The sequence below is a fragment of the Thalassomonas sp. RHCl1 genome, from assembly GCF_947387555.1.
Classification (GTDB): domain Bacteria; phylum Pseudomonadota; class Gammaproteobacteria; order Enterobacterales; family Alteromonadaceae; genus Thalassomonas.
On sequence record NZ_CANDNZ010000009.1, the window covers coordinates 228,432 to 275,501 of the forward strand.

At 46.6% G+C, this 47,070-nt stretch carries 34 protein-coding genes and 1 tRNA gene (1 of these 35 cut by a window edge); 6 read left to right on the plus strand and 29 right to left on the minus strand.

Annotation, left to right across the window (positions count from 1 at the left end; translation table 11 throughout):
- A protein-coding gene (locus QL234_RS22970) for a DUF924 family protein (RefSeq protein WP_281560100.1) crosses the window boundary here: on the plus strand, positions 1-457 show its 3' portion. The gene continues 158 nt to the left of window position 1, outside the view; 457 of the gene's 615 nt are visible here — the last part of the coding sequence; the start codon falls outside the window, past its left edge; its stop codon occupies positions 455-457.
- An 83-nt stretch (positions 458-540) separates the two neighbouring features.
- Here the strand turns inward: QL234_RS22970 and tpx are convergent, their stop codons facing one another.
- Complete coding sequence (gene tpx, locus QL234_RS22975; RefSeq protein WP_281560101.1) at positions 541-1,239, minus strand: thiol peroxidase; 699 nt, start codon at positions 1,237-1,239, stop codon at positions 541-543.
- A 175-nt stretch (positions 1,240-1,414) separates the two neighbouring features.
- Here tpx and QL234_RS22980 point away from each other — a divergent pair, with 175 nt between their 5' ends.
- The gene (locus QL234_RS22980) at positions 1,415-2,575 is read left to right on the plus strand and encodes a response regulator (RefSeq protein ID WP_281560102.1); all 1,161 of its coding nucleotides are present in this window, start codon (positions 1,415-1,417) and stop codon (positions 2,573-2,575) included.
- Between the two features lie 2 nt (positions 2,576-2,577).
- Entirely contained in the window at positions 2,578-3,528 is a 951-nt protein-coding gene (locus QL234_RS22985; RefSeq protein ID WP_281560103.1) for a diguanylate cyclase, read from the plus strand.
- A 79-nt stretch (positions 3,529-3,607) separates the two neighbouring features.
- Here the strand turns inward: QL234_RS22985 and QL234_RS22990 are convergent, their stop codons facing one another.
- The 15 genes from QL234_RS22990 to QL234_RS23060 form a co-directional block, all read right to left on the minus strand.
- Complete coding sequence (locus QL234_RS22990) at positions 3,608-5,260, minus strand: amidohydrolase (protein ID WP_281560104.1); 1,653 nt, start codon at positions 5,258-5,260, stop codon at positions 3,608-3,610.
- A gap of 197 nt (positions 5,261-5,457) precedes the next feature.
- The gene (locus QL234_RS22995) at positions 5,458-6,672 is read right to left on the minus strand and encodes an FtsX-like permease family protein (protein ID WP_281560105.1); all 1,215 of its coding nucleotides are present in this window, start codon (positions 6,670-6,672) and stop codon (positions 5,458-5,460) included.
- A gap of 70 nt (positions 6,673-6,742) precedes the next feature.
- The gene (locus QL234_RS23000) at positions 6,743-8,056 is read right to left on the minus strand and encodes an ABC transporter permease (RefSeq protein ID WP_281560106.1); all 1,314 of its coding nucleotides are present in this window, start codon (positions 8,054-8,056) and stop codon (positions 6,743-6,745) included.
- A gap of 52 nt (positions 8,057-8,108) precedes the next feature.
- Positions 8,109-8,801 (minus strand): ABC transporter ATP-binding protein, encoded by a 693-nt coding sequence (locus QL234_RS23005; protein WP_281560107.1) that lies wholly within the window; start codon positions 8,799-8,801, stop codon positions 8,109-8,111.
- A gap of 134 nt (positions 8,802-8,935) precedes the next feature.
- Positions 8,936-10,213, minus strand: coding sequence for an efflux RND transporter periplasmic adaptor subunit (locus tag QL234_RS23010; RefSeq protein ID WP_281560108.1), 1,278 nt, complete (start codon positions 10,211-10,213; stop codon positions 8,936-8,938).
- 256 nt (positions 10,214-10,469) lie between these two features.
- Positions 10,470-11,684 (minus strand): FtsX-like permease family protein, encoded by a 1,215-nt coding sequence (locus QL234_RS23015; RefSeq protein WP_281560109.1) that lies wholly within the window; start codon positions 11,682-11,684, stop codon positions 10,470-10,472.
- A 14-nt stretch (positions 11,685-11,698) separates the two neighbouring features.
- Positions 11,699-13,009, minus strand: coding sequence for an ABC transporter permease (locus tag QL234_RS23020; protein ID WP_281560110.1), 1,311 nt, complete (start codon positions 13,007-13,009; stop codon positions 11,699-11,701).
- 14 nt (positions 13,010-13,023) lie between these two features.
- Complete coding sequence (locus QL234_RS23025; protein ID WP_281560111.1) at positions 13,024-13,716, minus strand: ABC transporter ATP-binding protein; 693 nt, start codon at positions 13,714-13,716, stop codon at positions 13,024-13,026.
- A 98-nt stretch (positions 13,717-13,814) separates the two neighbouring features.
- Positions 13,815-15,092 carry an efflux RND transporter periplasmic adaptor subunit gene (locus QL234_RS23030; RefSeq protein ID WP_281560112.1) on the minus strand — a complete coding sequence of 426 codons (1,278 nt, stop codon included), beginning with the start codon at positions 15,090-15,092 and terminating at the stop codon, positions 13,815-13,817.
- 111 nt (positions 15,093-15,203) lie between these two features.
- Positions 15,204-16,781, minus strand: a complete 1,578-nt coding sequence (gene lnt / locus QL234_RS23035) for an apolipoprotein N-acyltransferase (RefSeq protein ID WP_281560113.1) — start codon at positions 16,779-16,781, stop codon at positions 15,204-15,206.
- A gap of 6 nt (positions 16,782-16,787) precedes the next feature.
- Entirely contained in the window at positions 16,788-17,666 is an 879-nt protein-coding gene (locus tag QL234_RS23040; RefSeq protein WP_281560114.1) for a CBS domain-containing protein, read from the minus strand.
- A gap of 25 nt (positions 17,667-17,691) precedes the next feature.
- Positions 17,692-18,147 (minus strand): rRNA maturation RNase YbeY, encoded by a 456-nt coding sequence (ybeY, locus tag QL234_RS23045; protein ID WP_281560115.1) that lies wholly within the window; start codon positions 18,145-18,147, stop codon positions 17,692-17,694.
- Entirely contained in the window at positions 18,137-19,264 is a 1,128-nt protein-coding gene (locus QL234_RS23050) for a PhoH family protein (protein WP_281560116.1), read from the minus strand. Before QL234_RS23050 ends, ybeY begins: the two co-directional genes overlap by 11 nt.
- Before the next feature lie 54 nt (positions 19,265-19,318).
- Entirely contained in the window at positions 19,319-20,779 is a 1,461-nt protein-coding gene (gene miaB / locus QL234_RS23055) for a tRNA (N6-isopentenyl adenosine(37)-C2)-methylthiotransferase MiaB (protein ID WP_281560117.1), read from the minus strand.
- A 354-nt stretch (positions 20,780-21,133) separates the two neighbouring features.
- Complete coding sequence (locus tag QL234_RS23060; RefSeq protein WP_281560118.1) at positions 21,134-21,775, minus strand: Crp/Fnr family transcriptional regulator; 642 nt, start codon at positions 21,773-21,775, stop codon at positions 21,134-21,136.
- A 71-nt stretch (positions 21,776-21,846) separates the two neighbouring features.
- Between QL234_RS23060 and QL234_RS23065 the strand changes: the two genes are divergently transcribed.
- A complete protein-coding gene (locus QL234_RS23065; RefSeq protein ID WP_281560119.1) occupies positions 21,847-22,332 on the plus strand; it encodes a heme-binding protein in 486 nt (161 codons plus the stop codon).
- Between the two features lie 59 nt (positions 22,333-22,391).
- Here the strand turns inward: QL234_RS23065 and QL234_RS23070 are convergent, their stop codons facing one another.
- The 12 genes from QL234_RS23070 to QL234_RS23125 form a co-directional block, all read right to left on the minus strand.
- Complete coding sequence (locus QL234_RS23070; protein WP_281560120.1) at positions 22,392-25,316, minus strand: hypothetical protein; 2,925 nt, start codon at positions 25,314-25,316, stop codon at positions 22,392-22,394.
- A gap of 224 nt (positions 25,317-25,540) precedes the next feature.
- Positions 25,541-26,029 (minus strand): hypothetical protein, encoded by a 489-nt coding sequence (locus QL234_RS23075; RefSeq protein ID WP_281560121.1) that lies wholly within the window; start codon positions 26,027-26,029, stop codon positions 25,541-25,543.
- Positions 26,030-26,224: 195 nt separating this feature from the next.
- Positions 26,225-28,549 (minus strand): winged helix-turn-helix domain-containing protein, encoded by a 2,325-nt coding sequence (locus QL234_RS23080; protein WP_281560122.1) that lies wholly within the window; start codon positions 28,547-28,549, stop codon positions 26,225-26,227.
- Positions 28,550-28,755: 206 nt separating this feature from the next.
- Positions 28,756-31,101 carry a winged helix-turn-helix domain-containing protein gene (locus QL234_RS23085; RefSeq protein ID WP_281560123.1) on the minus strand — a complete coding sequence of 782 codons (2,346 nt, stop codon included), beginning with the start codon at positions 31,099-31,101 and terminating at the stop codon, positions 28,756-28,758.
- A 626-nt stretch (positions 31,102-31,727) separates the two neighbouring features.
- On the minus strand, positions 31,728-32,720 hold the full coding sequence (locus QL234_RS23090) for a transposase (RefSeq protein ID WP_281560124.1): 993 nt from the start codon (positions 32,718-32,720) through the stop codon (positions 31,728-31,730).
- 451 nt (positions 32,721-33,171) lie between these two features.
- Positions 33,172-33,411 (minus strand): hypothetical protein, encoded by a 240-nt coding sequence (locus QL234_RS23095; RefSeq protein WP_281560125.1) that lies wholly within the window; start codon positions 33,409-33,411, stop codon positions 33,172-33,174.
- Positions 33,412-33,552: 141 nt separating this feature from the next.
- Positions 33,553-34,059 (minus strand): hypothetical protein, encoded by a 507-nt coding sequence (locus tag QL234_RS23100; RefSeq protein ID WP_281560126.1) that lies wholly within the window; start codon positions 34,057-34,059, stop codon positions 33,553-33,555.
- A 138-nt stretch (positions 34,060-34,197) separates the two neighbouring features.
- On the minus strand, positions 34,198-34,725 hold the full coding sequence (locus tag QL234_RS23105; RefSeq protein WP_281560127.1) for a hypothetical protein: 528 nt from the start codon (positions 34,723-34,725) through the stop codon (positions 34,198-34,200).
- 254 nt (positions 34,726-34,979) lie between these two features.
- A complete protein-coding gene (locus QL234_RS23110; protein ID WP_281560128.1) occupies positions 34,980-35,162 on the minus strand; it encodes a hypothetical protein in 183 nt (60 codons plus the stop codon).
- 357 nt (positions 35,163-35,519) lie between these two features.
- On the minus strand, positions 35,520-36,014 hold the full coding sequence (locus tag QL234_RS23115) for a hypothetical protein (protein ID WP_281560129.1): 495 nt from the start codon (positions 36,012-36,014) through the stop codon (positions 35,520-35,522).
- The gene (locus QL234_RS23120) at positions 36,011-41,134 is read right to left on the minus strand and encodes an RHS repeat-associated core domain-containing protein (protein ID WP_281560140.1); all 5,124 of its coding nucleotides are present in this window, start codon (positions 41,132-41,134) and stop codon (positions 36,011-36,013) included. The genes QL234_RS23115 and QL234_RS23120 overlap by 4 nt, the downstream gene beginning before the upstream one ends.
- A complete protein-coding gene (locus QL234_RS23125) occupies positions 41,134-44,040 on the minus strand; it encodes an Ig-like domain-containing protein (RefSeq protein ID WP_281560130.1) in 2,907 nt (968 codons plus the stop codon). The genes QL234_RS23120 and QL234_RS23125 overlap by 1 nt, the downstream gene beginning before the upstream one ends.
- Before the next feature lie 533 nt (positions 44,041-44,573).
- Here QL234_RS23125 and QL234_RS23130 point away from each other — a divergent pair.
- Positions 44,574-45,302 carry a DNA/RNA non-specific endonuclease gene (locus QL234_RS23130; RefSeq protein ID WP_281560131.1) on the plus strand — a complete coding sequence of 243 codons (729 nt, stop codon included), beginning with the start codon at positions 44,574-44,576 and terminating at the stop codon, positions 45,300-45,302.
- Between the two features lie 225 nt (positions 45,303-45,527).
- Positions 45,528-46,694, plus strand: a complete 1,167-nt coding sequence (locus tag QL234_RS23135; protein WP_281560132.1) for an FAD-dependent oxidoreductase — start codon at positions 45,528-45,530, stop codon at positions 46,692-46,694.
- A 175-nt stretch (positions 46,695-46,869) separates the two neighbouring features.
- On the opposite strand, the gene QL234_RS23140 is transcribed toward QL234_RS23135, so the two are convergent.
- Positions 46,870-46,944 (minus strand) — tRNA-Gln (locus QL234_RS23140).
- Positions 46,945-47,070: the final 126 nt, after the last annotated feature.

Genomic DNA, 47,070 nt, shown 5'->3' on the forward strand with positions numbered 1-47,070 from the left:
CCTTGCCGGGCAATTGAGCCATTGGCAACAAGAAGCTAGGGGCAGTCTGGCGCTGGTGATCTTGTTGGATCAGCTACCGCGCAACATGTTTCGCGGCACCGCCCGGGCATTTGCCAGTGATGAGCTGGCTTTGCAAGTGTGTAAAGCGGGCATAAAATCGGGTTTAGATCGGCAATTATCCCTGAGCGAGCGGATTTTTTATTATCATCCGTATCAGCACAGTGAGTCGCTGACGGAGCAGCAAACCAGTGTTGAAATCTTTATCGCTATGTTGGAGCAATATCCGCAATTGGTTCATGTGAAGGTGATTGAAAACAGCATTCATTGGGCAAAAGAGCATCTGGCGATCATCAGGCAATTCGGGCGTTTCCCCCATAGAAATAAGGCATTGGTCAGAGAGTCGACGGCGCAGGAGCTGGAATACTTAGAGTCCGGGTTTAAATTCGGCCAGGGTTAGGGGTGAATAACGGTGAGCAGGATTTAGTGGGACAAAGCGGCAAAATCGGCACCTGCCGATTTTGCCTTATTTCACCTAAGTGATTATTGCTTTTTAATCTCGTTTTTACCTTTTGCTGCCTGCTCAGCGGCAGCTTCTTCGGGCAGGGCTTCGGTTGCCAATATCTCGGTTAATTCTCGCGGATGCAGGGCTTTTAAGGTGCTCAGCGCCGTCTCGTAATCCGGATGCTCGGAAATATTGGCCACCAGCTCTTTGTAGGCGATGATGCCTTGCTGGTCGATAATAAATATCGCCCGGGTCAACAAGCCCATGTCTTTGATTAATAAGCCGTACTTGCTGCCCAATTCGCGCCATACCGCATCAGATAAGACTTTCACTTTATCGATATTTTCGTTTTTGCAAAAGCGCTTCTGGGCAAAGGGTAAGTCGTTGCTGACGGTCAATATGGTGACATTTTCCGGCAGGTTGGCAACTTCTTCATTAAAGCGTTTGGTTTGCAGCGAACAGACGCCGGTGTCTAAGCTGGGCACTACAGAGATCAGCACGGTTTTGTTGACAAAATCGCTGAGTTTTACCGGGGCGAAATGCTCATTGACTACCTTAAAATCCGGGGCGGCTTCGCCAACGGCGACCTGGGTGCCGAGCAAAGTGACAAATTTATTACCGGCTTTGACTAAATTATTGCTTTGCGGCAGTTGATCCTGCTGTAAATTTTCGGCATTTGCCGTTAAGATGCAGGCACAGTTCAAGGTGACTAATGTTAATAAAGTCAGTAGTTTCATAAAAAATAAAGGCTGATTATTGATAGAAAGCCAATAGCTTAACGTTGCCGATGGCAAATAGCCATAAAATAGTGCAATCATTTGTAATTTTATCTATGTTTAGGTAGGAGTCTTTAAACAATAAAAATCAGCGTTTTTCGCTCGTTTCTTCGTTAAATTAGGAATCAATCTCGATATGTCAACGCCATTATTAATATGTGATGACTCAAATATGGCGCGCAAGCAAGTTGCGCGCTCACTGCCGGATGACTGGGATGTCGATATCAGCTTTGCAGTAAATGGGGCAGAAGGGATAGAAGCCATTAAAGCCGGTAAGGGAGACGTGCTGTTACTGGATTTGAATATGCCGGTAATGGATGGCTACCAGGTACTGGAAACCATCTTAAAGGAAGACTTACCGACCCTGGTGATTGTCATTTCCGGTGATATCCAGCCGGAAGCCCACCAGAGGGTCACCGGGTTAGGGGCGCTGGACTTTATTAAAAAACCCGTCAACAAAGAAAAGCTAACTGAAATATTAAGCGCTTACGGCATCTTTACCAAAGGAAAAGCCGACGCGGCAAGTCTCGACAAAGCCGTGAGCCCTGAAAAGGCCGCTAGCCCGGGCAAAGCTGCCAGCGTAGCTAAAGAACCCCGTAAAGTGACCCTGCCGCCGGTAATCGCCGAGCCGGCAAAAGCGGTAGAAAAGGCAAGCCCGCCTGTTGCCAAACCGCCAAGTGCCGCCCCTGAGCAGGAGCTCAGCCTAGATCCGGAATTACGTGACTGCTACCAGGAAATTGCCAATGTCGCCATGGGGCGGGCCGGTGATCTGCTGGCGCGTATTCTTGATGTTTTTGTGATGCTGCCGATCCCGAATGTCAATTTAATCGAGGTCAGTGAACTCAGCATGGCCTTGTCGGCGGTGGAAAGCCATGAAAGCACCTCAGGTATTTGTCAGGGGTTCATCGGCGCCGGTATTTCCGGGGAAGCCCTGCTGATTTTAAATGATTCCAGCTTCCAGGATGTGGCCTCGCTGATGAATTACCAGTGTACCCTGGATGAAAGCACTGAGCTGGAGCTGTTGATGGACATGGCCAATATCCTGATCGGTGCCTGTTTAAACGGCCTGTCGGAGCAGCTGGATATGCCGTTTAGCCAGGGGCACCCCGTGGTACTGGGGCAGCACAGGAAAATTTCTGAGCTGATTGCCACGAATGCGGCGAAGTGGAAAAGAACATTAGCAATAGAAATAAGTTATGGCATTGAAAACTATCCAATTAAATGCGATCTGTTATTACTCTTTACCGAAGAATCGCTGAAAACCCTCAACCATAAAATTTCTTATTTGTTGGAATAATTATGTCATTAGAAACATCTCAGTTAAATGAATTACACTGGCTGATGGAAATGCTGCACAACATAGATGTTGGCCTGGTGGTGCTCGATCGCGATTATCACATTCAGATCTGGAACGGTTTTATGGAAAACCACAGTGGCCTGCTGCCCAGGGAAGTGAAGGGCAAGTCGCTGTTTGAACTTTTTGATGAAATTCCCGAGGACTGGTTCAAACGTAAAGCCGAGTCGGTTTTTTTACTGAAAAATAAAGCGTTTACCATATGGGAACAAAGACCTTACCTGTTTAAATTTCTCAATTACCGGCCGATAACCGGCACCGCCGATTATATGTATCAAAACTCGACCTTTATTCCTTTGCTGTCGGCAACGGGAGAAGTCACCCACTTGTGCCTGATCATTTATGATGTCACCGATAATGCCGTCAGTAAAAAAGATCTTGAGCGGGTCAACGCCGAGCTGGCGGTACTGAGCCAAACCGATGCCTTAAGCTCCCTGGTGAACCGGGATCACTGGCAACATTGCCTGCAGGCCGAATATAAACGCTGGACCCGGAGCCAGAAGCCGAGCACGGTATTGATGTTATCTATTGATAATTTTAATAAAATCAATGATAACCATGGCTTTTCCGCCGGCGATGAGGTGATCCGTCATTTATCCGGTTTTATTCGCGAGTACAGTAAAGCAGGCGATATCTGCGCCCGTTATGGCGGTGATGATTTTGCCCTGCTGTTAACCGGCAGTGATGCCGCCCAGGCGAAGGTGTTGGCGGAGCAGTTACGTAAAGCGGTCAGCGGCGCTATTATCGGTTATAAAAATACCGATCTTGCTTATAGCATCAGTTTGGGGCTGGTGGAAGTCAACAAGGAAACCAAGAGTTCGCAAACCTGGGCAGAGCAGGCTATGGATGCGATGTTAATGGCGAAGAAGGCCGGTGGCAACCGGCTTGAAGGTTAAAAGACGGCTCTTTCATTTCGGGACAGTTTCATTTACTTATAGGGAAAATGAAACCGTCCCTGGCCTCCATTAGGCTTCTCTATTTTTGATAAACCTGTTTACCGTCAACCCAGGTACTGAGTACCTGGGTCTGCCAAATCTCTTCTGCCCTGACAGCAAAAATATCCCGATCAATTAAAATAAAGTCGGCTTTTTTCCCCGGTATCAGGCTGCCTAACAGCTGCTCCTGGTGTCCGGCATAGGCGGCGTCAACACTAAAGCTTTTAAAGGCCTGCAGCCGGGTCATTTTCTCATCGGCAAACCAGCCGCCCCGGGGCAGGTTGTGATGATCCTGGCGGGTAATTGAGGCATGCAAGCCATAAAAAGGGTTGGGGGACTCTATCGGAAAGTCTGAGCCTGCCGCCAGTGTCGCCCCTGTTTGCAGTAACTTCTGCCAGGCATAAGCCCCGGCTATCCTGTCCTCACCCAATCTGTCCTGGGCCATGTTTTTATCACTGGTGGCATGGGTAGCTTGCATTGAGGCGATAACACCCAGCTGCTTAAAACGGGGAATATCCGCCAGCCTTAATACCTGGGCATGTTCTACCCGGTGGCGCAGGGCACGTTTGTCGCTGGAATTGAGCAGTTGCTGATAATTATCCAAAACAAGTTTGTTGGCATTATCTCCTATGGCATGGGTATTGACCTGGAAGCCGGCATCCATGGCGGTTTTCATCACTTCAAGCAATTTTTTATCGCTAAATAACAATAGGCCTTTGTGACCGGCGTGGTCGGAATAATCTTCAATCAGGGCCGCACCGCGGCTACCCAGGGCGCCGTCGGCAACCACTTTTACGCTGTCCATTTTCAGAAAATCATCTTCACTGCGCAGCGGACCTTGCTTGAGCACATCCCGCCACTGTTTATCCGTGATATCTAACATGGCATTAACCCGGATCGGCATTTTTTGCTCCCGGCTTAATGCCTGGTAGGCCTTAAGGTTAGCCGCGCTGATGCCGGCATCATGGACACTGGTCAGGCCGACAGCGGCCAGGGCATTCATGCCTTTGACCAGGATGGCTTTTTGCTCTGCGATGGTCAGCGGCGGGATCTTGCTTTCAATCAGGGCCATGGCATTGTCGATAAAAATACCGCTGGCATTGCCCCGGCTGTCGCGGATAATTTCTCCCCCCTGGGGAGAAACCGTCTCTTGTGTGATGCCGGCAAGTTCCATGGCTTTACTGTTGGCCCAACCGGCGTGACCGTCTATACGGCGCAGCCATACGGGCTGATCGGGAAAATACTTGTCCAGGCTGGCGGCACCGGGAAAACTTTTGCCCGGCCACTGTACCTGGTTCCAGCCGCGCCCCTGAAGCCAGGTTAAATCCTTATTTTTTTGTGCGTAGTTAAACACCCGTTTGGCGGCTTCAAGCTCTGAGGCGCTGTTGGTTAAATCGGCCCGCAGCAGGCTTAAGCCGTAACCTAATACATGGCCGTGGGCATCAATAAGTCCCGGCAGCAGGGTTTTTCCTTCCCCGTCGATATGCTTGCTTTGCTTATGCTTGAGATCAGGGAGTTTGTCGCCGCTTTGGTATAAGCGGGTAATTTTATCGTCTTGAAATTCGATGGCAGCAAATTTCACTAGCCGGTTTTCTTTTAAGGTGTAGCCGTTAATATTGCTGATCACCGTGGATTGGGCACAGGCCAGGGCCGGGCTCAGTAGCAGGGCAAGGGAGAGCAGTTTTTTCTTCATTTTAATATCAATTTTCTTTTTATTTTTTAAGCAGGATAACATGATTTCTTTGACAAACCAGCGCAGGCGCCGATTGTTTTACGGATGAAAACGGATGAAAACGGATGAAAACGGATGAAAACGGATGAAAACGGATGAAAACGGATGGACAGCCTGATAACCGGGCTGTGCCGGTGACCAGGCTTGCAGGTCAAGCCTTATACCATACGGGTTGCCGTGGCCGGAGAAATCAGCGCGGCTTTTCGCGCCGGGTACAATACCGCAAGCTGACCGAGCACAAAGACAGCTATCGCGCCATAGACAATCAGATCCGGGGTAACGGGGGTCATGGCAAAGGTTTCCACCAGGTAAATATTAAGCGCCACAGCGCCGATAGCGCCTAAGGCGATGCCCGCCAGGGTGATCAGGGAATTTTCCACCATAAAGTAGCGCATGATTTGCCCTTTGGTGGCCCCCAGTGCCCGGCGGGTGCCGATTTGCCGGGTGCGGCGGTTGATACCAAAGGTCGCCAGGCCGACGATGCCAAAAGCGGTCACCAATACCAGGGTCACGACCACCAGCAGCAGGATTTTGTTGGTGGCGTTATGCTCGCGGTAACTTTCATCGCGGGTGTCCTGCAAGGTGGTGACCGAACGTATGATACGGTTTTTATTGCTATGGGCCAGTAAGGCTTCAACTTCGGGCATTAACTCATCCCGGCGGCCGGGCTCGGTGCGGATTAAATAGATGCCGGCATCCGTCAATGAAATCACCGGGGTGATGATAGTCGCTTCTACCTGATCCCAGAAATGCCAGGCTCCCTGTAAGGTTTTCACTATACCGGTAATTTTTAGCGGAACATTTTCATCGACATAAACCGTGCTGCCCAGTGCCCGTTGCCAGTTATCCGGGTAAAGCTGGGCTGCCATCGCCCGGCTGACAATGATTTTGGCAGGCAATTGTGCGCTGTTGCTGTCCTGGATAAGCACATCTTCCGGCTGAAAGTTTTCACCGGCAATCAATTCAAGTTCCAGGGTGTTTAACAGATGATCGTCACTTAAATAGTCGCCGGCAATAATGCTGCTCTGATCTTTACCCGGCTGTAATTGCAGCCGCTGGTAGCCGCCGTATCCAGATAGCGGCACCGAATTGATATAAACGGCATCGATAATACCCGGGGTATGGCGTAGCAGATCCAGATCTTTGGGGATTTCACTTTGATAATCATAACCGGGGGCAAATACCCGGCTGGTGAGATAGAAGGTATCGGTTTCGTTAACCCCGGTATCACGCGCCATGCTTGCCTGGCGGTCCTGGATCATAAAAACGGCGTTTACCAGTACCGTCAGCGTCAGGGCGATTTGCAGGGCAATGATCAAGGCGGCCATTTTATGGCGTAATAACGCCCTTACTATCAGTCCAAGCTCTAACATGGCAATCTCCTTATCTTTACGGACACATCCGGCTTTTTCCCGGGGTTGGCTAAGGTAGTATCGGACATGGCTATTGGCTCTTTAACTGATTGGCGGGGGCGACATTGCAGGCACGCCAGGTGGGATATAAACCGGCGATCACGGTGGCGGCAACAGATAACAAGATGGCGAAGATGACCAGCTGAGCATCCAGGGTGACCAGGGCTTTCATTTTTTCGCCGTAGAGCACTTCAATTCCCGCAAGCCCGAGGTAGGTGAAGAGCAGGCCAAGTAAGCCGCCCATTACCCCGATACAGGCAGACTCCACCATATATTGGTAAAACAGGGTGCTTTTACTGGCGCCAAGGGCCTGGCGCAGGCCGATTTCCGGGCTTTTGCCGAGGAACTTGGCCAGTAACAGTCCTACGGTATTGAGCAGGCAGACTCCCAAGAATAAAAATGCCATCGCCATCAGCATATTATTGTCTTTGTTGATCACTTCCCGTGCTTTAAACCACTGTTCCAGGGTATTGATCCTGTTGTCATTGGGGCGTTTAAAGCGGCCGTATAACCTTTGCTCTTCCACATAGCCGTTAAGAAAATCCCGGTATTGCTGTTTTTCTGCCGGGCTGTTGAACTCCACCCAAAAGTGTACCCAGGCACATTCAGAATTAAGGTAATCCTGCCAGTTGTCAGTTGTTGGGCCCCAGCAATAGCTGTTATCGTCAAAGTTGATTTTTTTCCGGGTGATGGCGGTAAAAGGCAGGAAAATATCTTCGCTGTCATCAAAGGCTTTGACTTTATCTACGTGGTAAAACCTGGGTTTAGGCTGCCAGTTGGCAAGCACGCCGACCACTTTATACAGATCGCCGTTAATTTTTATAGACTTGCCGACAGAGTTTTCGCCGGCAAAAAGGCGTTCATTGATTTTCTCGCTCAGCACCACCACCAGGTCATTATTATCATCGACTTCCTTTTGCCAGGGGCCGCCATATACAAAGGGGGTCTCGAACATGGTAAAGAAATCTGCGGTATTGGCCCTGACAGTGACATAAAGGGGCAAGTCTTCTTCCGCCAAAGGCTCTATTACTGCTTTGGCGGCGGTGTGCATGGTCTGGCGCTGGGCTTTTTTAGCCGAAAGCAGATTCTTTGCGTCCCGGTAGGTTAAAAACGGCGGCGGCTCCAGTCCTTCCTTAAAGGGGTTGCTTTCATCCCAGTTATCCAGCTGTATGGTATGCAGGGCGTGGCTTTTGCTCGGGATGGGGTCAGCAGACATCAGGTAATTCACGGTTACCGTGGTCATGGCCGCGCCTATGCCCAGGGCGATAGCGGTGACCATCAACAGGCTCAAGCCCCAATGGCGCAAGATACTGATCCTGGCCAGGCGCAAATAATAAAAAAACATAAAATTTCCTTGTACTCTATCCTTGTACGGTTCCCGGCTTTTTCAAGTGAGATCAGGCGATGACCCGTTTCATCAGGGGAGGGACTTCACTGACCCGGCCGTCTTTTATCTGTATTGACCGTGAGGCCCGCTGTGCCAACTCAGTGTCATGGGTCACCATGATAATGGTGGTGCCCTGCTGATTGATTTCTTCAAGCAAGCTCATGACCCCCTGGGCCATTTCACTGTCCAGGTTACCCGTGGGTTCATCCGCCAGTAAAAAACGCGGATCTGTGGCCAGTGCCCGGGCGATGGCGACCCTTTGCTGTTGCCCGCCGGATAACTGGGCAGGTAAGTGTTTCATTCTTGAGGCCAGCCCGACGCGTTCGAGTTGGCTGTGGATACGCTGTTTGCGCTCTCTGGCATTAAAGCCGCGGTAGCGCAGCGGTACATCGACATTATCGTATAAGTTGAGATCGGGAATAAGATTGAAACCCTGGAAAATAAAACCGATTTTTTGGTTTCTTAACCGGGAGCGGGCGCTGTCTTTTAAGGCGCCGACATTTTCCCCGTCCAGCAAGAATTCGCCGCTGCTATGATTTTCCAGTAAGCCGGCAATATTGAGGAAAGTGGTTTTTCCCGAGCCGGAAGGCCCGGTGACACTGAGAAAGTCGCCCTCATTTACGCTGAGATTAACCTCCCGCAGCGCATGGGTCTGAATATCTGCACTTTGAAAAACTTTGCAGAGATTGTTCATTGATAACATAAAATTTAAGTCCGTTTGTTGGCCTGTTTGCCAGTCTGTTTTGCTTGTTCATTCATTGAACAAGGTATGCCTTTACTTGGTTATTCGCCGAATATAAATCCCTTTATACGGTGAATACCCGGGTAAAGGCAAGTTTATTGGCTGATTAATACCTGATCTGCGGCATTAAAGTTGTCGGTGCCGGAGATAATAATTTGCTCGCCCTCAACTAAACCGCTGAGAATTTCAATATGGCTGATGCTTTTGGCGCCGATATTAATTGCGGTTTTACGGGCAAGTCCCTCAGTTACCTTATAGGCAAACTTGCCGCCGCTGCTTTGAATAAACTGTCCCCTGGCTACCTGAAGCACCTGGCTTTTATGCTCCAAAATAATTTGGGTGGTCAATCTCTGGTTTTGCCTGAGCTTGGCGGGAATATTATCGGTAAAGCGCACCCGGGCGGTCACCTGGTTATTGATAATTTCCGGGGAAATGGTCACCAGTTGTGCCGGGTAAATAGCCTGTTCGACATTGATATCGGCGGCCATGCCGATGGCCAGGTCGTCGGCGTAACTTTCGGGAATTTGGATTTCCACCTCAAAGCGGCTGAGATCAACCACAGTTAATATCGGCTGGTTTTTGGTAAGGAAAGTTTTATTTTCGCTGTTGAGGTTACCCACTATGCCGTCCACCGGCGAGCGTATTTGCAGGGCATCTACCTGGCGCTGTAATTCGGCAATTTTTAAGGTTTGGCGGCGTAAATCCAGGGCCAGCGACTTGCTGTCAAAATCCAGGCTTTCAATATTCAGTTCGCCGTCCTGTACCGCGTGACGATATAGCAGGGTGGCATTTTGTAAATCGTCTTCTGCTTTTTCGTAATCTATCTGGCTGATGGCATTTTTTTCATAGCCCTGCTCGGCGCGGCGCTTTTCCCGTTTGGCGGTGATCAGTTTGACGTTGGCGAGATCGACCGCTTTCTGATCGCTGAGCTTTTGTCTTTTTGCCTGGATTTGCTGACGCTCAAAATCGGATTTTAAACTGGCCTGTATCGCCTGCTGCTGGGATAATTCATTGGTTAGTTCCGGGCTGTCGAGGGTGGCGAGTATTTGATCTTTTTTGACTTCATGGCCGGCTTCTATCGCTAACGTGATGGTGCCGTCTGCCGGACTGTAGACGGTGGGACTGATGGCGGCGACCACACGGCCCTGCACGGAAATATCCCGGGTAAAATCACCGCGGCTGACGGTGGCTAGACGCACCCGGTCGCGGGCAACGGATTTTTCCGCCTGAGCCCAGCGGCTGGCGGCAGGGGCCATTTTCCAAATAATGGCAATTAAAACAACAAGACCGAAAAGTGAGAGTAAAACGAGTTTAGCGTTTGATTTTTTCTGAACGATTTGAACGTCTTGACTGCTGGTATCTTTTATCTTCATTGTGTCCCTTCAATGATCTTTACGCCGGTCATATTGGGCTAATTTAAAGCAAAAGAAAAGAAAAATATTGTAACTGGCAGTGTATTAGTGAAAATTGGGCAGGAAACAAACAGTTAGCTGAGAATAACTATTATTTGTGGCAAGTGTTTGTGCTTGTGTAAAGTCGCCAATGTCGAGGTCATGGCTCAGGGAAAAATAGCAGGCGCGGTTGATATATCAACCGCACCTTATTCGATTAGCGCCTTTCTTGCCTGCCTTAAACCGTACGGGTGGCCGTCGCCGGAGAAATCAAGGCGGCTTTCCTTGCCGGATAAAGCACCGCCAGCTGGCCGACGATGACAAGGGTAACCACCCCGAGCGCAATCAGCTCAAAACCAAGCGGCGTCATATTAAATTTATTCACCAGCCAGTAGTTCAAACTCACTGTGCCTATGATGCCGATGGTGATGCCGACCGCCGAGATAAAAAAGTTCTCCACCATAAAGTAGCGCATTACCTGCCAGCGGGTGGCCCCCAGTGCCCGGCGGGTGCCGATTTGCTTGGTGCGGCGGTTAATGCTGAATATTGCCAGGCCGACAATGCCAAAGGCGGTGATCAGGGTTAAGGTGCTTACCACCGTCATCAGGATTTTATTGGTGGCATTGTGCTGACGGTAGCTTTGCTCCCGGGTCTCTTCCATGGTGCTCAGGCGACGGATAATGCGGCCTTTATCGCTGTTGGCCAGCATACTTTCTATTACCGGCATCAGCTCATCCCGTCTGCCGGGCTCGGTGCGGATAAAATAACGTCCGCTGCGACTTTCCATTTGAAAGGGCACCAAAGCACTGCGCTCGACCCCGCTCCAGCCGTTCCACGGTGCCTGCAGGTTTTTGATGATGCCGATGACCTGCATCGGCTGGTTATTGCTGATATACACGGTTTTTCCCAGGGCCGACTGGCCGTTGTCGGGAAACAATGAGTTTGCCAGCGCCTGGGTAATAATGACTTTGGCGGGCCAGGCGGATTGCGCCGGCAAACGCCAGCCGATATCCGACGGGCTGAAATTTGTCCCGGCGATCAGCTCAAGGTCCAGGGCATTGATGGCGTGATCATCCACCATATAGATGGCGGTGCCGATCCCGTCTTTATCTTCTCCCGGCTCGGTTTGCAAGCCGGATGACCAGCCGCCGCCGCTCAGTGGAATGGCATTGATTTGTATCGCGTCCACCACTCCCGGGGTTTTGCGTATGGCATTGAGATCGGTTTGCAGCCCCACCTGGATATTGTAGTCCTGGGCGAAGATGGTATTGGTTAAATAAAAGGTATCCTCTTCATTGATGCCGCTCTCCCGCGCCATCTGCTGCTGGCGGTCCTGGATCATAAAGATGGCATTGACCATGATGGTCATGGTCAGGGCAATCTGCAGGGCGATCAGCAAGGCGCCGATTTTATTGCGCATTAAGGCGCGGATAATAAGTCCGGATTCTAACATGATAATTCCCCGCGTTATTGGCTTTTAAGTTGTTGTGAAGGCTGAACATTGCAGGCGCGCCAGGTGGGATACAGACCGGCAATCACCGTTGAGCCCAGGGCAAGCAGCATCGCCAGCAGCACCATAGTGGTATCCAGGCTGGTCAGGTCTTTCATGTAATCGCCGTACATGGCGGCGACACTTTGTAATCCCAGCCAGGCAAGCACTAAGCCGAGCAGGCCGCCGCCAAGTCCGATACAGGCAGATTCCACCAGGTATTGGTAAAACAAGGTAGCCTTACTGGCGCCTAACGCCTGACGCAAGCCTATTTCCGGGGCCTTGCCTAAAAATTTCGCCAGCAATAAGCCCACGGTATTAAGCAGGCAAACCACAAGGAACATAAAGGACATGGCCATCATCATTTTCGCGTCATCGGCGACCACTTCCTGGTTTTCCAGCCATTGCATGACATTGCTTAAACGGTTGTCCAGCGGGCGCTCAAACCGGCCCAGCTGTTTTTGCTGTTCGACATAGGCATCGAGGAAGGTCAGGTAATCCTGTTGCTCCTGCTCATCTCTTAATTCCACCCAAAACTGGATCCAGATACATTCAGAGCGTAAAAATGCCGCCATGCCGTCGCCGCTGGGTTTCCAGCAGCTGGTATTGCCGGCGCGGGTGATTTTTTCCTCGGCAATCAGGCTAAAGGGCACAAACAGCTCTTCGGTGTCGTTAAAGGCGCCGGAAGTGACATCGTAATATTTTGGCGTCGGCTGCCAGTTATCTATGACCCCGACAATCTTAAACAGATTGCCGTCGATGCGGATCAGCTCGCCGACGGAGTTTTTACCGGCAAATAAACTGTCATTGGTTTCCCTGTTGATGACCGCCACCAGCTCTTTATTGGTATCGGCCTGAGCGCTCCAGGCGCCGCCATAAAGAAAGGGCACATTGAACATGGCAAAAAAATCGGCACTGTTGGCGCGGGCGTTGACGGTGATCGGCAACAGGTCCGGATCTTGCGGTTCGATGACGGCAAAGGCTTGGGCAGAAATGCTGTGGCGAAAGGCTTTATCCGCCTTGAACAGGTTAGTGGCATCGGTATAGGTCATCTGATCCGGGGGATTTTGTCCCTCGTCAAAGGGATCGTTGACATCCCAGCTGTCCAGCTGGACATAAAAAAGTTGCTCGCTTTTTTGCGGGATCGGATTGGCAGACATCATATAATTGACCGTGACTGTGGTCATGGCGGTGCCAATGCCCAGGCCGATAGCGGTGATCATAATAAGGCTCAGTCCCCAATGCCTGCGTATGCTGATAGCAGCAAGGCGTAAATAATAGTTAAACATTAAATGGCTCCCGCTTAAGCAATGGCTTTTTGGTTAAAGGCGGCAGCTTCGCTCACCCGGCCGTCTTTTACCTGTATGGTGCGGCCGCTGCGCTGTGCCAGTTCGCTGTCGTGGGTAACCATGATAATGGTGGTGCCCTGGCGGTTAATCTCTTCCAGTAAACTCATTACCCCCTGGGCCATGTCGGTGTCCAGGTTTCCGGTGGGCTCATCCGCCAGTAAAAACCTGGGGTCGGTTGCCAGGGCGCGGGCGATGGCGACCCTTTGCTGCTGTCCGCCGGAGAGCTGGCTCGGCAAATGTTTCATGCGCGACGCCAGGCCGACCCGCTCCAGGTTTTCTTCAATGCGGCGCTTGCGCTCTTTGGCGTTAAAGCCCCGGTAACGCAGCGGCACATCGACATTATCAAAAAGGTTGAGATCGGCAATCAGGTTAAAGCCCTGGAAAATAAAACCGATTTTTTCATTGCGAAAGCGCGAGCGGCCGTTGTCGTTTAACTTGCCGACATCTTCGCCGTCGAGCAAAAACTCGCCGCTGGTATAGGTTTCCAGCAAGCCGGCAATATTTAAAAAGGTGGTTTTGCCCGAGCCGGACGGCCCGGTGACGCTGAGAAAATCCCCTTCATTGACGTTAAGGTTAAAGTCCCGCAGCGCATGGGTCTGGACATCCGAGGTTTGAAAGACTTTGCAGATGTTTTTCATGGTTAACATAATGTGATTCCTGTTTCTAAGCTGATTATCGAGCCTGCGGGGGCGGTGTTTTTACCGCGGCGCCGGGCTGCTTTATTTGTTTTGGAGCGGGCAGGGCGCTACTGGCTCAGCAGTACCTGCTCTGCAGATTTAAAGCTGTCTGTGCCCGAGATAATGATTTGATCCCCTTCGTTAAGGCCGTCAAGGATTTCTATCCGGGATAAGCTGCGTCCGCCGGTGACAATCGGTGTTTTCTGTGCCAGGCCGTTACTGACCTTGTAGGCAAACTTTCCGCCGCCGCTTTCGATAAACTGGCCGCGCGGCACCTGCAGGATCTGCTCTTTGTGATCTAAGATAATTTGCGTGGTCAGGCGCTGGTTCTGGCGCAAACTGCCCGGGGTGTCATCGGTAAAACGCACCCGTCCGGTTACCTGGTTATTCAGGATTTCGGGAGAAATTGTCACCAGACGGGCGCGGTAACTCTGCTGCTCAAAATTAATCGCCACCTCCATACCTATGGCCAGGTCGTCGGCGTAACTCTCGGGAATGTCGACTTCTACTTCAAACCGGGATAAATCCACTACCGTGAGGATCGGCTGGTTTTTGCTTAAAAAGGTTTTATTGTCTGTGTTTAAGTTGCCTATGATGCCGTCCACCGGTGAAGTGATAGACAGGGCATCCACCTGGCGCTGCAAGTCGGCAATCAGCAGTTTTTGCCGCTGGATATCCAGCGCCAGCGATTTGCTGTCAAAGGTCAGGCTTTCGATATTCAGCTCAGCATCCTGCACCGCGTGTTTGTGCTGCAGGCTGGCGTTTTGCAGCTCGTCCTGGGCTTTTTCATAATCTATCTGGCTGATGGCATTTTTTTCATAGCCCTGGTCGGCGCGGCGCTTCTCCCGCTTGGCGGTGATCAGTTTGACATTGGCGAGATCGACCGCCTTCTGGTCCATCAGTTCTTGTTTTTTCGCCTGGATTTGCTGGCGCTCATAATCTGACTGCAAGCCTTCGAGTATAGCCTGCTGCTGCGACAAACGGTTGGTGAGCTCCGGGCTGTCCAGCCGTGCCAAGACCTGGTCTTTTTTGACTTCATGACCGGCTTCTATGTCCAACGTTATGGTGCCGTCCGCCGGACTATAGACCGTCGGGCTCACCGCTGCAACCACGCGTCCCTGCACCGAAATATCCCGGATAAAATCCCCGCGGGTGATGGTGGCGATCCTGACCCTGTCCAGAGGAACTGAGGTTTGTGCCTGGCTCCAGCGGCGGGCTTCGGGCGCCACCTGCCAGATCAGGGCAGCCAGCACTAAGGCGCCGCTAGTGAATATGATTGCCGGTTTCAAACGGCTTTTCTTGGGCGCGACCACTATATCCTGATCGCTGGTGTCTCTTATTGTCATTAAATTTCCCCCGATGTTTTCTCTTATGTCGAGTGTCGGGGGAAAAAGGTTTAAAAAAAGTAAAATTAATTCTTCTTACTTTTTTAAACCTAAGGCTGAGACTGGTGCAGATCAGGTGGCGGGAGGGCTAAGCTTTTCCTGGCGCTGTGGTGAGAATTTACCAACGGCAAAATAAATCAACAACGACAGTAAAGGCAGCAGGTATTGCAGGTATCTGCCCCACTGGCTGTAGGGGGTAAAACCTTGTTGTAGTTTTACTTCATCCCGCAGCACGGCTTCTTCGAACTGGGGGATACGGCTGGTGATCTTGCCTGAGTGATCTATGGTGGCGGTGATGCCGTTATTGGTTGAGCGTAATACCGGGCGGCCAAATTCCAGCGCCCGCATCCGGGCGATTTCCAGATGCTGGTGCGGGCCGTGGGAGTCGCCGAACCAGGCGTCGTTGCTCACGGTTAAGATCATATCCGTGTCCCGGGTTAAATTGGCGGCCAGCTGGTGGGGAAAGGCAATTTCAAAACAGATCAGCGGCAACAAAGCCAGTTCTTTGGCCACCAGGTTCGGCTGCACATAATTGCCGCGGCTAAAAGATGACATCGGCAAATTAAACAGCGGCGCCAGGGGTCTTAGCAGCTCCTGGAAGGGCACAAACTCACCTATGGGCAGCAGGTGGTTTTTATAATAGCGGTTGGAGCTGTTGTAGTAATAACTGCCCTGTTCATCCTCGTTCTGCTTTCTGCCGAGCACGATCAGGGAGTTGAAGTAGGTGCGGGCTTCAAAATTATAATTGATGATGCCGGTGATGATGGCGCTGTTATTGAGGGCTGCGCCTTTGTTGGCGACCTCGAGAAAATCCTGGGCGGTGCTCTCTATTGCCGGTACCGCAGACTCCGGCCAGATAATAATATCGGCGTCGTAGTTTACCCGGGTTAAGTCGAGAAACTTAAGCATGCTCGGCCATTCCTGCTCCGGCAGCCATTTCAGCTCCTGCTTGATATTGGCCTGCACCAGGGCAACTTTGACGCTTTTACCCGTGGGGGTGACCCAGGTTTGCTGGCTTAGGATAAAACCGCTTATGGCCAGCACCGCCAGCAGCGCCAGGTGGCGCTTGATTTGGATCCTGCGGCTTAGTTGCAGCAGGGCGATGCTTAAACACAGCATCACAAAGGTAATGCCGGTTTCGCCGATCACTGGGGCAAAGGCTGCCAGCGGTCCGTCTATTTGGCTGTATCCCAGGGATAACCAGGGAAAGCCGGTGAGCATTACCGAGCGCAAATACTCACCAAGCAGCCAAAAAGGCGGCAACAGCCATAAGGAAAACTGCCGCTTGGCCGTTAAACGGGCGGATAAATAACAGCTTAACGCCGGATACAGGGCCAGGTAGCCGCACAGCAATAGCATCAGCAGCAGGGAGACAATAAGTGGCAGGCCGCCAAATTGATCTATGCTGACATGCACCCAGCTGATGCCCGAGGTAAACCAGCCGAGGCCAAAAATAAAACCTTGCTTGGCGCTGTCTTTGGCGGGGCGGTCCACCATAAGGCGGAGCCAGAGGGCAGGTATAATAATGGCCAGGTACCACAGGGAAAGCGGGGCGTAAGCCAATACCAGGCTCAGTCCGGCAAGGAAGCTGAGCCAATTGGTTTTATCTTTTAGATTGGCCAGCAGGCGCTGGCCCAAACGTCGTAACATGGAGGATTAATCTGATAGTTTGCCTGTGACCACATGGTCTTTGGGTAAGGTGACCTGTAATACCTGCAGACGGCGTTTGTCGGAAGAGATCACTTTAAACTCAAAGTCATCTATGGTGATAATTTCACCTTTTTTCGGCATATGGCCAAACTCGTGGATCACTATGCCGCCTATAGTATCGGCTGCGTCCAAATTAAACTGGCAGTTAAAATACTCATTAAAATCACAAAGTTCGGTCAGCGATTTTAACTGGTAGACATTGCCGGCAAGATGTTTGATATCTTCTTCGATCTCATCATCGGTTTCATCTTCAATTTCACCGACAATCAGCTCCAGGATATCTTCAATGGTGACCAGGCCGGATACCCCGCCGTATTCATCCACCACAACCGCCATATGGTAGCGCTGGGAGCGGAAATCTTTCAGCAGCGGCTCTACTTTTTTGCTTTCGGGAATGATGATGGCCGTGCGGATAATCGACTTGAGGCTAAAATCCGTTTCCTGCTGGCCAAAGCCGTAGGCAAGCAGATCTTTTGCCAGCAACACGCCTTCGATGTGGTCTATGTCTTCGCTGGAGACAGGGAAACGCGAGTGGCCGGATTCGAGTATGATAGGTAAAATCTCTTCCAGCGGCTGATTGATGTCTATGGTGACCATTTGCGATCGCGGCACCATGATATCCCGTACCCGCATTTCGGATACTTCCAGAACACCCTGAATCATCTGCTTGGTTTCTGGTTTGATTAAATCCCGGTCGCCGGCATCATTTAATACTTCGACCAGTTCTTCTTTATTCTGCGGCTCTCCGGTAAATACCTGGACAATTTTGTCCAAAAACGATTTGTTGGTAGAGCCGTTACTAGAGTGGGGGTTGTCTTCGCTCATAGAGCTTTTTCATTTCCTGTGTAAATTAAAGTGACTCGTACGGATTGTTAAAACCCAATTCCGCCAGAATTTCTGTTTCGAGTGATTCCATTTCAATTGCTTCATTGTCGTTTATATGATCATAACCCAATAAATGCAAGCACCCGTGTGTAACCATATGTGCCCAATGGGCGGTTAAGGTCTTATTTTGCTCGGCTGCCTCGGTGCGGACAACGTCGGTGCAAATCACCAGATCGCCGAGTAAATTCAGCTCTATGCCTTCGGGTACCTCAAACGGAAAAGACAATACGTTGGTAGGTTTGTCCTTGCCGCGGTACTGGTGATTTAACTGCTGACTTTCGCTGCTGTCTACCACACGTATGGTCAGTTCAAAGTCTTTTTCAAAGCGCCCGAGAATTTGTTCAACCCAGACCTGAAATTCCGCCTGAGCCGGGATATCATCAGCTTCGCACGCCAGCTGTAAATCAAGTTCAATGGCCATCGGTTTTTCCTGACTCGGTTGCATTTGAAGGAGCTGGCGCTGCTTGTCCGGCCTGCATGGCTGCGGCCTGGGCTTCAAGGCGTTGCTGCTCTTTTTTCTCTTGCTTGAGCTTGTTGGCTTTTTGATCGTATTTGTCGTAGGCATCAACGATACGGGCGACTACCGGGTGGCGTACCACGTCTTTTGCCTGGAAAAAGCTGAAGCTGATCCCCGGGATGTCCTGCAATACCTCAATGGCATGGCGCAGGCCGGAGCGCTGGCCGCGGGGTAAATCTACCTGGGTAATGTCGCCGGTAAGCACGGCGCGGGAATTAAAGCCGATACGGGTCAGGAACATTTTCATTTGCTCTACCGTGGTATTCTGGCTTTCGTCGAGAATAATAAAGGCGTCGTTGAGGGTACGGCCGCGCATATAAGCGAGCGGGGCAATTTCAATGACATTACGCTCGATAAGTTTTTCAACCTTTTCAAAGCCTAACATTTCAAATAGGGCATCGTACAAGGGACGCAGGTAAGGGTCGACCTTTTGCGACAAATCGCCGGGCAGGAAACCGAGTTTTTCACCGGCTTCTACCGCAGGGCGGGTTAGCAGGATTCTGCGCACTTCCTGGCGCTCCAGCGCCTCAACCGCACAGGCCACCGCCAGGTAGGTTTTGCCGGTACCCGCGACCCCGATACCAAAGCTGATGTCGTTGGTGAGCACATTGTGCACATAACTTTGCTGGTTTTTGTTGCGGGGTTTGATCACGCCACGTTTGGTTTTAATGGTGACCATTTTGTCAAAGTCGGCATCAACGGTATCCGGCTCTTGCTCTAATACCTGGGCTTCGAGGATGGCCAGATGTACCATTTCCGGGGTCACCGGCTTGCTTTGGCCTTTGACCGGGGCGGTTTCGACATAGAGGTCTTTAAGCAGGTTGATGGCTGCTTCGCTGTTGATTTCTGTGCCGACGACAGTGAACTGGTTGCCGCGGTAGCTGATTTCTACGCCGAGACGGCGCTCTATGGTTTTGAGGTTGTCGTCCATAGGGCCGGATAAACTTGCCTGACGGTGGTTATCTACGGGCTCTAAAACGAACTGAAAACTGCTGTTTTTGCTCAATGCAATAGTATCCATGTAAGTGTATTGCCGGCGGTTTTTATGCTCGCCGGCGTCTGTTCCCTGCAGCCGTTACGGGGTAAAAGTACTCACGCCCAGGCTGTCAGGAGCTTCGCCATTACTAATGTTAGCGTTACTGCTTGTATGGTGGTTATTCGCCAGAATATCCGCCGGAGAATGGGCAATACGCAAGCCCATTTCGCTTTCTTCACGCACCAGGTCGCCACGTAATGAGTTGGCGTAAACGTCGGTAATTTTCACGTCAACAAACTGGCCGATCACGTGATGCGGGGCAACAAAGTTGACAATACGGTTGTTTTCGGTGCGGCCGCGCAGTTCCATTGGGTTTTTCTTGGACGGGCCTTCCACCAGGATACGCTGCTCTGTGCCTAACATCTGGCGGGCAATACGCAGCGCCTGCTGGTTGATCCTGTCTTGCAGGATATACAACCTTTGTTTCTTGGTTTCTTCACTGATGTCGTCGGGTAAATCAGCCGCCGGGGTACCCGGACGGGCGCTGTAAATAAAGCTAAAGCTTAAGTCAAAATCGATAGCTTTGATGAGATCCATTGTGGCTTCAAAGTCAGCATCGGTTTCACCCGGGAAGCCGATAATAAAGTCAGACGACATGCACAACTCAGGGCGCACTTTACGCAGGCGGCGAATTTGTGATTTATATTCCAGGGCGGTATGGCCGCGTTTCATCTGGGTTAAAATGCGGTCGGCGCCGCTTTGTACCGGCAGGTGTAAATGGTTCACCAGTTCAGGCACGTCGGCATAAGCTTCGATGATATCGTCGGTAAACTCTACCGGGTGCGAAGTGGTGTAACGGATACGGTCGATACCGTCGATGCTGGCCACTAAACGTAATAATTCGGAAAAACGGCAGATGCTGCCGTCATGGGCTTCGCCGCGGTAGGCATTTACGTTTTGGCCTAACAGGTTAACTTCACGTACCCCTTGCTCGGCTAACTGGGCGATTTCGTATAAAACATCGTCAAGCGGACGGCTGACTTCTTCGCCGCGGGTATAAGGCACTACGCAGAAAGTACAGTACTTGCTGCAACCTTCCATAATGGAAACAAAGGCGGTCGGGCCTTCGGCTTTTGGCTCCGGCAGGCGGTCGAATTTCTCGATTTCCGGGAAGCTGACATCAACCACAGGGTTTTTCTCGCCGGTAACTTGCTGGATCATTTCCGGCAGGCGGTGCAGGGTTTGCGGTCCAAAGACCATGTCAACAAATGGCGCGCGCTGGCGAATGGCGTCGCCTTCTTGTGAGGCAACACAGCCGCCGACACCGATCAGTAAATCAGGGTTGGTTTTTTTCAGCTCTTTCCAGCGGCCTAACTGATGGAAAACTTTTTCCTGGGCCTTTTCCCGGATAGAACAAGTATTGAGCAGGATGACGTCGGCGTCTTCCGCTTCTTCAGCCAACTCAAAGCCATGGGTTGAGTCTAAAAGTTCCGCCATCTTTTGCGAGTCATACTCGTTCATCTGACAGCCCCAGGTTTTGATATACAGCTTTTTACTCATTAACTTCTTGCCTAAAAATTCAACAGCCAATTTAAATGGAGCGATATTTTACTCTTTCTAATTCGGTGAAGCCAGCATAGAGCGCATTCTCTTGGCGATTAATTCTCTGTTTGCTGTTATTTATATGAGAATAAAGGAAATTTACCCCCAGGTGGCGGTTAAATATACGGCGGAGGGTAATAATAACAATGAAGTTTGCCTGTTGTTGAAATAGATATGTTTTTAGGATGTTTGACTTTGAAGGTAAGGAATTTTATGGACTTGGCTAAAGTATCTGTTTTTTGATAAAAAATTATTTGGGTATGGGATTAAAGAAAGCGCTCTTCATATTATAAATGAAGAGCTAAATCCGCCTTACCGGCCCAGGTATTCAATTTTTCGATAGCCAAGATTTACCAGACCGTCATTTTTGAGGGCACTGAGGTTAACGCCTATCGCTTCTTTAGTTACGCCAAGCATAGCAGCTAAATCATGATGAGAAATTTCAATGGATGTACTTCCCCGCCACTGTGAAAGTTTTGCCAGGGTGAATTGCAGCCGTTCTTTTAAAGGCATAAATACGGCTCCTTCATAAACGGCCCCATAATACTCGACGTATCTGGCAAGAAAGTGGGTAATATTGATGGTTACCTCGGGATGTTTGGCGATTATTTCATTTAAGCGACTGTTGGATAAATGCTGTAGGTGTGTTTTTCCTATAGCTACGGCATCGTTTGGCCGGGAGCCTGAGCCAAAACAGCCAATAAAGCCAATAAAGCCAAACCATTCTTTAGCGCCTAAGTCTATGATCCTTAGCTCTTTACCTTCTTTATTTAATTTGTTTATTCGCACGCCACCGGATGCTATTAAATATAAACCGTCAGCTAATTCCCCTGCACGATGGATAAACTGTTCGTCATTAAAATATAAATTATTCAATGAGTTAGTTATGGTTTCTTGAATGTGTACTTCTAAACCCGTCAGCCAGTTATAACTAAAGGTATTATTTTTTTTCACAATACAATCCGGATTGTGTTTTATCTGACGCCATTATTTCACAATTAAACCACTTATTACAGGAGGCAAAAATGCGAAATATAAAAACCACTTTATCCCTTATCTCGGCCTTGTTTATCACCAGTGCCGGTGCCCAGGAATTACTCCTCAAACAATATCAACTCACGGCGGCAGTGGCTGAGAAAATAGCGCAAACGGCGATAGCCGAATGCAAGAAGTCAAGTGCACATGTGTCGGTTTCTGTTGTTAACGACCAGGGGCGATTAATGTACTTTTATCGCGGGAATAACACCGGCAGTAACACGGTACATACCAGCTTTAGAAAAGCTTATACCGCAGCAACGTTAAAAGCACCAACGTCGATTATGTCTCAAATGGTTGAAGCGAAAGGGCTGAGCCAACTGGGGAAAATGGAGGACGATATTCTGCTATTAACGGGGGGCTTACCAATGTTTTATAAAGATGCCATGGTTGGAGCCATTGGACTGTCGGGCTCTCCTAACCCTGAACTGGAAGAAAGCTGTGGAAAAAAGGCGCTGGAATTACTTAAAGGTTAAATGACAAGAGCCGTTGTATAGATAAAGCTAACAAGCAGACGGACTTGTTAGCTTTTTTGTTAGGTAATATCCATTAACGGTATGCTGATGGCCAGCTGGCTGCCTTTGTCCTGCTTATTAAAGATATGAACCGAGGCATTGTATTTTTTGGCGATTTTACGGGTGTAATACATGGCCATATTGAAATTAATGTTGTTGTTGAAGTTTAAAAAGCTGTTGCCGTCGTCGCTGATGTTGATCCAGACCTTACTTTTTACTTCCTTAAGCGCCATGGTGAAGTTGCGGCCGTTGCCGTTGAGTATGGCGGAAGTGATTGACTCGTAAATGATTTTATAGATGTCTGACTGCATTTCATAGGCGAGCGAAATGTCATTTAATTCTATGGTGTTGCTCAGGTTGATATGATATTTCTGCTGCAGGTAGTCACTGAAAAACGGCAGGGCGACTTCCAGGGAATTGCCGTAAAGGCCGTCGGGCTGTTTAGCGTTGGTGTTGCTTCTTAGCTCATCAATGCTTTGTTGTATGATGCTTCTGGATTTGTCCAAGTGGGCTTCATCGGTTTGGTTTAATAATTCCAGCACATAGGTGAGGTTACGGCTGACATTGAGGGCGGCTTTACCGCGGTTTTTCATGTCGGCATTTAATATGCGGTGGATTTTGGTGATGGATTTGGCGCGCATAAAGAGCAGCCAGAATAATTTGGTTAGGACTATTAAAAATATTAAGGCATAGACTATTCTCATGCCCAGAGTCCAATACCAGGGGTAGGCGACATTAATGGTGGTGTAGGCCTTGTGGTTGCTCCATTGACCTAAGCTGTTGGTACCCATTATTTCAATGTCGTACATGCCGGAGCTCAGGCCGGTTAAAGTTACTTGGTGGCCATAAACGTCATTCCAGCTGCCGTTGTTAATGCGGTATTTATATTGTTTTTCTTGTCCGGGCCGATAATCTAGGCTGGCTAATTCCAGAGTAATAACATCGTTGGGAGTGTCGACGTTTATGATTTTGTTGATGATTGAAGGCTGTCCGGAAACTATGGTTTTACTGATATAAACCTTAGTATTAAAGGCCTTTTCATCGGTTAACGGCAGTTCTAAAATGCCAATAGTATGAGGGATATATAAGGTATCCTCTACTTGCAATGGGTAGCCGGTAAAAGACAATAACTCAGTATCCGGCACCATAGTGATTTGGTAATCAGTAGGGTTGATTCGATATAAGCCGGGAGTGCTGGGAGCCCATATTTCTCCATCAATCAACTTTAGATAGTAAAAGGCGATACCTGAAGCAAATTTAGAAATGAGCTCTCCTTGGCGATTAAAAACAAAAATACCGCCTCCCATAGTCGCAACAAAAATCTTGTTATCCGCTAATATTAGAGAGCCCATCTTACTGCTACTGGGGATAGGAATGTTCTTTAGAGTTTGTGCTTTTCTGTTATAAATATCTAAACCAGCTGCCGTGGTTATCCATATTTCACTATTGTCCAAAGGTAACGTACTTATTACTTCTAATGAACTTAAGCCACTGCCCTTGCCCAAGTGCTGAATTATTTTTTGTTGCTTGATATCAAAAATAAGCAGACCGTCGGTGTTCGTACCAATATAAAGTAAATCATTCTTGATAGTCATATCTAATAAAATGAGATTATTATTGGGGATGGCAACCTTTTTTAGCTGTTTGTTGTCACTTTGATAACGCCATAACCCATCAAAAGTGGTCAAATATAAATCATCTTCTACAGTCACCATGGAGTAAATGATTTTTCCCTTATTAGTGAATGCTTTATTGATGTTGTCCGGTAAGGTATTATTTGATGTGCTGAACGCAGTACTATTCACTTGAGTGTTTTGCTCTTTTAATACTACATTAGCGTGATATAAACCCTGCCCATAACTGCCAACAATTAGCTGATTGTTCAATAATTCAAGTGAAAGTGCACTGACTGGCGTATCGTAAACTAGTGAATGATTGATTAGTGTTTTTTCTATTAACTGGCTTACTCCCAAGTTGCTCATTATCCAAAGAACGCCGGAATTATCATGCAAAATGGAATTGACAAATTGTGGTTCAGCATTAGGAAATGTATGAATTAGAGGCTTAAGAGAGGATGTTTGGTATTTTTTAATTACGCCATTTGCATTGATAGTAAAAAAAGCATCAATGGGGTTGTTGCTACTTGAGCTGATATTTTGATTCTCAGGAGTAATAGCATGAATAATTTCATCAATTATTATACTGGTAACTGCACCGTTATCGGCAAAATAGAAAAGTTTATTACTAGTGGCAGCTATTAAGCCGTTACTGACCCTGTTAATGGCATTAACAGGCTGATTTAATATGGTTAAGATCTTATCGCCTTTTACTTGAAATAATCCCTTAATAGAAGAAAAGTAAAGGTGCTTTTGAGTGGCAACGAGGTTATTTAATTGAATATTTTCAGCTAGAACTTTAGTTGTATAACTTTTAGGGTCATATCGGTATAAGTTATCAGGGGCCTTGCTATAGGCATAATAAACTTTTTGAAATTGAACTGCGTGATAAATCGTAGGGCTTGCAGTATTCATCTCAACAAGGGTTGCTTTAGCTGATAAGGGGTCAAACTCCCATAATCCATTATTTTCTGTTGAAATAAGTGCTTTGTTTCCTGCAGAGCTTATATTGTGTGTATAGCTAAAAGGTAAAGGCCAATAGCTATTGTTATTAGAAAAAGTGATAATATTTTTGCCATCAAAACGGGTTACCCCTTGTCGATTTGCTAACCAGATATAACCTCTATCATCTTGTACAATTGATTTAACTTTAACTAGGTGCTCTAACTCAGGTACATTTTTTTCAGCTGTACTGGAGGGAGAAAAAACACAAGTTATTACTAAACTAAGAAAAACTTTACCTAAATACTTATCTAAGTATGAAGTTATGCATTTTATCGCAGCTAAAAACTTATCGAAAAAAAAGTGGAAACAGTAGGTTTTCGGCATGTTGTTTTCCATGTTTACTGCAAGAGGAAATTATTTCCCTATAATGCCAAGGATTTTGATATGTTAGCGATTTATATAGTCAAAGTCGATGACTAGTTATGTTGATTTGAACATAAGTATTTTATGGCGAAGTTTGTTTTTTATAAAAAGCTTTGAGAGGCGAGAAAAGTATTGAAGTGCAGCAAGTTTTGAAACTGGCCGCACTAGCTTCAGTTTCGTTTATTCTAAAACATTGGAGGTGGTAGTGTTGGCTGCCATGGTGACTGTGCTGGTTTCGGATCCTCTTTTTCTGGCGGGTGCTCTTTGCCACCGCAAGCAGCATAAATTTTGGGGGGCTCACCTTCCTTTTGGGGTTGTTGTACTAAGATATAGCTAGGCTTTCTTGGGTCATGGTTAAATTGCTTGTTAGCCCATGCATAACGTAATTCATCAGCTAGTTCTTGGCTATATTTTACTTCAAAGGCCGTGGCTAGCATTTCCACACCAAAATCATCCGTTAGCATCATTGCGTTGCCATGATAACCACTAGTTGTATCAAAACTAATGTCAACAGTTAGTATGTCGTTAGCGGGTAAGACTAGATCCACTCGCATCTTAGCAATAACCGCACGATCAACTTTGGGTTTAAGGTTGGTGCGGTTGGGTTTTTGGCTTAGATCATAGATTAGTTTAATATCATTGCTGATAATTTTTTCTTCGGTTAAAGCAGACATAATGTTCCCTTTAGGTAGACTTTTTATAAGTATAATAGTGAGCGCTAACAAATTTTTAACGCGTCTTTATTATAAAGGAAATATTTATTTGCGAGTATTATCTTTGGTAATAATGAATACTAACTAGTAAATGTTAATGTCTTGGTACATACAAACAAATTGCTGATTTTCTGTACTTTAAGTGGCATATCAAAATTAGTCATTAAGTCTTCTTTGTAGATCAGGGATAGTTATCTTACCTATATAGGTGTCGACTGGTGCAAAGTCATTCATTAACAAATTGTTGTAATGTACAGTGATAAACAAGGTATTAGTGTCGCCAATATCGACTTGTGTGTATTGTTCTGTGGCAAAATCAACTTTAAAGACATCTCTGTCAGGAGTTATTCGGTAAATAGCATCATTACCGACTGCCCAATCCAGGTTGTAATCCAGATCCACATCAGGAAAATAATGATAGGTTTTATTGGTTTTCCAGTCGTCTGTTAACTGATAAATACCTTTACTGCCGGTGGTAGAGGCATAATATTTACTGTTGTTATTTATGCATTGGCTATGTATTGATGTGATCCCGTTTGCTAACTTTTTAGTTTCCTGAGTATAAATATTTAGCTGGTAGAGGTGCCAGCTACCATCTTCTAATACTGTGGTAAGAATATTGTCATTAGAATGACATAACCAGTCGATATTTTTAACGGTCCTGTTTGGATGGGAAATGGCTTTTACTTGCCTAGTGTCAATATTTATCACATATAATTTGTCATTTCTGATAAATAAGATAATTTCACCATTAGCTGAAAAATTTAACTCGTAAATATATGATTTGTCTTCAAAGTGGGTTAATTGTTGAAATTGCCCTGCTTCCTTCAGCCAAATTTGCTCGTTTCCGGAGCGGTTAGAAGCAAAAGCAATTCGTGTAGTCTTTTGAGAGTTATAATAAGCGGCGGAATGATCTTCAAAACTAGAGGTGATCAGGGGGGATACAACCTGTTTTTCTTCTCCCAGATTTAAAGAATTTATATTTGTCGTAGAAGAGTCCCCTAAAGTAAATAAAACTTCGCTATCGGAGTACATTACAGGGTGTGTTGCATTGGTATCAAACAGGTAGAGCGGTGTAGTGGCGCCTGTGGAAATGCTTATGCTATTGAGTATTTCTTCTTTCTTATCAATATATAACACATGAGAGCCCGTTAGACTCCAACCGATGCTATTGGATAATGAAGAGTTGTTAATCAATGATTTCGTCTCGCCGCTATTAAGGTCTAATATCATGATTGATTCAGAATGGTCATCATAATAACGTTTGAATGCCAGCTTTGAGTTATCAGGGCTTAATCGCAGGCTTGCATCTCCCTGATACTTTCCCTGAGGGGCCGTTATGACTTCACTAATGTGCTTTTTCAAGTGATAGCGCTTAATTATGCTTTGCGGCTTACCTGTATCTTTAGATACATAATAAAGCCAGTTTAGATCTGAACTTAGGGCTATACCTGTAGATGTCAAATATGGCTGATAAGGGCTGCATTGAGTGATATCAATAGCGGGATAAATTTTTAAATCTTGATTTACCCTTACTTTTTTTACTGTGCAGCTATCCTGTTCCACGGATATATAAAATAATTCATTGCCTAATGGTGACCAATAAGGACTCATGACCTTCTTGTCATGCTTGATAGTAATGTGTTTTTTTGTCTCGAGGTTTTGAATGACAAGCCTGGAGTATGGGGTATTATCTGGCTTGTGGGTAAAGGCTAGTAGGGTTTTATCAGGAGATAATACCGGCGTAGACTCCCTGCCTTGCAGGTAAGTTAGTGGCTCATCGGGGGCATCATGCTTGGTTAATATTTGTATAGAAGGCTTTATCGGCTTAATTAGCTGCCATAAAACAACAGCCAGGAACAATGTGGCTATTAGTGAATAAAGTTTATAAAAGGGCTTGCTTGAAAATCGTTTTTGAGACTGTTTATTGGTCTCTTTTATTATGACTCTCTCTACTTCATTCGTGTCTGGTATTGTGTGAATTGAGTCTTCACCTGTTTTTTCCTTTCTTGCTTCATTTGGCTCTGCGGCTTCCTTATTATGACGCTCGGTTAAATATTCGGTCGTTTTTGCTCTTGGTTTTATTGTTATTTCATCATGCTCTTGCTTGTCTGTGTTGCTTGTCGATGACGAGAAATTAGCTGTTGGTAAATCACTTCTATCCAAATACTCCACCCGGCAGGCTAATGAATAGCCTCGTTTAAGGTGGGTTTTTATAAAGTCATCCCGCTCACCGCCGAGGACTTTTCGTAATCTGGATATCGCTGCATTAATGGTTTTTTGTTCAACGTAGCGGTTTTTCCATACGGTTTGCATCAGTTGTTCACGGGTAATGATGCGGTTTGGTTTTTCTGCTAAAAATACCAACAGCAGTACATATTTAGCTTCAAGAGGGATACAGGTATTATCATCTTTAATCAGGTGATTTTCGGCAGGATCCAGTATCCATTGATTGAGCTTGATGAGCTTAGTGTTTTCCATTACTTATTATGACGACTACTACTTAATGTCTTTATCTAAAGAGGGGCCTTAATTTCCACCGCTATTGTAATTGTTTTATTGTTATTAATAAACAAAACGTTACTGAGGTTTTGTGGGGCAAGGTAAACTCAGTTATTGGTAAAGCTTATAGTGACAAAGGGCATAATCGATAGCGTTCAACTTGCATATTTGATGATAACCATAGGCTAGTTGTTTAGTCTGTCGGTTAAGTCAGAAATGGTTAACTTACCTATATAAGTATCGGCTAGCTCCATATCATTAAGCAGTAAATTATCTTCATGTATTGTCATAAACCAAGCGCTTATACCGTGAATATCCAGTTTTTGAATTTCCCCTGTGGTGAGGTCAGCCTGAAACAGCTCTCCGTCACCGTTAATCCTGTATATGGCTTTGGCGGTAACTCCCCACTCTTGGTTGTAATCCAACAAGGTCTCCGGAAAATAATGATATGCTGTATTTATTTCCCAGTTGGCTGTTAATGGAAAAACCCCTTTGATGGCGGGGGTGGTGGCGTAATAGCGGCTGTTTTGTTTGGAATTGTCGCATTGTCCCTGGATAGATGAGAGTCCCGTTGCTAAGAGCTTGGTTTCATTGCTATAAATATTAATTTGATGTAGCTGCCAGATACCATTTTTCAAGGCAGTGATTAAAATTTGGTTATTTGAGTGACATCGCCAGAGAACGTTTTTTGTCGCTTCAATTGGCGGAGTAATTGCTGTTACCCGTTTGTTGGTGATATTTAAGGCATACAATTTATCATTCATCTTAAACAAGATATTTTCACCATTAGCGGAAAAACTTAGCTCATAAATACGAGTGACGCCCTCAAAGGCCGTCAATTGTTGCAAATGAGTATCTTCTTTTAACCAAATTTGGTTTTTACCGGTACGATTGGAAACAAAAGCAATCCGTTCTGTGGTGTTTAAGCTATAGATGGCGGCAGAATGATTATTAAAGCTGGAGGTAATTAGTTTTGCAGGCGTTAACTGTTCTTTATTTAAGTTAATACGTTGCACATTCACTGTATGGAGGTGTTCAAAGGTTAACAGTATTTCTGTTTCTGAAAGCATTAAAGGGTGTTCAGCAAAAGTAGGATATTGGTATAAAGGCGTGATATTCCCTGTGGTGACATGTATCGCCTTGAGTGTTTTTTCTACATCATTCAGATAAAGTAAATGGCTGCCTGATTGGCTCCAGGTAATGGAATTCTCTAAAGAGGAGCTTTTAATCAGAGAGCTGGTGTCACCATTGTTAAGATCTAATAACATTATCGACTCTGAATGGTCATCATAATAACGTTTAAATGCCAGTTTGGCGTTGTCTGGGCTTAATGCTACTCCGCTATCCCCATCATACTTGCCCTGGGGGGCTGTAAGGGCTTCGGTGTAATGGTTTTTCAGATGATAACGGTATAGCACACTTGGTGAGTGTATTGTTTCTTTAGATGAATAATAAATCCAGTTGAGATCTGAACTGACGGCTAGCCGGTGCACATACATAGGAGAAAAATATGGTCCACATTGGGTGATTAACTCTGCCGGGGATAAGGCCAGTGTATGGTCAACCTTTCGTTTTTTTATGCTGCATTGGTTATTTTCCAGCGACATATAAAACAGTTGATTGCTCTGTGGTGACCAGTAAGGCGCAAATGTTTTATTTTCTGCTTCTACGGTTACGGTTTCTTTGCTTTCAAGGTTTTGAATAACCACGTTGTAATTACTGGCATAGTCACTTTGATGGGTATAGGCCAGTAAGGACTTGTCTTGCGACAAAGTTGGCGATATTTCCCAGCCTTTGCTATGAGTTAGCGGCTCAATTGAAATGTCGTCTTTAGTTAGCATTTGCTGCGATAGCACATGTGGTTGAATAATTTGCCATAAAATTATTGTTATCGCTACGGCAGCTATTAGGACAGACAGTTTGTATAACGGCTTTACTGAAAAGTAATTTTTCGGGGAGTTGGATGCTATTTCAGACTCGCTGTCATTTGTTAAATGCGATAGCGCCTCGTTCTGGCTTACTGGCGCTTTGGCCTTTGCTTCATTATTTTCTAAGGAAAATGCCTCAATCTCTTTTTTAAAAGTCTCTTTAGCTTTATTGTCAGAGGGCTCTTTTGTCGGCTTATCAGAATTTCTTTCTTGCTTTACCTCGTTTGACTGTTCTTTGTTATTGGCTGTTTTAGCGATATCAGCTGCTGCAAAATCAGTCTTGTCCAGATATTCCACCTGGCAGGCTAATGAATAGCCGCGTTTCAGGTGGGTTTTAATAAAATCATCCCGTTCGCCGCCCAGGGTTTTACGTAATCTGGATATGGCGGCATTAATCGTTCTGTATTCTACATAGCGATTGTTCCATACGGTCTGCATCAGTTGCTCACGGCTGATAACGGTATTTTGATTTTCTGCTAGAAACTCTAACAGCAGCACATACTTGGCTTCGAGTGGAATACGGGTGTTGTCTTCTTTAATGAGGTGGTTTTCAACAGGATCCAGTATCCATTGGTTGAGCTTGATGAGCTTAGTGTTTTCCATTACTTATTCGACAACTACTGCTTTTTATGTTGGAGAAATGTTATTTAATTTGAAATTAATATTACCTTTGGCTTTATTGTAATAGTTTTAATGTTATTAATAAACACGGCTTAGGGAGTGGTTTTAATGATATGGATATTTGAACAATGTATAAAATGAAAAAAGCCGAACCGCGGATAAGGAAACATTAATACATGAAAGGGCAATATGTTTCCCGCTGCTTGAATTCCAGCGGTTCGGGACGGTAATGTTATTTCCGTAATCCGTTTGCATTTAGTGTTAAATGCATGGCTAAGGCAGCATAAATTGCATCAAATTACATGCTGCTGATTTAGCCGGTGGCAACCAGAGTAAAATACTTCGGGCATCAGGTTAAGCCGTCAGATTCTATTGCCGGGAAAGAAGTTACTCGCTATTAGTTTGCTTAACAAGTTGGGAAAAGGTTGTGATTTTCTACTTGTCTGCCTTGCTCTTTAACTAGTTGTTTTGTTGTTGGTTTTTTATTATTGTGAAATAGTTGTGAAAGGTTGGGAAAAGGTTGTGATGCGCTCTTTTGATAGGGAGAGGCGTATGTTTCAGCGCTTTTTCCCTGTGTTAAAAATAGAGCGAATGATTTAAAGGGCACATTACCCGGCATATAAATGCAATGACATATGGGTATTGCACCGGCTTCGGCCCGACTGTATCGCCCAGGAGTTCATTTTTGATGGGCTGCCGGCAGCATGAATGAAGTGTCGGTTAAAATCCTTTACCACCATCAGCCAGTCTTCTTCATTGACATTCAAGCGTTTAAACAGAGGTTGTATGTCGGGTGGAATATAACCGCGCTTGTCTTTCCGGACACAGCGCCCGGTCCATTCCAGTAAGTTAAGATAATCAAAAAGCTTAAAAGGTAAGCCCGGGCTTGGTGTTCCATGGGGCTTATAACCGGTAAAGGCCAGAATTTGTGAAGGTTGTAACTGCTGCGCCTTTTTCGCGCCAGCCAGTGCTTTTATCCGCTGCTGGATACTGGTGAAATCTGAGGTTTCCGGGGTATCAGCAATAGCTGCCCGCACAGGGTTTAAATCGACATAGGCCATACAGGCCAGCAAAGCCGTGTTATCAAGCAGGGCTTGTGATTTAAAGCGCCCCTCCCAGAATCGGCCTTTGCAGCTGTCTTCCTTATTTGCCTGTACTGCAATATGTTCATTCAAACAGCGCATAAACCAACCCAGTTCAAACAAGCGGTTGCGCCAGGTTGCAATCAACTCTAGTGCTTTATCCTTTTCCGCCTGTGTGGTTTGAGTATCCGATAAATAACTGTTAACCAGAGGGTGCCCTTTAAAAAGCTTCATCCAGCGTAATGCAACTTCCCGGTTAGTCCACTGTTTTGCTTGGTGCTGGTTCACCCTGAGCACTAAATGATAGTGATTACTCATAATGGCATAGGCACAAATATCAATTGCAAATACTGAGGCCAGTTGGGTGATTTTTTCTACCAGCCATTGCTTTCTGTGGTTGAAGTTCTGACCTGTAGTATTGTCTTCACCGCATAAAAATGCCCTACGTACACAGCGACATATGCAGTGATAGTAGGGCGTTTCATTTAGAAATACTTGCTCTTTTCGGGCTCGGGTCATGGGCTTAACTTTTAGTGTTAGTTTTCCCTTTAGTTAGAGCCTAGAACGGTATTTTTAGTTAATCAAATTTAGGGGTGTCCCTTTCTGCTATGGGCTTAACTTTTAGTGTTAGTTTTCCCTTTAGTTAGAGCCTAGAACGGTATTTTTAGTTAATCAAATTTAGGGGTGTCCCTTTCTGCTATGGGCTTAACTTTTAGTGTTAGTTTTCCCTTTAGTTAGAGCCTAGAACGGTATTTTTAGTTAATCAAATTTAGGGGTGTCCCTTTCTGCTATGGGCTTAACTTTTAGTGTTAGTTTTCCCTTTAGTTAGAGCCTAGAACGGTATTTTTAGTTAATCAAATTTAGGGGTGTCCCTTTCTGCTTCGTTAATCAAATTTAGGGGTGTCCCTTTCTGCCTTTCCTTTCTGCCTTTCCCTTTCTGCCTTTCCCTTTCTGCCTTTCTGCTTCTGATTTAAGGGGCCTCTTTTTGCTTGTTTTCTTTGTTGATAACTTCAATTACAGCACCTGTATTTTCTATTTCAGTTATTAAGTCTTCAGAGTCATTAATTTCAAGAGTTACTTCTTGATCATTTAAGATATTATCAACAATGTCTTTTGACTGCTTTGTATCTAAATTAAGTTCTTTTCTAAGGTATTTATTTAAGCTGACCTTATTAAATCCAGCCTGCCATCCAATAATTTTTATTTGCATTAATTTTCAACCTTGATTCGTTGCTGGTGCTGCATCACTTTGCCCAACTCAACCGGAAACAGCTGCCCAGGGCACTGGTTATAATGCCCAGTCTATTTTATTCAATCTAATTTAGGGATGGCCCTTTTATTTTACTGGAATTTAGAAGGAGTGCGTGGATGTACCCTTGAGCTTTCTATTACATGTAACGTTCACTTCGGCTTCCTTATACATACTATTTACAGGTTTTGTTGTGAAAGAGTTCTTGTTGAAAAAAATTATACTGTCAGACCAATTTTTTTTATTCAGTTGAGCATTGACAGACTTTTGCATGTCTTCTACTGAATAATTGATACTGTCTAAAGATAAAACTTCACCATTATCAAAAATTATTTTTAGTCGTTGTTCATTTAATTCCCAACTACCCAAATATTTGACCTTTGAAAGAACTTTCTCCCCACTGGAAGAGACAATAGTAGAATTTGATATTTCTAAAAAATTACCATCTTCATTAAAAGAGCGTTCATCGACAACAGTTATTTTTAAAGCATCGTTATTCATTTGGTAAGGCTCACACAACCACTCTCCAACTAAATCATTAGGTTTACTTTTTGCCATAGATGCATGAGCAGCGCTAAGGAAGGCGAGAAAAATAGCAAATTTTTTCATGTTGTATTTCTCATTAAATTATTAAAAACAAATATGTAGATAAATCATAAGGATTTAATTGTTATAAAAAGCTTTAAGTTTTTGCAAAAAAGCCCCACTACGGGTAATTTATTCAACCTAATTTAGGAATGTTCCTTTTTATATTCTTTCGGCTTTCTTTCTGCTTTTCGGTAGGGGAGCTTTAACTGCGTCAAATAATGTTGCAAAAGTATCTTTACTTAGCCCACTAGTCTTTGAATCAAATAAGTTCGCAGCTTTAGTCATATAAAACTCTGTACCACCTGTATCAGATATAAACCCATTTTCTTTTGGTGACACAATTAAAACAAAATCTAGATCGACGCCCACCAAAAAAGTATTTGAATCTAAGAACTCAACAAGAAACGATTGAAGACCTGTTTCGTTGATATAGTCTGCAGTACATTCCTCATAGAACAAAGTTTCTTTTTTATCAAAAACCTCCACTTCTCCTGATTCAATACTAATATCACTAATCATAATTTTCTTATCACGAAAAGAGGTTAGAAGATTATCAAGTAGGTACTTTGGTATTGGTTCATAATCTTCACCAATTATTGAAGCTGCAATTACTAGCTCATAAGACTTTTTCACTGCTACACTCTTAGGTAATTTTGACAGTTCAATGATTTCATTTAAATTAACCATTTCAGCTTATTTCACCTCCCTTTCTCTGTATTTACGAACCTGTCCTCCTTTACTACCACGAGGCCTAGTAAGATACGAAGGGACACCCCTAAATTTATTTAGAGTTATACCTTGGTGCTATTTATATTGAATTTAAATATGAAACCAAAAAGAGCCCCGTTAAAAACGAGGCTCTTACTTATACAAAATTTAGGGAGACCTAAATTTTATTATTATGACCTAGCTACTGGTGCGCCTGGAACATGAATTCGGGATTAATCACCACCATCACCATCACCTAGTTCAGCTAAAGCATCAGACTTTGAATTTTGATTTGGTTTAAAAACAAATATTAGCCCCCCAATAAAAATAAAAATTAAACCAATGAAAATGCTACTATCTAACAGTACAGCTTTTAGTCCAAAGAGCACAAAAAAACAACCAACAATGATATACATATATTTACTCCTGGCAGAGCCAAGGAAATGAAAACTTATTCATTCCCCAAGTTTTGTATTTTTATAATTTTGTATATGTACGTAAGCATAAAAATAGCCCATAAATTCAGACCAATTATAATTTCAGTCTCACTATTTCCCCAAAAAAGGGTAAAATCTCCACCGAACCTAAAATTTAAATGAATAGGGCTTCCCCATATAAATAATGGTGCTCCAAAGCCCATAACTAATGTGTAGATTAACGGTTTAGAAACTATAACAGGTATTTGAATTGCCTGTATAAACAAACTTAACCTTAAAGCTGACGACTTATTTTTCAAAAGAGCAATACCACTGACCCCTTTATATATTTTTATTTTAATAGCTGCTGACAGTAATACAATCTATCGATAGATAGTTATCACTATTAATTTGGATTGCTTTAGATGCACCTTCACTGACTATCAAAAGATTATCCTCCATTAGATTCATAAAAAGAGAATAATTATCAATAAAAGCATCTATCGTTGTAACAATAGAGGGAATTTTCTTTGGATATTCAGACACAACCCACACTATATCCCCATGAAACATACTATTTAACTTATTCAAATATGCTTCAAACTCCAATACGCTATATTGATGTAATGAATCAACCGCTCCTTTTCCAAGTACAGAATTGATATTATGTAAAAGTTGAAAACGATAATATTGGCTATTTTCATAATCGATTAAACAAAAACTATCTTTAGAAAGCGCTTCAGACAATTTATCATTAATGTATTCGAATACTTGTTTTTCTGAGCATCTTCCCTGCACACCAGCTTTTTTTATTTCTCTATATAAACCTGATTTCTTTATGTCATTGATCATTTTATATCTTCTTTAACCTTATCTTGATTTTGAATTCGAGGTTGTCCATTTTTTCCAGGTTGTTCTCCTGATTTCAAATTACCAACATCAATTGCAGGAGGGTGACCTGGCCCATTACTGGAATCTTTTGAACCGTCCTGTATGCCTATACCTGTTTTACCATCCATTCCTGTTTTTGTTTGCCCCCTCAAATTGGACTCACCATATTCATCTCCTTGAACGTTTTTCCCCGGTTGTGATACTGAAACTTTAGGGTTATCCTTTTTTCGTTGTGCTTTTCTCGAAGCTCTTCGCTTTGCCCTAGACTTATTTTTATTCGACATGTACTCAGCTTGAGCTTTAGGTCCCATATAATACTTAGCAACCCCACATCCATTTTTACATGCTGATTGAGCTGCTCCTGAAAGTTTATCAGCAATATTTTTTCTAGCTTCACCGTCAGGGTCTGTATATTTATATGGATTATTACCAACATAAGAGTATCTGTTAAAGGTAGTAATGTCTCCAGTAAACCTAACTGGATCATTCGAATAAAACCTCCCGATAACTGGATCATAGTATCGTGCCTGCATATAACTCAGTCCCAGGTCAGTATCAAACTTATGTCCGGCATACCCCACCTCGTCATTGGCTTCTTCTATCGTTTCCCCAAAAGGCTTAAAGTTCATCACGCTGTTATAGTCAGCATCATCACTTCTAGTCACTACACCTGTGCCTTGCTTGGCCACCAGCTTATCCCCCAGGAAGATATAGTTAATGCCGCCCTTGTCGGTTTCCCGGTAGAGTAAACGGCCCGACTGGCTGTACAGGCTATAGCTGGTGCCTTTGCTGTCGGTGGTTTTAATGCGGCGGTTGTAACCGTCGTATAGATAGTCGTTGCTGCTGTTATCCTTGGTTGAGCGTGTCATTTGCCCGGCAAGGTTGTAGTCAAAACTTCGCTTGCCGTTATCGGTAACATTACCTCGACTGTCATAGCTATCGCTTTGACCAAAGTCATAGCCTTCGCTGCCGCTCCCGGTAACACTGCTTAACCGCATCTTGCTGTTATAGCCATAACTCAGGCTCGACGGGTTAAGGATACTGGTATTGCTGTAGCTGCGGATATTGCCCAGGCCGTCATAACTTAAGGCGCTGCTGCCGATACCGGCGACATTACCTGTGGTGAACCTTAACCTGTCCAGGCCGTCATACGTTAACGAGGTCAGGCTGAAATTGCTGTCAACACCGTTGGTGATGCGGGTGATGTTGTTGTTATTGTCATAACCATAGCTCAGGCTAACCTTGCTGGTACTGCCGAGGTAATCATGGATTTGTGACGGCAGCTGGCGGCTGTTGAGGGTGGTTTTATGGATGATGCCGTTACCGTAGGTAAAGCTGTTGATGCTGCCGCTCGGGTAGTAGCTTGCCCCGGGTTTGACAAAGTTGTACACGGTCTCGTCCGCCTGGGTCCAGGTGGCTTGTGTCGCCTGGCCAAAACCGTTGGGGGCAAAGTCTACTGCCAGTGTGCCGCCGGGGTATTCAAGGCGGCTGAGGCTGCCTAAGGCATCATAACCATAGTCCAGGGTAAAGGTTTTGCCGTCGAGGGTCAGGCTTTCCCCATCAAGCAGGCGCTGGCTGTTATAGCTGTACTCCTGGCGGTAACCGCCGCCGGTAATGGTTTTAATATTGCCGTTGTTGTTCACGGTATAGGTACGCGTGGCCGTGCCGTCGCCGTAGCTGAGGGTGCGCTGGTTGCCGTGGTTGTCATAAGCAAAGCTGACTTTATCTTTGGCATCGGCGCTGGTGCTACAACTGGTATTGCCGGTGGCCGTTTGTCCCTGTGCCTGCCACAGAATTTCACCAAGGTCATTTAAGCTCATGACGGTGGTGCCGACATCATCGCGTTTAATCTGGCACAAACGCTGGCGGCTGTCATAGGCACGGTATTCTGTTTGGCTGATATCAAGCGCCCCGTTTTTACCGGCCTGGGTAATGGTGGTGACATTGCCGAACAGGTTCACCGCCAAGGTGGTGGTTACATTTTCCGGCGAAGTGATGGTCAGTGGTTGCTGATAGGCCGGTTCGCCATAGGCCAGGTAGCTTGTGGTGGTGGCGTTGCCGCGCCCGTCGGTGACCCGCTGTTTGTTATCGGCGAGGTAACGGGTGGTAACGGTGCCGCCGTTGGTGATGCTTTGCGTTAGCTGGCGCTGCAGGCCGTCATAGGTAAAGCGGGTACCGGCACTGTTGACCGTGGCAGTAGACGGGAACGACTGGAACGTCGGCTTGTTGTAGATGTTGTAGCCGCTGTTTTGATAAATCGTGCTGCTGCCGTCAGTGGTTTGTACCCGGGTCGGGCGGAACAAAGCGTCATAGGTGGTGGTTGTGGTCAGCTTGGCACTGTCGCTACAGGCGGTTTTCCCGGCATTTAAGGTACAGCGTTTTATCGTGCGTACCGGCTGGTTATTACTCAGGCCGCCGCTATAGCTCCAGCTCAGCAGGGTATCGGCCCAGGCAGTGTCTACCGGGTCAATATAGGCAATACGGCCTAAACTGTCGTAGCCATAATTGGTGGTGTTGCCTTCGAAGTCTTTGGTTTGGGTGACCCAGCCGTTATCGTCGACGGTGCGCGATACTGAGATAGTGCTGCTGCTATAGGGGGCGGGCAGGGTAATGGTTTGTGCCTGGCCGCGTTTATAGTTGCTAAAGCTTTGGTAGCGGTTGCCGCTGCCAGTGGTTAACGCCCGGTTATATTCGATTTTTTTGATATTGCCGTCGCTGTGGTAGGCCGAGTAGTACTTTTGCCAGGTGCCGAAGGATTTTTCATATTTGGGCAGCAAGGCATAGCTGGCATGGCTGCCGGGGTAGTATTCAATTTCACTGACCGTGGTGTAGCTGCTGTCGTCGCTGCTCAGTGCCGTGGTGGTCGGCTGGTTGATGAGCCAGCGTGTGGTATCGTGCATAAAGCCTTGTTTGCGATATTGCACCCGAGTTGCCGCTTCAAGCGAGTCGCCGATAAAGCTGACGGTTTTTTCCGCCTGGTAGTAGTCGTTAAATGCCTGGTATAAGGTCTGATAGGTGGTGGTCTCCTGAGACCCGCTATCGGCATCGGCGGCAAAGACTTGCTGGCGCTCTTTTACCTTGTGCCTGACACATTCGGTTGCTTCACGGTTGGGCTGGTGCATTTGGTTGGAGCCGACGCAGGGGCCTTTTTCAAACTCGGGGAGTACCTGCTTGAGCAGGGTGCTGCCGTCGGTATCGTAATACCTGGTGGCTAACGGGGCATTTTCCAGCCAGTCATAGCGGCGGCTGAAATAGTGTATAGTGTTGGAGTTATCCGGAGCCTTAACTGTGACCGATTTGATATCGCCGGCGTCAATGCCTGCAGGCAGGGGGATAGGGGCCGTGGTAAAACCGGGTTTGCTTTCCCCTTCAAACGCGCCAAAATCGGCAGAATAGCTGTAATTCCAGGTTGAGCTTGTAGCGCCCGGAATGAGCAGGGTTCTCTTTTTCAGGGCGAGCACGTTATAGCAACGGGCATATAAATAAGAGTTGGTATCCGGGTTAGGTTGCTCTTCCCCGATAATATGTTTGGGCACTTCGGTGCGGCCATGGCCGACCTGGGTGAGCCAGTATTGCCCCTTGGTCCCGTCCGGATGAGTAATTTCCACATGGGGGCCGGGATCGTAGATAATGGCGCCACACATGCTGAGGTTATCCGAATAGCTTTCGCTATAGCGCTCCGGTGTCATCCCGGTCAGTAGGTTGTCGCTGATCAGCCAGCTTTTATTGTCCGGGCGGGTAACCTTGCTTAAGCGTCGGTCGGTGTAATCATAACGCCAGCTGCGGTTATTGGCGCTGATGGTTTTGATCACTGTGCCGCCCTCATAACCAAAGGTAACTTCCCGGCTGTCGCTGGCGCTGATTTTGGTCAATAAGGCGTTGCTGTTATAGTCGAAAGTCAGCCAGTTGCCGTGTTTATCTTCAATGCGGCTCACCAGCATATAAGTGTTGGCGGTCTGGAAGTAACTGCAATTGTCAATGCACTCCCCGGTCATCGGGTCAAGTTTGGAGATGGGGGCCCCGGGATCTGACGGCGGCGGGCTTAAGTTCAGTTGGGCTTTGGCGACAAATTTTGCCGGAATGATACGCAGCTGCTCAAAATAATACTGGGTGCCGTCGGGGGTGGTGACTTTAAAGCCTTCATAACCGTTGGGGTTGTCGGCAGGCGTAATACAGTCTATTTTCCAGTTGTTGGCGGTTACCCGGTAGTGGGTGCCGTCGTCTTCTTTTCTTTCTAAAATAGAAGTGCTGCCTTGACCGGGAATTTGGATGGTTTCTCCGCCCCAATAGTCATCGGGCCCCATGTGTGCTTTTGCTACGCCATTAGCTGTGCCCGGCGTTAAGAAACTGGTGCAGGCATCTCCCTGTGCCCAACCACTGGGGTATTGGTCGGCATTTTGCTCTTTGGCCATGGTGGTGCTGATATGGGGTAAGTCCAGACTCCAGCTGCCGAACTCTCTCGGCGAGGCAAAGTGCATTTGTGCGCCGCCCATTTGGCGGGCAATACGAATTTCCGGGCCGTTGCCGGGCAGTACCAGGTCGGTTTGGGAGAAACTTAATGCCCCGGTGCTTAGGTTAATCTGCTCGCCAATCAGGTCGCTGGTTTCCGGGGTGACCTCGAAGTCGATTTTAAGGCGCTCAAGGGTACTGATGGCCTGCCCGGTGCGTTCGACGGCAGCGCTACTTTCCGTTGGCTGCTCTGTTTCTTCTGTATCTGTTGGATCAAAGACTATGGGCGGCAAAAGCTCGGTGAACGGCGGCAAAAGCCCGGTGTTCGGCGGGACAACCGGTAATTTTTCAGGTACCGGCCGGTCAATGGTGACATTTTCAATGACGGTCGCCATATCGACCGTGGCCGCCTGGCTGTGAACGGGCAGTGCCAGCAAAAGTGCATAGGGGAACTGGCCGAGCCATGTTATTTTCCTGTGTTGTCCATGAGGCTCCCGGGTGGGGGCATGGGCGCTTGTTGGTTTTTCTTGTCTCATCTGCTTACTTGCTATTGGCTGTAAATTATCTTTGTGGTGCCTGGCGGTGTCCTGTACGGATAATGCCACGCGGTTGTTTGTGGTTAGTTTCTTCATCACAGTACATTCCCCTGTTCATCGGTTTCGGCGACGGGGGAGCCTAAGTTGTCGGTGTGGATGAAGATAACGGCGGGGGATGCTTTGGCCGCTTTTACTTCAATGTTAAAGGCGGTTAAGAAAACACTGTCTTTAGTATCCGTGACTGAGATAACGATATTATTGAAGCTACCGATATCGCTGGCCGTTGGCGTGCCGCTCAATGTACCGGTTGTTACATCAAAGCTTAACCAGGCTGGTTTGTTGCTGATGCTAAAAGTCAGGGGGTCGTTATCGCTGTCGCTTGCCGTTGGTGTGAACAGGTAAGTTTCTCCTGTTGTTGCGGTATTTTCAGGGGTACCGTCAATAACCGGCAGGTTATTAACCGGTGCCGTTACCGTGAAGCTACGGCTGGTGGTAGTGTAATCGCCGTCATTATCTTGGGCACGGTAATAAATGGTATGGTTGCCCGCACTTAACGTACCAAAATATTTACTGTAAGGGCTGCTGGTATCTGCATACCAGATACCGGAATCAAGCCTGAACTCTACCTGGCTGATGCTGCCGTCACTGTCGCTGGCACTGGCGGATGCGGTCACACCTTGGCTGGTCAGGTAACTGGCATTATTTAACGGGCTTATCGGGCTTACTTCAGGAGGTTCATTGCGGGCGGTTACCGTGATATCGCGATAAGGCGTTGACGCCGAGTAAGCGCCATGATTGTCCCTGGCACGATAGTAAATCCTGTGGCTGCCGACGCTGAGGGGGCCAAAGTTGACGCTGTAAGGACTGCTGCTGTCGACCTGCCAGCTGCCGGAGTCGAGTTTAAATTCCACCTGGGCGATGCTGCCGTCACTGTCGCTGGCCGTGGCGCTGGCACTGACATTTTCCGTGCTGAGGAAGCTAGCGTTATTTGAGGGAGTTGACGGACTGATATCCGGCCTTATGTTTTCTATCGTAAAAGTCCGGCTGGGATAGGGACTGGCACTATAACCGCCGTCATTATCTTTGGCGCGGTAATAAATGGTATGGTTGCCGACGCTAAGCTTGCCGAAATTTTTGCTGTACGGGCTGCTGCTGTCGCTCTGCCAGCTGCCGGAGTCGAGCTTAAATTCCACCTGGGCGATGCTGCCGTCGCTGTCGCTGGCGGTGGCACTGGCACTGATGCTTTGTGAGCTGAGATAACTGGCGTTATTCGAGGGACTTGATGGACTGACAACCGGCTTTTCATTGATTACGGTAACGGTTGTACTCCCCCAGTTGCCGCAAGGAAGAGAAGGATTACAGCCACGTACATAAAAGACGTAGTTCCCCGCTGTTGATAGTGCCGGTGTGGTTGCGCTGGTGCTACTGCTGCCAGATATGTGGTTTATGGTTGACTGTGAAATTGTGGCGCCTGTGGGGGTTTTATATTTACGCTCATAATAGGCGCCCTGATAAATAATCCGCGATGGATTCGGCCAGGAAATGGTTGATGTTTTGCCTCTGGCAATACTGCTCGGTGAGGAAGAGGGGCTGGCTTGAAGAGGTGAATCATAGGCCTGCACCCTTTTCCAAGGACTTAAACCGCTGCAAGCATCCATTTCGTTACAGACATCATATTTTATATATTGATAGCCGTGCGTGCTTCTTAGGGTAATTGTTTTTGTCCGCCCGGAGTAAACGGCGCCGGCAAAATTGTAACTGCGGTTATCATTGCTGACATATACCCGATGATATTGGCCACTATATAAAGAAGGAAAAGTGACGGTGATTTTGCTGCCGATAGGCCAATAACTCCAGCTGACAGAAGGCATTGTTTTAGGGGTTGGCGGGGGAGCGCAATGACCCTGGTCCGGATCTATTCCGCAAGGCAGCTCGGGCTCTGTTAAGCCCTGCATCCCGTGTTTAAGTAAGGACTTAGTATGGATGTCGTTTTCATTGGCGTCGGTATTCTGCCAGGGAGCACAAGTTGTTCCAGTTCCCCCTTCGGCAGAAAAATACATTTGATCACAGATATTATCAATATCGTCCGTGTCTTCATTTTCGTCTGATAAATGTATTACCCCTTTCTCGTCTATGCCGCCGGGCATATTGTTTAAGCGGATAATATCTAAAGTATTGTCATTATTGGCATCGCCGACCCAGATGTTAAAGTCATCGCTGTTCCAGTCTTTTCCCTGTAATCGCGCGTTTATTTCACTGCTTTGCTGTAATTGCCCGGCCTCATCCGCCAACACCAGGTAATGGGATTGGTGCTTTTTTTTCGCCAGGGCAAAGACATCATCTTTGCCGTCACGGTTGTAATCGCGGATGATGAGTTCTTCGCTGCGTTTTTTCCCCCATTTGACGTTTTTTTCGATTTCCTGGGCAATAACCAGCTGGCCGCTATCATTACTGTGCATCAGGTAGTGTTGATGCTTGTCTTGCGACAAGGCTAATAAGTCTTGCTTGCCGTCACCGTTAAAATCACCGGGATAAAAATCAAAGTCCTGTTCTTTTTCCAGCCAGGCAAGCTCGCTTGTGGTGTAGCGCAGTGACGGCTCAAGAGAGAAGTCTATGCCCTGGTCCGTACCTGAGTAGACCCATATTTGCTGCGCTTGGGGCAATACCAGTAAAACATCGTCATGGCCATCGCCGTTAAAATCTGCCGGGACAAATTGTGTCTGTCCGGCAAACCAGGATTGCTGGTTGATTAATGCGGGCAAACGGGCAGGGATCGGTGCCGGTTCGTCACTTATCCCCTGGCTTTTCGTTCCCGGGAAAAAAAGGCCTGGCTGGTTTTCAGCTAACGGCTGCAACAGTAAATCCTGAAGGCCGTCGCCGTTAATATCGACATGGTGGGGTTGATAATCTTGTTCTTGCCAGTTGAACGGTTCCTGTGCGGCTAAAGTGCCGGGTAAAAAGCAAAGGCAACAAGGCAATATTTTTCTAAAGAGTTGACGCATAGTTATCCTAGAAATAAAAAAGTAATATCAGGGATAAAGCGCATTTACTGCATGCTCAGTGAGCATAAACTGCCATTGTCCCTAACAGCTTGAATCTATAGTTTTATGGCGTGGAGCCTAACATTAATGAAAATGTAATGTTAATTACATGTGATTACGCCTCGCGAATAATGACAAAATGAATCGGGTGCTCAAGGTAGCAAGCGTTTCTTGTATGAACAAGTTGGGAACATGTTGTGATTTTTTAGTCATCATCTTTCATTTTAATTAATTGTTTTATATGGTTTTTGTTTTTGATGTGAAAAAGTTGTGAAAGGTTGAGAAAAGGTTGTGGTGCTATTTCTTATGGGAAAATTGCCTTTTGGCCGAATAATTTGTTCGTTAAAGTTGGTAAGTTGTGTCTTTTGTTGAAATAAATGGGCCTTTCACAGCATTTGATGTTTGTCCGTAAAAGAGTGACCTAAGCTTTAACAGGGGTGCATAACGCAGTTTGATTGTGCTGAAATTTAAAACGATATAATGGAAACGTGATAATGGCGCTTGATATACCAAAACCTGAACTTCGCTACGGCTGCCCGGCAGCAGATCAAATTCTTTTCAACCGGTTTTATACCGTCGGTTATTCCTATTACTTCAGGCAAGCCAAATGGACGCTGGAAATTGTTGAGCCGGGTAAACATATCAATGATGTTGATGATGATGTGACCCGGCAAAATAACTTTCGCCCTGACTTTAGGTTGCCTCAGCGGTTTCGGGGAGATTTGTCCGATTACAGGAGGTCGGGATTTGACCGGGGGCATCTGGTTGCCAGCGCCAATCAGGATCAAAGTGCTTTGCAAAACTCGGAAACCTATTTGCTTTCCAATATGTCGCCCCAGGCGCCGCAGTTTAACCGGGGCATCTGGAAAGTGTTGGAAGGGGAGATCCGCACTAAAAATGAGTCGCCGGATATTCATGAAACCTATGTCATGGCCGGGCCTGTGTTTGATTTTGAATTTCAGACACAATTTATCGGTCAGGCAGACAATAACGGCATCAAAATTCCTATTCCCACGCATTTCTTCAAATGTGTGCTGGTGGAGTGGAAATCAGGGCGGCTGGAAATGTGGGCTTTTGAGTTTGAAAACAAAGCCGTTAATGCCGAGCCGTCCCGTTTTGTCACTTCTACTTCTGCCATTGAACAAAGAGCCGGTATTAACATCTGGCCCAATTTACTGGGTGATGATATTGAGGTACAAAAAAGCAATATTAACCCGTGGTAAAGCCGTGCAGCATTGCCTGTTGTTAAGGGCTTTTTATTCGTGCTCTTATCCCAGCTTAACTTTAGCGTTGTTTGTTGTGGTAAGTGAATGAATCAGGGCGATAAAGTGTTATATAAACATCGAATTAGCCGCTGTGGTTGGTTAAAATAGCCTTAATGCTTATCCTGCGGCAGTTATCTGCCCGGGAAATAATAATGGTTTGAATATCAGAGATAATTGGTTGTTATGAAGAGTTATGATTGCGTAATTGTAGGTGGCGGCATGGTCGGGGCGGCTTCGGCCCTGTCACTGGCGGAGCTGGGATTAAAAGTGGCCGTGGTTGAGCGGGCACTTCCCCTGGTTTTCGACCCTGGACAGCCTTTTGATCTGCGGGTGTCGGCCATTTCATTATCTTCGCAATATTTACTGGAGCAGGTGGGCGCCTGGCAGCAAATCAGCCTGTGGCGCTTATGTCCCTATAAACGCTTAGGGGTGTGGGAGCAGGAGATTTCTTATGCCGAGTTTAACAGCGACGACATTGGCCAGTCCCACCTGGGCGCCATTATTGAAAACCGGCTGATCCAGCTGGCGTTATTGGAACAGGTCAATGACCATGACAACATCACTTTATATTGTCCCGACTCCCTGAATGGCTTTACCCAGCATGAACAGGGGGTTGATATTGAATTGACCGGGGAAACGGTGAAGGCTAAATTGCTGATCGCCGCTGACGGTGCCAACTCCAGGGTACGTCAGCTGGCAGGCATAGGCACAACCGGCTGGGATTATCAGCAGTCGGCAATGCTCATTAATGTCAAAACCGAGCTGGAGCAGCAGGATATTACCTGGCAGCAGTTCTTCCCTACCGGCCCGGTGGCCATGTTGCCGATGCCGGGCAGGCATGCCTCCCTGGTGTGGTATCACCACAGGGATGAAATAAAACGTTTAAAAACCCTGAGCCTGAAGCAGCTGGAGCAGGCGGTGATGGCCCACTTCCCAAAACGTTTAGGTCAGGTTGAGGTGCTCGATCGTGCTTCGTTTGCTTTAACCCGCCGCCATGCCAATCAATACCAGATGCAAAGGGTGCTGTTAATGGGGGATGCTGCTCACAGTATTAATCCTATGGCGGGGCAGGGGGTCAACCTGGGATTTAAGGATGTTAAAGCGCTGCAAAAAGTGATTGCCGAAGCCATAGGCAATGGTGAATGTTGGCATGACCTGGCGGTACTGGCGCGTTATGAAAAGCTCAGGCGTCACGACAACCTGCTGATGATGTCGGCCATGGACGCCCTGTACGCATCCTTTAGCCATCCTTCCCTGTTGATGAAGGGGTTGCGCAATGCCGGGCTCTTTATTGCCAACAGGGCGCCCGTGCTTAAAAATAAGGCGCTGGCATATGCTTGCGGGCTTTAACTGCCTGGTTATTGCTATTTAGGCTTAAGATAAAAGGCAAAAGATGAATCAGTATCTGGCAACGGATTGCCGGGATAAAAGTGCTTATTAAGGGCTATAAACAAAAAAATCGACCTTGGGTCGATATCTGTTTACTTTCTTTTTTGCTTTTAAGGGAAGTTTTTAAGAAAAGAAGTGGCTGGGGTACAAGGATTTGAACCTTGGAATGACGGGATCAAAACCCGCTGCCTTACCGCTTGGCTATACCCCAACTGTGGTATCTTCTTATTTGTCCTTTACATCATACTTTCATTTGGTGAAGAAAGTGGCTGGGGTACAAGGATTTGAACCTTGGAATGACGGGATCAAAACCCGCTGCCTTACCGCTTGGCTATAC

Bases quoted from the DNA above. Each gene is read 5' to 3' on its own strand.
- tpx (WP_281560101.1), bottom strand. From the start codon at position 1,239: ATGAAACTACTGACTTTATTAACATTAGTCACCTTGAACTGTGCCTGC.
- QL234_RS22980 (WP_281560102.1), top strand. From the start codon at position 1,415: ATGTCAACGCCATTATTAATATGTGATGACTCAAATATGGCGCGCAAG.
- QL234_RS22985 (WP_281560103.1), top strand. From the start codon at position 2,578: ATGTCATTAGAAACATCTCAGTTAAATGAATTACACTGGCTGATGGAA.
- QL234_RS22990 (WP_281560104.1), bottom strand. From the start codon at position 5,260: ATGAAGAAAAAACTGCTCTCCCTTGCCCTGCTACTGAGCCCGGCCCTG.
- QL234_RS22995 (WP_281560105.1), bottom strand. From the start codon at position 6,672: ATGTTAGAGCTTGGACTGATAGTAAGGGCGTTATTACGCCATAAAATG.
- QL234_RS23000 (WP_281560106.1), bottom strand. From the start codon at position 8,056: ATGTTTTTTTATTATTTGCGCCTGGCCAGGATCAGTATCTTGCGCCAT.
- QL234_RS23005 (WP_281560107.1), bottom strand. From the start codon at position 8,801: ATGTTATCAATGAACAATCTCTGCAAAGTTTTTCAAAGTGCAGATATT.
- QL234_RS23010 (WP_281560108.1), bottom strand. From the start codon at position 10,213: ATGAAGATAAAAGATACCAGCAGTCAAGACGTTCAAATCGTTCAGAAA.
- QL234_RS23015 (WP_281560109.1), bottom strand. From the start codon at position 11,684: ATGTTAGAATCCGGACTTATTATCCGCGCCTTAATGCGCAATAAAATC.
- QL234_RS23020 (WP_281560110.1), bottom strand. From the start codon at position 13,009: ATGTTTAACTATTATTTACGCCTTGCTGCTATCAGCATACGCAGGCAT.
- QL234_RS23025 (WP_281560111.1), bottom strand. From the start codon at position 13,716: ATGTTAACCATGAAAAACATCTGCAAAGTCTTTCAAACCTCGGATGTC.
- QL234_RS23030 (WP_281560112.1), bottom strand. From the start codon at position 15,092: ATGACAATAAGAGACACCAGCGATCAGGATATAGTGGTCGCGCCCAAG.
- lnt (WP_281560113.1), bottom strand. From the start codon at position 16,781: ATGTTACGACGTTTGGGCCAGCGCCTGCTGGCCAATCTAAAAGATAAA.
- QL234_RS23040 (WP_281560114.1), bottom strand. From the start codon at position 17,666: ATGAGCGAAGACAACCCCCACTCTAGTAACGGCTCTACCAACAAATCG.
- ybeY (WP_281560115.1), bottom strand. From the start codon at position 18,147: ATGGCCATTGAACTTGATTTACAGCTGGCGTGCGAAGCTGATGATATC.
- QL234_RS23050 (WP_281560116.1), bottom strand. From the start codon at position 19,264: ATGGATACTATTGCATTGAGCAAAAACAGCAGTTTTCAGTTCGTTTTA.
- miaB (WP_281560117.1), bottom strand. From the start codon at position 20,779: ATGAGTAAAAAGCTGTATATCAAAACCTGGGGCTGTCAGATGAACGAG.
- QL234_RS23065 (WP_281560119.1), top strand. From the start codon at position 21,847: ATGCGAAATATAAAAACCACTTTATCCCTTATCTCGGCCTTGTTTATC.
- QL234_RS23070 (WP_281560120.1), bottom strand. From the start codon at position 25,316: ATGCCGAAAACCTACTGTTTCCACTTTTTTTTCGATAAGTTTTTAGCT.
- QL234_RS23075 (WP_281560121.1), bottom strand. From the start codon at position 26,029: ATGTCTGCTTTAACCGAAGAAAAAATTATCAGCAATGATATTAAACTA.
- QL234_RS23080 (WP_281560122.1), bottom strand. From the start codon at position 28,549: ATGGAAAACACTAAGCTCATCAAGCTCAATCAATGGATACTGGATCCT.
- QL234_RS23085 (WP_281560123.1), bottom strand. From the start codon at position 31,101: ATGGAAAACACTAAGCTCATCAAGCTCAACCAATGGATACTGGATCCT.
- QL234_RS23090 (WP_281560124.1), bottom strand. From the start codon at position 32,720: ATGACCCGAGCCCGAAAAGAGCAAGTATTTCTAAATGAAACGCCCTAC.
- QL234_RS23095 (WP_281560125.1), bottom strand. From the start codon at position 33,411: ATGCAAATAAAAATTATTGGATGGCAGGCTGGATTTAATAAGGTCAGC.
- QL234_RS23100 (WP_281560126.1), bottom strand. From the start codon at position 34,059: ATGAAAAAATTTGCTATTTTTCTCGCCTTCCTTAGCGCTGCTCATGCA.
- QL234_RS23105 (WP_281560127.1), bottom strand. From the start codon at position 34,725: ATGGTTAATTTAAATGAAATCATTGAACTGTCAAAATTACCTAAGAGT.
- QL234_RS23110 (WP_281560128.1), bottom strand. From the start codon at position 35,162: ATGTATATCATTGTTGGTTGTTTTTTTGTGCTCTTTGGACTAAAAGCT.
- QL234_RS23115 (WP_281560129.1), bottom strand. From the start codon at position 36,014: ATGATCAATGACATAAAGAAATCAGGTTTATATAGAGAAATAAAAAAA.
- QL234_RS23120 (WP_281560140.1), bottom strand. From the start codon at position 41,134: ATGAAGAAACTAACCACAAACAACCGCGTGGCATTATCCGTACAGGAC.
- QL234_RS23125 (WP_281560130.1), bottom strand. From the start codon at position 44,040: ATGCGTCAACTCTTTAGAAAAATATTGCCTTGTTGCCTTTGCTTTTTA.
- QL234_RS23130 (WP_281560131.1), top strand. From the start codon at position 44,574: ATGGCGCTTGATATACCAAAACCTGAACTTCGCTACGGCTGCCCGGCA.
- QL234_RS23135 (WP_281560132.1), top strand. From the start codon at position 45,528: ATGAAGAGTTATGATTGCGTAATTGTAGGTGGCGGCATGGTCGGGGCG.